Genomic DNA, 57,402 nt, shown 5'->3' on the forward strand with positions numbered 1-57,402 from the left:
CTATTGCGCTGGTCGACAAAGTGACGCCGACCGTCGTTATGGCCCCCCATGACGGGTTGTTCGACAAGACCGTTTCCAACATGCAGGAAGTCATGGCGCGCGGTGGGCGCGTTGTGCTTGTCTCGGACGCACGCGCCGCGAAAGAGGCTGGAGACGGCGTCTGGCAATCGCTCGCCCTGCCCGAAGCGCCCGAACTGTTGCAGCCGATCCTATATGCGATCCCGGCTCAGTTGTTGGCTTATCACACGGCGATCGCCAAGGGCACCGACGTGGACCAGCCCCGCAACCTTGCGAAATCGGTCACGGTCGAATGACGCTGGACGACGCGCTGACCGCCCTGCGTGCGCAAGTCGAAGAGGGCCGAGCCGAAGGCATGGCCAGCTATCACAAGCAAACGCGCGAGGTCATGGGCATTCCAAACCCAGCCCTGAACGATCTGACCAAATCTTGGCGGCAAAGCCTGTCGGTAGAAGACCGTGTCACATTGGCCGACCAGCTTTGGCAGACCGACATTTTCGAAGCCCGCATTGCGGCCGCCAAGCTGCTGACCCAAGCGCGATTGCGACCCGATGAAGCCGCCTGGACGCTGATCCAAAGCTGGGTGCCTGATTTCGACAGCTGGGCCATTGCCGATCATGCCTGTATGGCTGGGCAAAAACGACTGGTCGCCGAGCCTGCGCGCATCGACACGGTTGAGGGCTGGACAAAGTCCGACCACATGTGGACCCGGCGCGCGGCGCTGGTCATCACCTTGCCGTGGACCAAGCAGAACAACCCAAAGCCAGAAGAACTCGCGATCCGCGACCGGGTGCTGGGCTGGGCCGCTGGCTATGTCGAGGACCAGGATTGGTTCATCCAGAAAGCCGTGGCCTGGTGGCTGCGCGACCTATCAAAACACGACCCCGACCGCACCCGCAGCTTTCTTGAGGGGCATGGCGACAAGTTGAAAGCTTTTGCGCGTAAAGAAGCAGGTAAATATCTGGCCTAACGCTTTGATTTCACAACGAACGACAGCGCCAAACAGATCACCCCAAACACAAAAAGAAAAATTGAAAGCGGGACGTTAAAGCTTTCCTGCAACACACCGTTTTCATCCAAGCCGCCGTAGAAGATGCGCTCAGCCAGCCATGATGTGGCGGCGAAAACAAGCGAAACCGATCCAAGCGTGCGCAGTAGTTTTTTCATGTCAGGATCCTTTGGGTGGGGGGGCATGCCTGGGTCAACTCCCGCTGGGTTTTCGCAACTCTCTGCGCATGATCTTGCCCGTCGCAGTCATTGGCAGCTCATCGACGAATTCAACCAGTCGCGGGGCGACATGGGGGCTGATCCGGTCGCGGACAAGTTGGATCAGATGATCAGCCAAGCCCGCTGTCTTTGCCCCCGCCCGCAACACCACGACGGCCTTCACCGCCTCGGTCCGAAGGGGGTCTGGCACGCCGATGACGGCGGCCATCGCCACATCAGGATGAGTTTGTAGGCAGTTCTCAATCTCGGACGGACCAATGCGATAGCCCGCTGAGGTGATGACATCGTCATCCCGGCTGGCGAAGGTGAAATACCCGTCTTTATCCCGTACGGCCAGATCGCCGGTGCGCATCCAGTCGCCGTCAAACTTCGCCGCTGTCTTATCTTGCAGGTTCCAGTAGCGCAGGAACAGCACCGGATCGCCGGCGCGCACTGCGATCTCTCCCATTTCGCCGGGGGCACAAGGTTTCCCTTTCGGGTCAATCACTGCAACATCGTGGCCGGGGATGGGTTGCCCCATACTGCCGGGTTTGACCTGCATCGCACCGGCCACGGAAGACAGAACCAAATTGCATTCGGTCTGCCCGTAAAACTCGTTCACATTGACGCCCAGCACGTCGCGCGCCCAGTCCAGCAACCCGGCCCCAAGGCTTTCGCCGCCTGACCCAATGGAGCGGATATCGACATCCGCTTGGGGTGCACCGGACTGGCGTAGCAGCTTCAAGGCGGTGGGCGGCATGAAGAGATTGCGAATGTTCTGGTTTGCAATCAGGCGGTAAGCCGCGTCGGCCTGAAACTTTCGCATCCGGTGACTGACGATCGGTACGCCAAAGAAAAGAAAGGGAAGTGCCAGATCCATCAACCCGCCGATCCACGCCCAATCAGCTGGCGTCCAGCCCTTGTCACCAGCTTGCGGGAAATCCTCGTTGTAGGTTTCCACACAGGGCAGATGGCCCAAAAGAAATCGGTGCGCATGCAGCACCCCCTTGGGTGGGCCCGTGGTGCCCGAAGTATAGATCATCACCGCCGGGTCTTCGGCAAGTGTTGCCTCGGCAGTGGCCAAAGGTTGCGCCGCGTTTACTTCGGCCCAGAAATCTAAGCTGGTTGAGGTCGGATTGACCGAAAACACCTCGGTCAGTTCCGGAAGGTCCGTGCGGATTTCGTCAAGTTTTGGTAGGCTTTGCGCGTCAGTGACCACGATCCGCGCCCCGCTGTCAGACAGGCGATAGGCAAGCGCATCGGCACCAAACAAGGTGAACAAGGGCAGGACAACGGCCCCTAGTTTATAGGCCGCAAAATGGGTGATCAGCACCTCTGGCCCCTGCCCCAGCAAAATCGCGATCCGGTCACCCTTACCCAATCCGCGGCTGCGCAAGACCGTTGCCAACCGGTCAGATGCAGCCTTTAACTCTTCAAAGGTCCAGTCTGTGGCCGCTCCATCCTGCGCAACATGGGTCAGCGCCACGCGACTGCCATCACGTGCCGCCCAACTGTCGCAGCACCGTTCGGCAATGTTGAATTGGGTCGGAATGTCCCACGCGAATTCATCGCGCATCACCTGCCACTGATCCCAACGCGCAATCAGCTTGCGCGCGCGGCCATGTGCCAGCCAGTCCGCGTCAGACAGACGTGAGATCACGACCCAAAGACGACCAGTTCATGCAAGCCCGAGATGTCGAGGTCCAACAGCTGGAGCGTCGACAATGACACCCGGCTTCCGCCACTTGAAATGGGGCGAAGAGTGACCTTGACCGTGCGGCCAGTTGACTTGGACTGAACACGCCCCTGTGTCTCGGACGAAACCAGTGGGGTTTCGAGCCAAAAACCCGGCGCGGTCGGATCGCCAAGGCTGGCCACCGTGACGCCAAGCGACCCAGCGGCGGCGACAGGCGGCGTGGTTGCGGCCGCCATGCGGTCTTCTTCCGTCGCTGTATCGAACTCGTCCACAGTGATCGCGTCACTGGGCGGCGCAGGCGGCAGATCACCGCCATAGGTGGGTTGGTTCTGCAAATGCGGGGGGCGCGGCATTATATTGTTCATATCCAGGCCGGAACACCCAGCCAGGGTCAGGACAAATGCGGGCATCAGAATTACATGTTTCATAACCGCAGCGTGGCGCAATTCGTCGGCTCTTTCAACGCCAGATTTTACCGCTCTGTGACTTGCGCGTTTGCCCGCCCGCACTTAGGTTCGATCCATGGAAAAACCTCAGCTTGTCGACCCGTTTATGCGCGCAGTCACCTATTTGCGCTTGTCCGTCACGGACCGCTGCGATTTTCGCTGCACCTACTGCATGTCGGAAAACATGACTTTCCTGCCAAAGAAAGACCTACTGACCCTTGAGGAACTGGACCGAATCTGCACCGCCTTTATCGGCCTTGGGGTGCGCAAACTGCGCATTACCGGCGGCGAACCGTTGGTGCGCAAGGGAATCATCGGCTTTTTTGAGGGTATGGGGCGTCATCTGGACAGCGGCGCGCTGGATGAGCTGACATTGACCACAAATGGATCGCAGCTGCATCGCTTTGCGAAGGATCTGTATGCGGCGGGCGTGCGGCGGGTGAATATCTCACTTGATACGCTGGACGAAGAGAAATTTGCCCACATCACCCGTTGGGGGCGGTTGCCGCAAGTCATGCGCGGCATCGATGCGGCCCTTGATGCGCGGTTGAAGGTGAAGATCAACGCCGTCGCGCTGAAGGGCTTCAACGATAGCGAGCTTTTCTCGCTGGTCGATTGGTGCGCACAAAAAGGGCTGGATCTGACATTTATCGAGGTTATGCCGATGGGCGATATGGGGGAAGAAAACCGGATCGACCAATACTGGCCGCTGTCAGACCTGCGCGCCCAGCTGGCCGAACGCCTGACGTTGACCGATCTGGACGAGAGCACGGGCGGCCCGGCCCGCTATATGCGGGTCGAAGAAACCGGCCAGAAAATCGGCCTGATCACGCCGCTGACTCACAATTTCTGCGAAAGCTGCAACCGCGTACGGATGAGCTGCACCGGCCAGTTCTACACCTGTTTGGGCCATGACGGCATGTCAGACCTGCGCGCGCCGCTGCGGGCATCGGAAAGTGATGCGGTGTTGATCGACGCCATACATGCCGCAATAGGGCGTAAACCCAAAGGGCACGATTTCGACTATTCCCGGCAGAGTGTGCAGGGTCAGACGATCCGCCACATGAACCACACCGGCGGCTGATCCCTTTTACGACGCGGGCATTCGCTTCTCGACGACCTCGACCCACCATGAACAGCCCTGCGGGATGATCTCGTCGTTGAAGTTGTATTCAGGGTGGTGAACCATCGCGGTGTCACCATTGCCGACCAGAATATAAGCGCCGGGACGCTCTTCCAGCATATAGGCGAAATCCTCACCGCCCATGATCAAAGGGGCCTCCCCGCAGGTACCCGACACGGTCTGCGCCGCGTGGGCCGCATGTTCGGTTTCCGCTGCATGGTTGACCATGACCGGATAGTTGCGTTCGTAGCGGACGGTGGCCGTCCCGCCAAAAGTATCTGCAATGCCATTGCAGATCGCGTGCACACGCGCCTCGGCCAGATCGCGCATCTCAGTCGACAGTGTACGGACCGTTCCGCCAAGTTGAACACTCTGCGGTATCACGTTGAAAGCATTGGAACTTGTCTTAAACGACGTGATCGAGACAACCACCTGCAATGTGGGGTCGACATTGCGCGAAACGATCGTTTGCAGGGCTTGCACGGCTTGCGACGCCATCACCACCGGGTCCACCGTGTCATGCGGTTTAGCTGCGTGCCCACCGCGGCCTTCAAACTGAATGTCCAGCAGATCGGTGGCCGCAAAAAACGGGCCCGGACGGATCGCAAACGTGCCCGCATCATGGCCCGGCCAATTGTGCATGCCGTAAACTTCCTGAATACCGAACCGCTCCATCAGACCGTCTTCGCACATCACGCGCGCCCCGCCGCCGCCCTCTTCGGCGGGTTGGAAGATCACAATGCAGGTGCCGTCGAAATTCCGGGTTTCCGCCAGATATTGTGCGGCGCCCAAAAGCATCGCCGTGTGCCCGTCATGCCCGCAAGCATGCATCTTGCCCGGTTGGGTCGAGGCATAATCCAGCCCCGTCGCCTCGTCGATTGGCAGCGCATCCATATCGGCACGCAACCCCACAACCTTGCCCGCGTTGTCGGACCGGCCTTTGATGACACCAACGACCCCGGTGCGGCCGATGCCTTCAACCACCTCATCACAGCCAAAACCGCGCAATTTCTCGGCCACGATACCGGCGGTGCGATGCGTGTCGAACATTAGTTCAGGGTGGGCGTGGAAATCACGTCGCCACGCTGTAATCTCGTCTTTCAACTCGTGAAATCGGTTCTTGATTGGCACGATTTACCCTTCCTGTTCGGTCTCGGCGGTCACTTCCAGACTGGTGTACACAGCAGCACCCACCATGCGCTTGTTTTCGGGCTGGTTCAACCGATCTGCTTGGCAACCGGGTGGAAAAGCTCATCCATCTGCGGTCCGCAAAAACATATACTAAAGCAGTATACGCCTTTCCCACATTGCCCCTCGCATCACAAAAACGCCGCGCTTCGTGCGCTAAGACCTTGCGTTGCAGCATTAATTTTTGTGTCATTCAACGGCAGGTGGTGGGCTACGATAATGACAAGAACGAACTTTTGGGGGGCGTAGACATGACACGCAAAAGGATTTCGACGTTGGGATGCGCTGCTGGCATGGCCATGTCTTTGTTGCCGGTTGGTGCGTTTGCAGATCGCGGAGACGCGGGTCACCTCAACATTCTATATTGGCAAGCCCCGACGATCCTGAACCCTTATCTGTCCAGCGGACCCAAGGACATTGAACCAGCGTCGCTGGCTCTGGAACCGCTTGCGCGATATGACGAAAATGGCAATTTGACCGCGTGGCTGGCCGCAGAGATCCCCACCCTTGCCAATGGTGGGGTATCGAACGACCTGACATCAATCACATGGGCGTTGCAGCCCGGACTGTTGTGGTCCGACGGGTCGGCAGTCACCGCACATGATGTTGTTTTTACGGCCGATTACTGCATGACGCCCGAGGGTGGATGTCAACAGGCGACAAAGTTCTCGGACGTGACAAGCGTCGAAGCGCTGGATGATCTGACCGTCCGCATCACCTTCGCAGCAGCCAAACCCTTCCCCTATGGCCCGTTGGTCGGGGTCGAAACACCGATCCTACAAAAAGCGCAGTTCAAGGAATGCATGGGGGCTAACGCCCCAACCTGCACCACGCAAAATTCCGCCCCCATCGGCACCGGTCCGTTTCAAGTGACCGAGTTTCGCGCGGGAGATGTGGTCACATTCGAGGCCAATCCCAACTATCGCGACCCAGATAAGCCGGGCTTTGCAACCGTGACTTTCAAAGGAGGCGGCGACGCCATCGGGGCCGCCCGCGCTGTACTGGAAACCGGCGAAATGGACTATGCGTGGAACCTTCAGGTTGACCCTGAAGTCCTGAGCCAGATGGCCAGCGGCGGCAAAGGCACCATCGTTCGATCCTTCGGGACGCCGGTGGAACGGTTGATGATCAACCGCACCAATCCATCGGCAAAGCTGGGCGACGCACGCTCCACCCGCGATGGAGGGGCGCATCCGTTCCTGACCGATCCATCTGTTTTAACCGCCATGTCAGCAGCCATCGACCGCGCTGTGGTCGCTGAACTTGGCTATGGCACGGCGGGCAAGCCGACCTGTGACATCCTTCCCGCCCCTGCGATTTATGCCTCAGACGCGAACGCTGCCTGTTTGACGCAAGACCTTGGCCGCGCAGATCAGCTTCTGACCGACGCTGGCTGGGTGGACAGCGACGGCGACGGGGTGCGCGAAAAAGACGGGGTGCGTTTGTCGGTGCTGTTCCAGACCTCGACCAACCCGGTACGTCAGGACACGCAGGCTTTGCTGAAATCGTGGTGGGCCGAGATCGGCATCGAAACCGAATTGCGCCACATCGACCCGTCGGTCTTTTTCGGCGGCGATCAGGCCAGCCCGGATACGTTCCAGAAATTCTATGCCGACATCCAGATGTTCACCAATTTCTTCCCCGGCACCGATCCCGAGGCCTATCTGAACAACTGGACCTGCAAAAGCATCCCCGAGCCCGCCAACAACTGGCTGGGCTTCAACATCCCGCGGTTTTGCGACCCGGCATATGACGCGCTGGCCGCCAAGCTGGCACAAACCGCGGTGCTGGAAGACCGCGCGGCGATTGCGCGCGACATGAATGACATGCTGATGCAGGCCGGGGCTCTGATCCCCTTGGTGCATCGCGGCGATGTCTCCGCGATCTCACATACGCTGGACGGGGTTCGCATGAATTCATGGGACAGCGAGCTTTGGAATATCGCGGACTGGACCCGCAGCGACTAAGCCCGTTAAACTGGGCCAACACCCGCCCCAACCGGTGGGCAGCCCCGAAGGACCGCAGGTCGTCACATGTTCACCTATACGCTGCGGCGGCTTGCCTTTTCTGTTCCGGTGTTGCTGGCCATCAGCCTGGCGATCTTCCTCTTGATCGACCTCGCCCCGAATGATCCAACTGCCAACCTGCCACTGACAATTCCGCCGGAAATGCGCGAGCAAATTCGCGTCGGTCTTGGTTTGGATGCGCCAACCCATCTGCGCTATCTTCTTTGGTGCAAACAGTTTTTCATCCATGAGCCCCTGAACCTGATCGAGGCGCTGACGGGTTGGGCCGGCCCCAGCGATGATCGGTTCAGGGTGCAAAGCTGGTCCGCGCGCGCGCCCGTTGTTGATCTGATCATCGAGCGGATGCCCCAGACCCTGTGGGTGGTCGGGCTGTCCATGCTGATCGGGATCATGATCGCCCTGCCGCTTGGCATCCTGTCCGCCTATCGCCAATACGGGTGGGTCGATCAACTGGGCACGTTCGTGGCCATGGTCGGCTTCTCGGTCCCCAGCTTTTTTCTGGGCGTTTTGATGATTATCGCCTTTTCGGTGAACCTTGGCTGGTTTCCGTCGATCTATGACACCACGCACGAGGTGACGGACTGGCAAAGTCTGGGCGTCCAGATCCGGCAGATGATCATGCCGGTCATGGTGCTGGCACTTTATAACACCGCTCAATTCAGCCGTTATATGCGGGCCGCCGTTCTGGACAACCTGCATCAGGACTATGTGCGCACCGCCCGTGCCAAAGGGATGTCCGAGACCCGTTTGGTTCTGGGCCATGTGCTGCGCAACGCGATGATCCCGGTCGTGACCGTCATCTCCCTGACCATTCCGCAGATTTTTGCCGGCGCGATCATCACCGAGCAGGTGTTCAAGGTGAACGGTTTGGGGCAGCTGTTGATCAGCGGCATCCAGAACGGCGACGTGCCGCTGGTGCAGACGCTGACGTTTCTGTTCGCGGTTCTGATTGTCCTGTTCAACCTTCTGGCCGACATCCTGTATGGCATTCTCGATCCGAGAATTCGCTATGACTGAACCGGTAACAGTCTTTGCAACGTCGCGCCCCCGCCGCGCCACGTTATGGCGTCGCTTCGGCGCGCATCCCGGCGCTGTGGCAGGCAGCATGGTCTTTGCTCTGATCTGCATTGCGGTGCTGATAGGCCCGATGATCTGGGGGATCGACCCTGCACAGATTGATATCGGCGCAAAAAATCAAGGGGCAAGTCTGACCCACCCGCTTGGCACTGACCAACTGGGGCGGGACTTGCTGGCGGCCCTTTTGGCGGGCGGACGGGTTTCCCTTTTGGTTGGGGTGGTGGCGATGGCGCTTGCTCTGTGCCTTGGGGCGCTGATTGGTGTCATCGCAGGCATGTCTCGCAGATGGGACGCGCCTCTGATGCGCCTGACCGACCTTTGCCTGTCTCTGCCGCTTTTGCCGCTGCTGCTGGTCGCCATCATGCTTTGGCGCGACAGTTTACGAGCCCAGTTTGGCGCGGAGCTGGGCATCTTCCTGTTGATTGTCGGCGTCATCGGCCTGACCAGTTGGATGCAAACTGCTCGGATCGTTCGGGGCAGCGTGCTGGCACTGCGCGAACACCAATTCGTCATGGCAGCAACCGCTCTGGGCACGCAACCCTTCGCGATGATCCGACGTCACATTCTGCCCAATGTCCTGAGCCCGGTTCTGGTCTCGGCCACCCTTGGGATCGGCCATGCGATCCTCACCGAAAGCGCGCTTAGCTTTCTGGGGTTAGGCTTTCCGTCCGATGTGCCAACCTGGGGCCGGTTGCTGTTTGATGGCACAAATTACATGACGCTGACCCCATCACGCGTGATCTGGCCGGGGCTGGCAATCTCGCTGACCGTGCTCAGCGTGAACTATATCGGCGACGGGCTGCGGGACGCTCTTGATCCGCGTTGGCAACGGCGCTGGTAAATCGTCAAAAAAGAACGCGACAGGCGGGTAGTTAACCCGTGCAAGATCGCTCGCCCAACGAGACCAGCGACGGGGCGTAAGACGTTCGCCCTCAATGCTAGGTTTCGGGAAATAATTCTGCATGATCCGGCACATCTCATCCCTCTTACCCTTGTCAGGCCCAGTTTCGCACGCCAGATGGAACACATTCCCAAATGCGGAGACGTGAAGATGTTTGAGACTTTTGGCTTTGAGACCCTGACCCCTCGCACAGCCTCCATCCTGTTCGGATTGGGCTTGGGCGCGGCATTTGGCTTTTTGGCAGAGATCACGCGCTTCTGTTTGCGGCGCGGGTTGATCGGCGGTGGCGACAACAATCGGTCCGCCTTGGCAATTTGGGTGACAGCTTTGGCCGTCGCCGTTTTGGGCACGCAGGGCTTGGTTCAGGCTGGCCTGATTGAGTTTTCTGAGCATCGCTTCCACGCCGCAGGCCTGCCCTATCTGTCGATCATCATCGGCGGGCTGATTTTCGGTGCTGGCATGGTCATGACCCGCGGATGTCTGTCACGGCTTGCCGTGCTTGGAGCATCTGGCAACCTGCGCGCATTGGTCGTGTTGGGTGTTGCCGCTCTGGCTGCACTCGCCACACTAAAAGGCCTGCTGGCGCCTGCGCGCGTTGCCATAGAAGCTGTCGTTACACCTGCCCCGGCACTGCCCCTTTGGACCGCCGCGGTGCCACTGGTGATTGCGGGCTATCTTGTAGTTCAATCGCGCCCACGCGCCGGTCTGCTGGTGCTGGCCGCCCTTCTGGGCGCACTCATCCCATTGGGTTGGCTGGGCACGGGCCTTGTCCTGCAAGACGAATTTGATCCGATCACGTTTGAAAGCCTTTCGTTCACGGCCCCCTTGGCTGACACACTGTTCTGGACAGCTGCGGCTTCGGCGGTTGGCGGCAATTTCGGTACCGGCCTGATCGGTGGCGTGGTGCTGGGCGCACTGGCGTCTGCCCTGTTCGCGGGACGTTTTCAATGGCAGGGCTTTGAAGGACCGGGTCAGATGGGGCGTTACCTGACCGGCGGCGCGCTTATGGGCGTTGGCGGCGTTTTGGCCGGTGGCTGCACCGTAGGCGCTGGTATCTCTGGCGTTGCCACTCTGTCGACAGCGGCCGTACTGGCGCTGCTGGCGATTTCGGCAGGGGCATGGATGGCGGGGCGCGTGGATGCGCGCCTCACTTCTCGATCGAATGACGGATCCGTCGCACGCCCAGCCACACAAGCCCAACCACAGGCAGCGTAAGCGCGGCGGTCAGCATGCCCTTCGATATGCCAAAGAACTCTGTCATCGGGTAAGCAAGGTAGCCCGCCAAAGACACCGCGTAATAGCTGATCGCAACGACAGACAGACCCTCAACAGTCTCTTGCAACCTGAGCTGCATGTCTGCGCGTCGGTCCATGCTCTCCAGCAAGGCTTGGTTCTGTTCGGAACGTTGCACATCCACACGCGTCCGCAGCAGGTCCCCGGCACGCACGGCCCGTCCGGCCATGTTTGACAGCAAACCTTCGGCGCTTTTGATCGTGCGCATTGCGGGATCATAACGGCGCATCATGAATTCGCTCAGCGTCTGGCGCCCTAAAAACCGTTCCTCGCGCAACACCTTGATCCGCTGCAATACAATCGCCTCATAGGCTTTGGTTGCGCTCAGACGAAACGACGCCGAGGCGGTCAGATCTTCAAGCTGCGACGAGACCCCAAGCAACTCGTCAAGCGTGGTTTCTGGTGCTTCGTCACCGCGCGACATCGCCCCAACCAAATGTGTAAGCTCGCCATCAATCTGGCTGAGATCGGCGAGCAAATCGCGCGCCAGCGGCAGGCCTAGCATCGACATGGACTTGTAGGTCTCAATCTCGCACAGGCGTTGGACGATCCGTCCAATCCGCCGTGCACCAGTGTCTTTCCGGGTGAACGCTGCAAAGCGCATATGGCCCGACGGATCAATTCGGAAGTCGCCGGCCACCATGGCCGCCCGATCCAAAACCCAGGTCGAGGCAACGCTTTCAGCAACAAACCAATTACGGATTGCCTGTTCCATCTCGGCCTCGCTGTCGGGCATGATGTCGATCCGAATATGGGCCGAGGTCAGGCGTTGGCCCGGCGCTGTTTGCAGCCAGTCATCCGGAAACACATCAAAGGCAGTGGGGTCAAAGGCCCGCGAACTGATCCCGTCAGCAAAGACCGTATATGTGACAAATTCGTTGTGCTGTTCCCATTTCAGATGGTGGCGCCCTATGGCTCCGAAATAGTGGTTCGCGCCCGGGCTTGGATGCGGCGCGCCAAAACGGTCCAGCAGGTCAATCAGGTGCGCGCGATCAGCGTCACGGTCCCGGCTGGACGCATCTTCGGGCCGTTTCACCGCCAGATAGACCGCCGTAGCAGGCGCTTTCAAAGCAGGCGATGGTCGCGCATGCAGTTCGTTTGCCAGCGCGTATCGCTGCGGGTGGTCATCCATTGAAAACATGTCGCGCCTTTCCTGTTGCGACAGAGGTAACAGAGACGTGACACATTGCAACCCCTTTAAAACAAGGGATTTTCGGGTTTTTTCGTATGCTGTGGAATACCGCTAGCGCTCACGCATCCCAAAGATACTTGGCGACCTGACGGGTGAAATCCTCGCCACGCATTTCGAAATCTTTGTACTGGTCGAAACTGGCCGCCGCCGGGGCCAGCAGGACGGTATCGCCCGATTGCGCGTCGCGCGCGGCCAGTGCCACAGCTTGCTCCATGGTCTCGCAAATTTCGTGCGGGACGTCGCCCAATTGCAGGGCAAATTCGCGCGCCGAATGGCCGATCAGATAGGCTTTCGTAACGCCGGACAAGTCATCGGCGGACAGGGCCTCAATCCCCCCGTCTTTGCCCAGACCACCAGCAATCCACCGAATGCTTTTGAAGGCCGCCAAAGCTGCCCGCGCACTGTCCACATTGGTCGCCTTGCTGTCATTGACGAAAGCCACGCCGTCTTTCTCACCAACAAGTTGCGAGCGGTGCGGCAAGCCCTTGAACGTGTGAAACGCGGCTTCGACCTGCTTGGGTGACAGTCCAAGGGTGCGACAGGCCGCATAAGCTGCGCAGGCGTTTTGGTGGTTATGGGTGCCGGGCAGCCCTTTGATAGGGCGCAAGTCAATCGAGCCGACCTGCCGCCCCTTGCGATATTCGGACAAAAACCCTTTGCGCGCAAAGACCTGCCATCCCGGCCCGGTCAGTTTGCGATCAACCGAGATGCGGATCACGCGATCATCCGCCGGGCCTTCGGACAATTGCCCGGCCAGATAGACGCCTTCCGCCTCGTCCACGCCGATCACGGCGCGGTCAGGCCCGCCTTCGGCAAACAGGCGTCGCTTGGCCGCGAAATACCCGCCCATACCGCCGTGGCGGTCCAGATGGTCGGGCGACAGGTTGGTAAACACGGCCACATCAGGCGTCAGGGCCCGCGCCAGATCGGTTTGATAGCTGGACAGTTCCAGCACCACGACCTCGCCGTCATGGGCCGGGTCGATGTCCAGCACGCCGCGCCCGATATTGCCGGCCAATTGCGCGGGTCGCCCGGCCTCTTGCAGGATATGGTGGATCAGCGCCGTAGTCGTGGACTTGCCATTCGACCCGGTGATCGCGACGACCTTGGGCATCACCTCGAAACTGTCCCAGTCCTGATCAGCAAAACTGCGAAAGAACAGGCCGATGTCATTGTCGACAGGCACGCCCGCCTCCATCGCGGCGGCGATGATCTTGTTGGGTTCGGGATACAGATGCGGAATGCCGGGACTGACGATCAACGTGGCCACATCCTGCCAGGCGTCGGCTTTCGTCAGGTCGTATAAGGTCAGGGCCTGACCTTCGGCGCGGTCGCGGGCTTCAGACCCATCGTCCCAGCACAAAGCTTCTGCGCCGCCAGCTTCCAAAGCGTGCGCCGTTGCAAGGCCCGAGCGGCCAAGCCCCAGAACCGCAACCTTCTGGCCTTCATAACCTTTGACCGGGATCATCCGTGCCTCCTCGTTCGTCTGATCCATCGCTACCGGACTTGTGCAAAAAAAAAAAGCCCCACCGAATGGCAGGGCTTTGGTCATCAGTATTGCGCCGTCTTACCGAACCTTCAGCGTCGCCAGTCCAATCAGCGCTAGGATCAAGGAAATGATCCAGAAGCGGATGACGATCTGCGGCTCTTTCCAGCCCAGATGCTCAAAGTGATGGTGAATGGGTGCCATCAAAAACACCCGGCGACCAGTCCGTTTGTAATACAGCACCTGAATGATGACCGACAGCGCTTCGACCACAAACAGGCCGCCGACGATTGCCAGCACGATCTCGTGCTTGGTGGCGACCGCAATGGCGCCCAGTGCGCCGCCAAGAGCCAGCGAACCGGTGTCGCCCATGAACACCGCCGCAGGGGGGGCATTATACCACAGAAACCCAAGCCCCCCGCCGATCAGGGCAGAAGTGAAAATAAACAGCTCACCGGTGCCAGGGACGTAGTGCACATCCAGATACTCGGTGAAGTCAACGCGGCCAACGGCATAGGCGATGACGCCCAATGTGCCCGCTGCAATCATCACCGGCATAATCGCCAATCCGTCCAGACCATCGGTCAGGTTGACCGCATTCGCAGCCCCCACAATCACGATCATCACAAAGGGCACGAAGAATATACCCATGTTCAAAAGTGTGTCCTTGAAGAAGGGCAGCGCCAGTTGAAACTGCAATCCCTCCGGGTGGCTGATCGAGGCGAGATAGCCCGCGATCGCTGCAATCGCCAGCCCGATGGCCATGCGGATTTTACCGGAAACGCCCGCTGTCGTGGCTTTTGAGACCTTGGCGTAATCGTCTGCAAATCCAATCAAACCAAAGCCATAGGTGACAAAAAGCGTGATCCAGATATAGGGGTTGTCCAGCCGCGCCCACAAGAGCGTGGACACCAGAAGCGCCGACAGGATCAACAGCCCGCCCATTGTCGGCGTCCCCTGTTTTTCCTTGTGGCTTTCAGGGCCATCCTCGCGGATCGGCTGGCCCTTGCCCTGCTTGCGGCGCAAGATGTTGATCAACGGTTTGCCAAAAATAAACCCGAAGATCAGCGCGGTGAAGAACGCCCCGCCCGAGCGAAACGTGATATAACGAAACAGGTTGAAAACATCGCCACCGTCCGAAAACTCGGTCAACCAATACAACATATTGTGGGTCCCTTTTTGGAGTTATCCGAGCGATTGGCCCATTTTGCGCAAGACGTCAACTGTTTGAGACACAAGCGACCCTTTAGAGCCCTTGATCAAGACAACATCACCCGCATCGACGATTTTGCGAAGATGGGGCGCCATGTCGGCGGCTGTTTCCACCCATACCCCCTGTTGATCGCCATCAAGGCGATCCCAAAGGCGTTTCATCAGGGGACCGACACAGTGGATTTGATCAAGGGGTTTGATGAATGGCAGGTCCGCGATGGCGGCGTGCAGTGCTTCTTCATCCGGGCCAAGTTCCAACATATCGCCAAGGATCGCGATCCGGCGGCCTTTCTGGATGCGCCCAACGCCGTTTTCGGGCGTCATGGCCCCAAGCACCTCAAGTGCGGCGGCCATTGAGGTCGGGTTGGCGTTGAACGCGTCGTCGATCAACGTCAGGGTCAGGTCCTCGCTGGCGTCCAGCAGGACCTCTTCGCGGGTGCCGCGTCCTGATGGCGGCGCCCACAACACCATATCACGTGCCGCTAGTGTCGTGTCAGCACCCAATGCTTGGGCCGCAACCAGACAGGCCAGTCCATTCATCGCAAAGTGCCGGCCCGGCGTTGCGATTTTGAACAACTGCGTGTCGCCGGCAACCTCGGCTTTGCAAATCGTTGCATCCGGGGTCAGTGACACATGGGTCAACCTGTGGTCGTTCGCCGCGCCTTCCCCAAAGCTTTGTTGATCAAAGCCTTCGGCCGCCAGCGCCAGCACCGGTGAGGTATCTAGATCGCCATTGAACACGGCAGTGCCGCCCGGCTCCAACCCTTTAAAGATCGCGCCTTTTTCGCGGGCGATGCCAGCAAGGTCGTCAAACGCCTCCAGATGGGCTGCCGCTACGGTCGTGACCATCGCGACATGGGGGCGGGTTAAACGCGCCAGCGGTCCGATCTCGCCGGGATGGTTCATGCCGATTTCGATCACAGCATATTCGGTGTCCACGGGCATTCGCGCCAGCGTCAGCGGCACGCCCCAATGATTGTTATAACTCGCTTCCGCCGCGTGGGTTGGACCCTGTGCCGACAGAACGGTGCGCAACATTTCTTTCGTCGAGGTTTTGCCGACCGATCCTGTCACCGCAACCACACGTGCCGCCGACCGTGCCCGCCCGGCGCGGCCAAGCGCTTCCAGCCCCTCCAGCACATCCTTCACGATCAACAACGGCGCGTCGGGGGCGACATTATCGGGAATGCGACTAACCATCGCGGCCCCGGCCCCTTTTTCGAGCGCCTGCGCCACGAATTCATGGCCGTCGCGAACATCTTTCAGAGCGATGAACAGATCGCCGGGCTGGATCGTCCGTGTGTCAATCGACACGCCGTCAACAGTCCAGTCACCCTGTGCTGTCCCGCCCGTTGCCGCTGCGGCGTCTTTTGCGCGCCACAGGCTCATGCCAAATGCCCGTCAAGTGCAGCCACAGCGACTGACGCCTGTTCCGCATCATCAAACGGCAGCACATCGTCGCCAACTGTCTGGCCGGTCTCATGCCCCTTGCCCGCGATCAACAGCGCATCGCCGGGGCCAAGCGCATCAACACCGCGCAGGATCGCTTCGGCCCTATCGCCGACATTCGCGGCCTCGGGACAGCCTGCCATGACCATCGCGCGGATCGCCGCCGGATCTTCGGTGCGTGGGTTGTCGTCGGTGACGAACACGACATCGGCGTTTTCTGCCGCCGCCAGTCCCATCAGTTTCCGTTTTGAGGTGTCGCGGTCTCCGCCCGCGCCGAACACCACGACCAGTCGACCCAGCACATGCGGGCGCATGGCGCGCAGCGCGGTTTTCAGGGCGTCGGGGGTGTGGGCATAATCCACAAACACCGCGGCCCCGTTGTCGCGGGTCGCGGCCAGTTGCATCCGGCCACGCACGGTCTCGAGATCCTTGAAGGTGTCAAACACATGCTGTGGCTCTGCCCCGCATCCGATCGCCAGCCCGGCCGCCGCAAGCACGTTATCTGCTTGAAATCCGCCGATCAGGTTCAACCGCGCGGTATGTGCAGTGCCGTTCCAAGTGAACATCAACTCTTGCCCTGTCGCATCAAACCGGCGGGCCTTCAGGCGCAATTCGCAATCGTCGTGCTGCCCCACCCGGATCAGCTGCTGGCCGCGCGCTTCGGCGATGGTCGCCATTTCGCGCCCTTTCGGGTCATCCATGTTGATCACAGCGGTGCCACCTTCGGGCAGCACGCGCGCGAACAGTCCCGCTTTGGCTGCGAAGTATTCCTCGAAGGTTTCGTGATAATCCAGATGATCTTGCGTGAAATTGGTAAAGGCAGCGGCCGTCAAGCGCACACCGTCCAGCCTGCGTTGCACAAGCCCGTGTGACGACGCTTCCATCGCCGCATGGGTCACGCCAGCCCCTGCCATATCCGCCAGCACTTTGTGCAGGGTGATCGGTTCGGGCGTTGTATGTTTCAGGGGGGCAGTGAACGCGCCCTCGACACCAGTCGTGCCGATATTCGCCGCTTCGATCCCCAACAGGGTCCAGATTTGGCGGGTAAATGACGCAACCGAGGTTTTGCCGTTCGTCCCGGTCGCCGCAACGATGTTTTCAGGTTGCGCGCCGAACCACAGAGCCGAGGCAAAGGCCAGTGCCATCCGTGGATCTTCGGTCACAACCAGCGCCACATCCGACGCGTCAATTTCGGCCTTGGCAATCTTTGCGCCTTCCGGGTCGGTCAAGATTGCAGCCGCCTTCATGCGCAGCGCATATTGGATAAACTCACCCCCATGCACCTTGGCCCCCGGAAGGGCTGCGAACAGATGACCGGGTTTCACCAACCGACTGTCGACCGATAGACCAGTGATTGGCACCTCTTTACCGCCCCGGGCGCTTAGCCCCAGTTCAGCCAGGGATTTTATAGTGGTCTCAGCGCCCATGATACTCGTGCCCATCCAGATCAGTTTGAGGTGAGTGTTACCCCAGTTGCGAGAAGGGATTCAACGACAGGTTCTGGTTCAGGCTTCAAGCCCAGAAGCGGCGCGACGCGGCGCACGATCTCAGCCGCAACAGGGACCGAGGTCCACCCTGCGGTGCGGCGCGGTTTGGGCCCAGACGTTTCAACCGGTTCGTCCAAGGTCACGATCAGCACATATTTCGGGTTGTCGGACGGAAACATGCTGGCAAAGGTATTGATGACCTTGTCGTCGTAATACCCGCCGCGCGGCTTGGGTTTATCGGCGGTGCCGGTTTTGCCGGCCACCTTGTAGCCCGCCACTTCACCAAAAGACGCCGTGCCTTCAGTCACAACTTTGCGCAGCATGTCGCGCGCCGCTGCGGCAGATTCTGTTGACATGACACGCGGACCGCGCGCCAGCCGGTCTTGCTTCAACACTGTAGGCTTAACGGCAAACCCGCCATTGGCAATCGCTGCATAGCCTGCCGCCAGATGCATCGGCGTGGACGATAGTCCGTGCCCATAGGAAATCGTGACCGAGCTGAGTATGCCCCATTTCTCTGGAAGCAAGGGTTGCGAGCCGCGTGCCTCTACAATTTCAAAAGGCGTCCGTTCGAACATCCCGATGGACCGCAGAAACTCCTGCTGTCGTTCCGGCCCAATTTCCAAAGCCATCCGCCCGGTGCCTCGGTTAGAGGATTTAACGATGATATCTGAGACGCTAAGCTTGCCGTAGTTTTTGTTCTTAAACTCTCCGATCCGGTAGCCCGCAATCTTCATCGGCACGTCGGTGTCGATCACCGTGTTCGGATTGACCAGCCCAAGATCCATTGCCTGAATTGCTGTGAATATCTTAAAAGTCGAGCCAAGCTCGTACACGCCCTGCACTGCGCGGTTGAACAAGGGGCTGTCCGATTGATCCCCCTTGGTCAGAACACGTGGGCGCTTGTTGGGATCAAAATCCGGCAGCGACACGACCGAGACAACTTCGCCGGTATGAACATCCATCAGCACCGACGCCGCGCCTTTGGCGTTCATCAGCTTCATACCGCCATACAACACGCGCTCGATTGCGGTCTGGATGGTCAGGTCGATCGACAGCTCAAGCGGCTTGTCGCCATTGGCGGGATCGCGCAGATAGTCGTCGAACTGTTTTTCGACCCCGGCCACGCCAATCACTTCGGCGGCGCTGACGCCTTCGCGACCAAAACTCGCCCCGCCCAGCACATGGGCTGCCAGTTTGCCATTGGGATATAGCCGCATTTCACGTGGCCCGAACAACAGGCCCGGCTCGCCAATATCAAACACGGCCTGCTTTTGCTCTGGGCTCAGTTTTTTCTTGATCCACAGGAACTTACGCGTGCCTGTGAAGTCTTTGATCAGACGCTCGCGCTTCAGGTCCGGGAAAATTTTGATCAGCTCATCCGCCGCGCGCTCTGGGTCCACCATCTGGGGCGGCTGGGCATAGAGCGCATGGGTCACGAGGTTGGTGGCCAGAATGCGGCCCTGACGGTCCACAATGTCAGCGCGCGCGGTTGCAATCGCTGAGCCTGGCGCATGCGCGCGCGGTTCCTGCGGCTCGGTCGCTGACAACATCGCCATACGTCCGCCGACCACCAAAAACGCACACAAGAACAGACCGGCCAGGACCAAAAGCCGCCCTTCTGAACGCAACCGCGACCGGTCGCGGATTTCGTCATGGCGATGGCGCAGATTCTCGCGCTCGATCACATCAGGGTTTTCACCTTTTGCGCGGGCCTGAAGAATGCGGGCCAGAGGGCGCAGGGGGACGCGGGTCATTGATCAATCTCCCCAATAACATCAAAGGCTTCGGTGATTTCGGGCAGTTCTTCGATTGGATAGGATACCTGATCGACCCGCCCGAACTGCTCGGGCGCCAAGGGCAAAAGCCCCAGCTTGTCATAGTTCAGCTCGGCCAGATCGCGCAGCCGATCAGGGCGATTTAGATACGCCCATTCAGCGCGCAACACGGTCAGTTGCTCCTGCATCTGCCCGATTTCAAGCTGCAAATCTTCGACGCGATCCAACGAAGCTTGTGTTTTGTAATTCTCGGAATAGGCCCAATAGGCCAATGCCATGACGACCAAAGCAGATGTGACGTAAAGCAAGCTACGCATTATGATTTATCCTTGAAGACAAGGGGTGGAAGGCCAAGTTTGCGCCGGTCCGACGGACCAGCCGGGGCATCTGTGCGGGTAGCAACCCGCAGGCGGGATGACCGCGCACGGGGGTTTTCGGCGAGCTCATCAGCATCCGGTGCGATGGCTTTTTTGGGGGTGAGCTTGAAGCGTGGCGTTTCCTGTGCCTGCTCGGGCGCATAGCGCGACCCGCCCCCGCCTTCGGAGGCGCGGGCCTGAAAAAACCGCTTCACGACACGATCTTCCATCGAATGGAAGGTGACGACTGCCAGTTTGCCGCCGGGCTTCAACGCGCGCTCGGCGGCTTCAAGCCCATCAATCAACTGTCCGAACTCATCATTCACCGCAATGCGGATCGCTTGAAACGACCGGGTTGCGGGATGGCTTTGGCCGGGCTTTGAGCGCGGCAGGCATTTCTCGACCACACTGGCCAGTTGCAGCGTGGTTTCGAACGGTGCGTCTGCACGCGCCTTCACAATTGCCCGCGCGATCCGACGCGATGCACGTTCTTCGCCATAGTGATACAGGATGTCGGCCAGCGCTTCTTCGTCTGCGTGGTTTACGATGTCGGCGGCAGTTGGTCCGGATTGGCTCATCCGCATATCTAACGGCCCGTCGCGCATGAAAGAAAAGCCCCGATCCGCCAGATCAAGCTGCATCGAGCTGACGCCAAGGTCCAGCACCACGCCATCCAGCGGGCGGCCGGCAAGCTCGTCCATGTCAGAGAATGTGCCTTCGCACAGGGAAAGGCGGTCGCCATATTCCGCGGCCCAATCGGCCGCCATGTCAAACACCATTGGGTCACGATCAATGCCGCACACCCAGTCAGCGCCCGCATCCAGCAATCCCCGCGTATATCCGCCCGCCCCAAACGTGCCATCCGCCCAATCACCAGAAACAGGCGCGACCGCTTCTAAAAGCGGCCGTAGCAAGACTGGGATATGAGGACGTTTTTCGGTGGCAGCCGGATCGGTCATGTCAGCCATCCCCACCGGAAACGGACCCGCCACTTAGAAGTGTCAGCGGGTCGAAATCTTCGGGCTGTTCATCCAGCCAGGCTTCGGCCTTGGCCATTTCAACGTCTTCGTATGTCTCGGGCTTCCAGATCTGGAACGTGTCACCGGTGGCGATGAAGAACGCCTCGTTCTCAAGACCGATTTTTGCGCGCAGCTTGGCGGGCAGCACAAGCCGACCGGTTTCGTCCACGGTTGTGGGCAGCGATTGACCGTTGAACATGCGTTCCAGCATCCGCCGCTCGATCGAGCCGCGCGGCAGGTTGGCGATCTTCAGATCAACCTCGTCGATGGCTTCGATTGTGTAGCATTCAAGGTAATTGCGGCGGTGATCGCCATAAACAATAACAATATTGGGGTTCAGACCGTCGGTCCAGTCGGGGTCGCCAGCTTCCAGAACACGGCGAAACAGGGCTGGGATCGACACCCTGCCCTTCGCATCCACCTTATGGTGGCTTTCGCCTCTGAATCTGCGTGCCACTTTCGCGGCTCCTTCACTGTCCCAATTTCACTGCGCCCCCATCTAAGTCGGGGGCTGAAATAGAAACGGCGGATTGAGCTGCTGCCACTGCCCAATCCGCCGCCTGTCCCGTTTCCGGGTGTCCAGCTGCGCGCGCCACCTGGGGGGATGTCTGCTCGCGTTCGCGCCGGATCTCTTTCTTAGGATGAAGCGGGTGCCTGTATGAAACCTGACTTGGGAGTGTCACGAGGTCTTGTTGCCTCTTATGTCCCGTCCTCATCTTGCATTTAGGGATAACTTGGGAAATCGTGGGACGCAACAAGTTTTTATGCATTAAGGTTGCCAGATGTTGTTTTGGAAGATGTGCAAAAACAACATATTGTGTGAAAATCGGAAAGTTAGACACGACACCTAGCTGAATATGGAAGTGATAAACACCATATATAGTGCTGCAAGCGCAGCATAAAAACTTCCCCTAATTTCCCAAAAAAATTCCCAACAGGCACCACCATACGGCGTCTGTCCGATATTCAGACGGCGACAGAATCTGCAGAAAAGCAATGAATTTGGATTGATTCGGCCGAAATCCGCCCGTTACCGATGATTTCTCATGCCACGCGCCCTAGCACGGCCCATGACTTCCCATGCCAAGGCCCATGGTTTCCCATGCAATGCCAAGTCGCCCTGCAAAATGCATGCAACTTGCGGATTCAAGGAGTTTAAGGCGTTTCGCCAAAAATCGGTGAGTCAGGTTTTTCTCGAAACGCTTTAGGTCAGGCGATACCGCGCGCGATCATGTCGCGGGCGAGTGTGGCATAGGCCTCGGCGAGAGGCCCGTCCCCCGCTGCCGCAGGTGTCCCGCTGTCCCCAGCCAGTCGCACGTCCAGCGACAATGGTATTTCACCAAGGAAGGGCGCGCCCAGTTCGGCGGCTTCATCTTTGACGCCACCATGGCCGAACAAATGCGCCTCGTGTCCGCAGTTGGGGCAGACATAGGTGGACATGTTCTCGATCAGTCCAAGGATTGGGACGTTCACCTTCTGGAACATGTCAATCGCCTTGCGCGCGTCCAGAAGTGCGACATCCTGCGGCGTCGAAACGATGATCGCCCCGGTCATCTGTGATTTCTGCGCCAAAGTCAGCTGAACGTCGCCCGTGCCGGGCGGCAGGTCGATGATCAACACATCCAAGGGCGCCCAATCGACCTGAAACAACATCTGCTGCAACGCACCCATCAACATGGGTCCACGCCAGACCACGGCCTCGCGGTCCGATTTCAGCATCAACCCGATGGACATCATCTTCACGCCATGGGCTTCAACCGGGACCAGTTGTTCGCCATCCGGTGAAGATGGCCGCTGTGTGGTCCCCATCATGCGCGGCTGCGAGGGCCCAAGAATATCGGCATCCAGCAGCCCGACCTTGCGCCCCTGTCGCGCCAACGCGACGGCTAGGTTCGAGCTGAGTGTCGATTTCCCGACCCCGCCCTTGCCCGACGCAATCGCAATGATGTTTGCCACCCCCGGCACCGGCAATGGACCACCTTGCGGTTTCGGGTGCCCCCCGATCTTCAGGTTGGGCGGCGGTGTTGCGGCTTTGGCAGGACCATGGGCGGTCAGAATGACTGAAACACGTTCGACCCCGTCCAAGGCCGCAATCGCCGTCTCGGCCGCGCGCCGTTGCGCCTCCATGCCTGCAGCTTGTTCGGGCGTCGGGGCCTCAATCACGAAACTGACCGATCCGCCATCAACCGTCAGCGCCCGCACCATGTCGCGCGACGCCAGATCCCCGCCATCTGGCAGAGCAATGGAGGACAACGTGCCCATTATCTTTTCGCGCATATCCGACATCTGTGTCTCCTTCAGCTTGGCCCATTACTTGGCAGCTTTGAGCGCAGGTGCAAGGGGCATTCATGCCGTGCTGTGCGTGATATTGATTCCTTCTACCAAGAAAAAGTGACCGCCCCACCCTTGGAACATCCCATTTGCATTTTGGTTTTCCGGCGCCCTTTTAAGCATCACTGATATTTTTTACGCAGGTAAAATAATTGACTTTAGGTAAGCTGATTTCACAAATGCGCTGCAATGCAGCAATTGCGCCTTGAAGGACGCGAATTGTGACACCAAGCGCTTATATTTATGGCATTTTCATGTATGCGCCCACCGCATACCAGCTTTGCGGTCGCAGGGTATTGTGCATCTGCAGCATAACCCCCATCTTCTGCTTCAAGGCGACAGTGTGAGCGCCAACAAGAACATCAGCGGCCCCGCCGCCCCGCCCCGCAGGGTTCTGCGGCAGAGACGAAAATGAGTGAGAAAATGACATACGCAAATGAAATTCTGCTGGCACCTGCCAGCATTGCCGACCGGATCGTTGCCCGTTTTTCCGAATGGAAAGAGAAGCTGGAGCAACGCGCCCAGTACCGCAAAACCGTTCGCGAACTGTGGAACCTGTCCGATCATGAACTGCAAGATCTGGGCATCAATCGCAGCTCGATCCGGCTTGTGGCGCGCATGGCCGTCTACGGCAACTAAGTTTCCGAGCCGCCTCCCACCTCCTCCCGGGTGGTGGCTTTGATTGGCGGCGGGACCGACCTCCTCCCCGGTTCCGCCGCACAAAAAATAAGTTTCGGGCCTTCTTCCTCCTCCCTTGAAGGTCCGCGGGTCGCGGCGGCATCTACCTCCTCCCAGGTGTCGCCGCACCCCCAAAGATCCGGGACGTTCCTACCTCCTCCCAGGAACCATCCCGATACGGTGACGGGTCTACCTCCTCCCAGACCCCAAACCACATGACGTCGGGTCTCTACCTCCTCCCAGAGCCCCGCCTCACAACAGAACGGCGGCGCCCACCTCCTCCCGGGCGTCGCCGTTTTTTCATGCAGAATAGATGGATGGGCGGCGGGCGACGCCCACGCTCATTCGATAACACTGGCTATCTTGCGAAACGACGTGCAAGCTGGGGTATGCTGAAAAAAGAAACTCTGCCCATCGCTGCAATCCGTGTCCCCGTCAAGCGCATGAAAACGCTGGACGCCGACAAGGCCCTTTCGCTGGCTGAGGACATTCTTGAGAACGGGCAACAAACACCGATCCGCGTGCGTGAGGACAGCAAGGGCTATGTCCTGATCGAGGGTTTGCACAGGTTGGAAGCCTTGAAGCAGCTGGGCGAGGAAACGATCGAAGGCTACAAAGTCCACGCAAGACTTCACTAATCGTGCCATCGCGCTTTTCGTCGGAAACAATGTTATGATCGCAAAAAGTAATTGGGTGGTCTTGTAGGCGGTCCAGGCGTTGATTGCGAAAAACGTAAACTAAATAGTTGCAATCAGCATGAGCCAAAGTCTTGACCACAAACGCGCAGGCGAGAGTGGAGGATTAAGATGTCCGCAGATTATTCGTCCGAACAAATATCGGCCTTGGCTGATTATGTAGACAAAAATTACAAAGACCCAGAACGCACCGAGTTATTGAAACAACTGCGTGATGCGTATGTCGAAGCTTGCACCAGAGAAGAAGCCATTAGACAAAAACACCAAGAAAACTCTCAGATAAAAAGAATAAGGGCACTGTATGACAGCCCATCTACGGCCAATGCAAACGCGGCGCGAACAAAGTGCCATGTATGCGATGGACAGGGTGATTACGCTGGGCGGACGGGTCGGCGAAGATGTAGTCATTGCTATGGAAAAGGTTACATTTAAGCTTTGCCTTTTGGCACATCAGCCCGCCTGTGCAGCGGGCACGATGAACTTCGACACGACCTTTTTGGCTCCCGCCTTGTCAAACTCGATATCCAGTTTGTCGCCTTCAATGCCCATCACGGTGCCATACCCGAATTTTGTGTGAAACACCCTGTCGCCTTGGGTAAAGGACGACACGGCAGTGGCGTCGATCACCAAGCCGCGCGCTTCGTTCGGGCTGGATTTGGCCCGCAGGTTCCCCTGTGACTGCATCCGCCTCCACCCCGGCGAGTTATAGGCATCCGCCCGGCTGGCTTTCTCCTCCAAAGGGGAATTGCCGCCGAAATCCCCGGCCATGCCCCCGTACCCGCCGCCGTAAAGGCCGGGCGCGGTCAGCACCTCGACATGATCAGCGGGCAGCTCGTCTACAAACCGCGAGGGCAGTTGTGACTGCCACTGGCCATAGACGCGCCGGTTCGCGGCAAAGGAAATCGTGCAAACCTCTTCGGCCCGCGTGATACCTACATAGGCCAGCCGCCGCTCTTCCTCGAGCCCCTTAAGACCGCTTTCATCCATCGAGCGTTGAGACGGAAACAGCCCGTCTTCCCAGCCCGGCAGGAACACAGCGGGGAACTCCAACCCCTTCGCGCCGTGCAAGGTCATAATGGTGACCTTTTCCTCGGCGTCGTCGGTGTCATTGTCCATGATCAGGCTGATATGTTCCAAGAAGCCTTGCAGGTTCTCAAAACTTTCCAAAGCTTTGACCAGCTCTTTGAGGTTCTCCAACCGCCCCGGTGCCTCGGGCGTTTTGTCATTGAGCCACATGTCGGTGTAGCCGGAGTCTTCCAGTATGGTTTCAGCGAGTAAAATATGATCACCTAGTAGGATCCGAATGTGCTTTTCGAGAAGTTCAATTCTTGATTCACATTGAGCAATTCGAGACTTTAGTCGCAAAGCCGCCTCGGCCTGCGCAGCAATCTCTTCTTCGCCGTCAGGTATCGCGATCTCAACACTCACAAGATGTTGAGAAAGCTTTCTAATTTCCCGCCTCTCACAGTAGATCTTTGCTCTATGAACACGCAATTCCCGTGCATCGCCAACGTGTGACACAAGGTAGCTCCAGAACTCCAAGTTGCCTACAAGTTCAGCAAGGGCCTTGCCGCCTTTACCCTTTACTGCAGACGTAGCCGCCGCTTTTTTCGCACCTTCAAATTGTGACTTTCCGCTGCGTGTTCCTAGATTTCTGATCGCCGTGGTAGCGACATCACCCAGACCACGCTTGGGTTTATTGACGATACGCTCAAAAGCCAAATCGTCGGCCAAGCTGACCGCCAGCCGGAAATAGGCCATCGCATCGCGAATTTCCAAACGTTCATAGAAGCGCGGGCCGCCGATCACGCGATACGGCAGACCGATGGTCAGGAAACGATCCTCGAACGCGCGCATTTGGTGAGAGGCGCGCACGAGGATGGCCATATCGTCCAGCGACATCGGCGCCCTGCCCCGTGTGCCCGATTGCATCGCCTCGATCTCTTCCCCGACCCAGCGGGCTTCTTCGTCGCCGTCCCAATGGCCGATCAGGCGGACCTTCTCGCCGCCCTCGGCGTCGGTCCAAAGCTCTTTGCCCAGTCGATCTTCATTGCCCGCAATCACGCCGGACGCGGCGGCCAGAATATGCGCAGTGGAACGGTAGTTTTGTTCCAACCGGACAACTTTCGCGCCGGGAAAATCCTTTTCAAACCGCAGGATGTTGCCGACCTCGGCCCCGCGCCAGCCATAGATCGACTGGTCGTCATCGCCCACGCAGCAGATGTTCTTGTGACCCGCCGCCAGCAGGCGCAGCCAGAGGTATTGGGCGACGTTGGTATCTTGATATTCGTCGACGAGGATGTAGCGAAACCAGCTTTGGTATTGCTTCAGGATATCGTCGTGTTTCTGGAAAATCGTGACCATGTGCAGCAGCAGGTCGCCGAAGTCGCAGGCGTTCAGCGTCTGCAATCGCGCCTGATATTGCGCATACAGTTCCGGTCCACGACCGTTGAAGGCGTTCGCCTCTGACGCAGGCAACACCTCGGGCGTCCACGCGCGGTTTTTCCAGTTGTCGATCACACCAGCGAGCAACCGCGCGGGCCAGCGCTTTTCGTCGATATTGTTGGCGGCAATCAGCTGTTTCATCAGCCTGATCTGGTCATCCGTGTCGAGAATGGTGAAGTTCGTTTTCAGCCCCACAAGCTCTGCATGACGGCGCAGAAGCTTCACGCAGATCGAATGGAACGTGCCCATCCAAGGCATCCCCTCAACCGTCTGGCCCAACAGGCTGGCAACACGTTCCTTCATCTCGCGCGCCGCTTTGTTGGTGAAGGTCACGGCAAGGATTTCGTTCGTCCGGGCCTGCCCGGTGTTCAGCAAATGCGCGATCCGTGTGGTCAGGGCTTTGGTCTTGCCCGTCCCGGCACCCGCCAACATCAATACCGGACCCTGCAACACCTCGACCGCTTCGCGCTGTGCCGGGTTCAGCCCATCCAGATACGGCATCGGGCGCGCGGCCATTGCCTGTTGCGACAGGCTTGGACGCGCGGCGGCCGCAGGAGCCTTGGGGGCATCGTCTTCGTTGAAATCGCTCATGCCTGCTCTTTATCAACGGGGGAACCGGGTGGAAAGAGTGTTCCACGAATGTTCTTTCCGTGCAAATCGAATATATTTGCGACGGCGAAATTTCCCGCCCCCTTAAGGGGGCGCGGCGACATGGCTGCCTATATATAAAGAGGGGCCATTGACAAACCTGCCTTTCACAACCCATCTAACGCCTCCAGAAAGACCGCCTTTTTTTCATGGCGCATCTGAGTCGGAAGGAAGTTCATGCCCGTTGTCGTCGTTGAAAGCCCGGCCAAAGCCAAGACCATCAACAAATATCTTGGCTCCGATTACACGGTGCTGGCGTCTTACGGGCACGTGCGTGATCTGCCGCCAAAGGATGGTTCGGTCGACACCGACGCCGATTTCGCCATGAAATGGGAGATCGGCCGCGACAGTGCAAAGCACGTGCGCGCGATTGCGGATGCGTTGAAAGGCGATAACAACCTGATCCTCGCCACTGACCCCGACCGTGAAGGCGAAGCAATTTCATGGCATCTTGAGGAAGCCCTGCGCAAGCGGCGTGCGATCAAAAAGGACACGCCGGTCAGCCGCGTTGTGTTCAACGCGATCACAAAATCCGCCGTGACCGAAGCGATGCAGCAGCCTCGCGACGTGGACACCGATCTGGTCGAGGCATACCTCGCCCGTCGCGCGTTGGATTATTTGGTGGGCTTCAACCTGTCGCCGGTTCTGTGGCGTAAACTGCCCGGTGCGCGGTCTGCAGGTCGTGTGCAATCGGTTTGCCTGCGTCTGATCGTCGAGCGTGAGGAAGAGATCGAGGCGTTTAAAGCGCGCGAGTACTGGTCGGTTAAGGCACTGCTGCAAACGCCGCGCGGACAGGAGTTCGAGGCACGCCTGACAGTCTTGGGTGGCCAGAAGCTCGACCGTTATGACCTTGAGAACGCAACCGCCGCCGAATTGGCCGTTCAGGCGATATCGTCGCGCGATCTGTCGGTTCAGTCGGTCGAGGCGAAACCCGCGACCCGCAACCCCTCGCCGCCCTTCATGACATCGACCCTGCAACAGGAAGCCAGCCGCAAGTTCGGTTTCGGCGCGCGCCAGACCATGTCGACCGCCCAGCGCCTCTATGAGGCCGGGTACATCACCTATATGCGGACCGACGGCATCGACATGGCGCCAGAAGCCGTGACCGCCGCCCGTGACGCAATCACCGATCGCTATGGCAAAGAGTTCATCCCCGCCAGCCCGCGCATCTACAAGAACAAAGCCAAGAACGCCCAAGAAGCGCACGAATGTATCCGCCCGACGGATATGACCGTGTCCGGCAGTGATTTGGCGAAATTGGAGCCCGATCAGCGCAAGCTATATGACCTGATCTGGAAGCGGACCCTCGCCAGCCAGATGGAAAGTGCGAAGTTTGAGCGGACATCTGTGGATGTGGGTTCAAGCGACGGCCAAGTTGTGCTGCGCGCCACTGGTCAGGTTGTGGTCTTCGAAGGCTTCTTGAAAGTGTATGAAGAAGGGCGCGATGATCAGGCCGGCGATGACGACGACGACAAGCGTTTGCCCCAGATCATGGAAGGCGAAGCCGCCGAGAAAAAAGGCGTCACGCCCGAACAGCACCACACCCAACCCCCGCCCCGCTATACCGAGGCGACGCTGGTCAAACGCATGGAAGAGCTGGGCATTGGTCGCCCGTCGACCTATGCGTCGGTGATCACCACGATCCAGGATCGCGAGTACGTTCGCAAGGACAAGAACCGCCTGTTCCCTGAGGATAAAGGGCGGATCGTGACGATCTTCCTGATGAACTTCTTCCGGCAATATGTGGGCTATGAGTTCACCGCAAATCTGGAAGAAGAACTCGACGAGATTTCGGCCGGCGACATGAATTACAAAGAAGTGCTTGCGCGCTTCTGGCGTGATTTCTCGGCCGCGATTGCCGAGACATCCGAGCTGCGGATTTCTGAAGTGCTCGACAAGCTGGACGCGGCGCTTGCGCCACAGCTGTATCCGCCCCGCGAAGACGGATCGGACCCGCGCATCTGCCCGAAATGCGGCCAAGGGTCTTTGCACCTGAAAACCTCGCGCACTGGTGGGTTTGTCGGTTGCGGCAACTACCCCGAATGCACTTATACCCGCCCCATCGCTGGTGAAGGCGCTGAAGGGGACGAGCGTGTTCTGGGCGAAGATGCAGGCGACGAGATCTGGCTGAAGTCTGGCCGTTTTGGCCCCTATGTTCAGCGCGGCGAACCGACGCCTGAGAACAAAAAGCCGCCACGCGCCAGCCTGCCCAAAGGGTGGGAAAAGGACGAGATGGATCTTGAAAAGGCGTTGGTGCTTCTGTCCCTGCCCCGCGAGATCGGCGAACACCCGGAAGGTGGTATGATCAGCTCAAACTTTGGGCGGTTCGGGCCATACGTCATGCACAAGCTGCCCGACGACGCGAAACCGACCTATGCCAATCTGAAAGACCCCAACGATGTCTTTGAGATCGGCATGAACCGCGCCGTCGAGATGCTGGCCGAGAAACGCGCCAACCCCGGCGGCCGCGGCCGTGCCGCCGCCAAGCCATTGAAAGAGTTGGGCGAGCACCCTGAAGATGGTGGCCCGGTGAATGTCATGGACGGGCGTTATGGGCCTTATGTGAAATGGGAAAAGGTCAACGCGACCATTCCCAAAGACGTCGAAGCCGCCGACGTAACGATGGACATGGCCGTGGCGTTGATTGCTGAAAAAGCCGCCAAGAAAAAGCCTGCGAAAAAGAAGGCTGCCCCGAAAAAGAAAGCCGCAGCCAAGAAAAAGACGGCCGCAGGCTAAGCCTATCAAGACTGCAGCATTGTAGCGCCACCCGGTATAGCTTGTGGGGAAGTGAACGCAGCGATGCGGACATCTGGTCTCAGGCTGCGTTCTCCCTCGCATGAGTCTCTTCTGGACGTTCCAACAATTCTTCCACCAAGGCGCCAACAAGTTGAGTACGGTTTCGCACCCCGGCCTTTTTGTAGATCGCATTATTTTGCGACTTCACTGTGCCTTGACTTGTTTGTCGCGCCTCTGCGATCTCGGCGACGGTCATCCCTTTGATGGTTAACAGCGCGATATCCTGCTCGGCCTCGGTCAGCGACCACTGCGCAAACAGGGCTTGTAGCATGGCGGTAAATTCGCCCTTGGCGGCGCGCAGCAGTTTTTCCACTTCGGCGTTGCGCGCGTGAATGGCACGGTGGCTGTGCCATAACAGCACGCCACCAATGATGAACCCGATAAGGGTCGCCAATTCGACCATCTCGTGAACGATCCAACCAAAGTTCAAAAGATAGAAGCCGGTAATCTCACCGATCAGTTCCTCGGTGAAAGCCATGGCCGACAGCACGTATATTGCGATGCCAATTTTGGTAATCGTTTTTGGTTTCATGTCGGCCTCTGGCGCTGTTTTAGCGATTTAAAACGGATCAGTCGTCATCGTCTTTGTCGTCGTCCTTGTCGTCGTCTTTGTCGTCGTCGCGATCGTCGTCCTTGTCATCGTCGCGTTCGTCATCACGATCATCATCGTGGTCATCATCACGATCATCATCGTAGTCATCGTCATCATCATCATCGCGATCATCGTCGCGATCATCATCGCGGTCGTCATCATAGCGATCATTTTCCGGTTCAAACTTATCGCGCAGGATTTCGCCATTCTTGCCAAGCACGATTTCGCGCTCGCCCTTCGGCCCCTCGCCTTCTATCCGCAGATTTCCAAACAGGCTGCGCTTGATCTTGATTTCAGTATAACCCTCAGCGGTCAGCATTTCGATTACCTCATCACGCGTCGTCTGGGCGCTGACGGGCGCGGCGAGCATCGCCAGCACGACGGCTGTGACGAATGCGTTCTTGGTTTTTTGAAAGGTCATGTTGTTCTCCAATGCAGGTATGTCTGCACCCAATCTTGGGCATTATCGGGTGGACTGATATTGGACTTTGGATCATCAGGGGCGCAATCAACCAAAGTTATAGACGCCCAGCCAGAACCAGGGGGCCATTTCGACAGGTAGAAATACGCAGTGGGCCTTTATAGGCACGGGTTTCGTTGACTTTGCAACGCCTGCGCGCCAGAACACATACGAAACTGACGAGAGGGAACTTTCATGAACAAGGTATATGGCAACGCCGCCGAAGCCCTCGATGGGCTTTTGAGCGACGGGATGCTGATTGCCGCCGGGGGCTTTGGCCTGTGCGGCATTCCGGAACTGCTGATCGACGCGCTGGTCGAAAGCGGTGTTAAGGACATCACCATCGCCTCAAACAACTGTGGCGTTGATGGCTTCGGTCTTGGCAAATTGCTGGACACGAAGCAGATCAAGAAAATGATGTCGTCTTATGTGGGAGAAAACGCCGAGTTCATGCGCCAGTACCTCTCGGGCGAGCTGGAGTTGGAGTTTAACCCGCAAGGCACTTTGGCCGAGCGCATGCGCGCCGCGGGTCACGGCATTCCGGGCTTCTACACCAAGACCGGCGTCGGCACCGTGATCGCGGAAGGTAAAGACGTGAAGATCTTCAACGGCGAGGAATATATCCTTGAAGAAGGTATCTTTGCGGATCTGTCCATCGTGAAAGCATGGAAAGCGGACGAGACCGGCAACCTGATCTTCCGCAAGACCGCTCGCAACTTCAACCCACCGGCTGCCATGTGCGGCAAGACCTGTGTGGTCGAGGTGGAAGAGATCGTGCCAACCGGATCGCTGGACCCTGACGCGATCCACCTGCCCGGCATCTATGTGCATCGCATCATTCAGGGCGAGCACGAAAAGCGTATCGAACAACGCACCATTCGGGAGGCTTAAGATATGGCTTGGAACCGCAATCAAATGGCCGCCCGCGCGGCGCAGGAACTGCAAGACGGCTGGTATGTAAACCTGGGCATCGGTATTCCGACACTGGTGTCGAACTATATCCCCGAAGGTGTTCACGTCACGCTGCAATCGGAAAACGGAATGCTGGGCATGGGCCCTTTCCCGACCGAAGATGAAATCGACGCCGATTTGATCAATGCGGGCAAGCAGACCATCACCGAATTGCCCCAGACCTCGTATTTCGACAGCTCGATGAGCTTTGGTATGATCCGTGGCGGCAAGATCGCCATGGCAATCCTTGGCGCGATGGAAGTCGCGGAAAACGGCGATCTGGCCAACTGGATGATCCCCGGCAAGCTGGTCAAAGGCATGGGCGGCGCGATGGACCTTGTGGCCGGTGTTGGCCGCGTGGTCGTCGTGATGGATCACACCAATAAGCATGGCGACTCGAAAGTCTTGAAGGACTGCACGTTGCCGCTGACCGGTAAGGCGGTCGTGGATCGGATCATCACCAATCTTGGTGTTCTGGACGTGGTTGATGGCGGCTTGAAAATCGTCGAATGCGCCGAAGGCGTGACCGAAGATGAACTGCGTGCCGCGACCGAGGCAAAGATCATTAACTGATCTGGGACGACAAATGATCGAAAAGGCTCCGTTCGCGGGGCCTTTTCTTTTTAGCGCCTCGCCATCCCGGAAATGCGCACCGCGGCGTCAGATATACAGTTTGGACGGCCGAAACATCGTGTTCAGATCATCGCTGTCGACGTCCAGAACGCGCGGCTTACGTATCGAGGGCAGGACACAAACATCATAGATTTCAGACGCGGCCCCGCCCAAAACGATCTGGTGTTCCACTTCATTGGTGTCCAGATTGACGACAGATATCGAGCATTCCGGCGCGATCCCCGCATCACTTAGCCGCTGATTCAGCGGGGTTTCGTCATTGCCTTCGAAAACACCATTCTGCCGGGGCCGGGATGCACCGACCAGCGCATAGTTCTTCCAAAATGCGATGCCGCGGGTGAAACCCGGAATGAAACAAATTTTGCGATACGTGCCGGTTGATCTGTCGACTTCTCCAAATTCGCCCAAACCGCTGTTGGCCACATAAAGCCGTCCTTTATGCAGTTGAGGCGAGTGAGGCATGTGCAGATTGTCACACAGGATATCGTTGGTCTGGACGTCGATCAGCAATCCATTGCTGTCGCTCTTTGGAAAAGCCCGCCAGCCCGCGACTGTATCCGTTTTCGCAAAGCAAGTGACGTATTTCGGCGCGCCGTCTTCCAGTGCCAGACAGTTCAAATGGCAACGGTCACCGTAAGCGAAATCACTGATAAAAGGTGGTTTCCAGATCGGCTCGAAGCTCCACTTTTCGTGAAGCCTTCCGATGCAGTTAAACTGGCAGGCTATGAAGTAAACACCGCTGTCACTGACCCGCAGGTCATGCAAGTTGACATACCCCGTGGTGGTCGCACCAATTGGCGCAAAAACTGCGTCATTGCCTTGAGACATCTGGCCCTTGTCCAGAAAGTTCTCAAATCGCCAGATCTGCTTATGGCTTGCCATCCACAGCGTGCCTTTGTGCAGGCTCAACCCCATAGAGCGTGGGAAATTGGCGTCCGACAGCATGAACTGGCCAGCCTCGTCTACGCCGATCATGAACAGTTTTCCGATGTGGTATGTATTGAACGCCAGAGAGATACGGTGCTGTGTCAGCCAGCCGCGAAAGCCTTCACTGGGTCGAAGTTGAACCCGGCCCTTCGCCATCTCGTTCTGTTTCGGAAACTCTAAGTCAATTTTCGTGTTGTCATCTTCTTCGGCGTCGGTCACTTTCTGCTCCACTTCTAATCGGCGCATTGATCTTCTTATTCATTGCGCGCGGCGTCGAGGGGAAAACCCTAACTAGGTTTTGAAGTCTGAGGTTGAACGATGACAAAGAATGAAGACACAGGCGGTTTGATCGAGGTTTCGCCTCTTTACCCGAATGAGGATGTGTTGCGTGTCTTCGGTGAGCTCGCGTTTTTGACCTTCTATTCCGACCTATACGGAAACTGGTCGGCGCGCGCTATTGCAAAGGCGTTCGAGCCACCAATCTATTTGAAACAATTCAATATATATCGCGCGGGCAACGTCCCCCGCGGCCTCGTTACATGGGCCAAACTGGATACGGCAGCCGAGAAAAAACATCTTTCCGGCAACGGGCTTGATGATTTTGACGAGTGGCGGTCAGGGTCGCAGCTGTGGATTATGGACATCATGGCGCCGTGGGGGCATGGCGCTGAAATCATTGAAAACATCAAAGCAACCATTCAGGAAGACAGCGTAAAAACGCTGCGCATCCACAAAGGTCAGAAAAAGATACTGGAGTGGCATCGCAAGCCGGGCAGTAATAAATGGAAAATGCGATCAACAGTGCTATCGCAAAGTTGATGTTCTTATTGCCTTTTTCCCCTTGCCCGTTAACCGGCATTCCTAAAAAATTACATTTGCAGTATTGAATGGGTTAATGTTGCACGAAGTGTTGCGCGCTTTCTTTCGGCAGGCCAGTCGATAGAAGGTGTGTTTTAGGTAAGTCAAAGGAACTGTCATGGTCAGTCTGTCAGGACCAACAACAGCCTCGATGACTGAAGGTTTCCGCGGGACAGGTAATTTTAGTACCAGCGGCAGTGTGACCAACACCGAGCCCGGAATTTATAGTTGGTTGGCGGGTGGCTATTCGATCCTTTCCGCGCCCTCCTTTGGCACCTTAACAATCACCCAAAATACAGCCAACGGTGAAGGCGGGTATACGTGGAGCTTCGTTGTCGACAGCGACGACCCGGCTTTGGATAGTCTCGATGCCGGCCAAAGCCTTGACGTCACTTTCAACATCCGTGTCTTTGACACATCCTTCGACGGCACCAACTCGACAGTTAATGGCACGGCGGTCGTCGACACCCATCAGGTGACGATCACGATCTTTGGCGAAACCGAGGTGTGCTTTGCCCGCGGCACCGATATCCTGACCGAACACGGCCCGCGCCGGATCGAGACATTGCGCGTTGGTGATCTTGTCATGACGCGCGACAATGGTCTGCAACCCCTGCGCTGGATATCCGCCTCCAAAGTGTCGATTGACCGGCGGCGCGGCAATTCGCAAATCGAACCTATCGCGATCGCCCCGGACACATTTGCACCCGGTGTGCCTAGCAAAACACTGCGCGTTTCACCCCAGCACCGGATACTTCTGGAAGGTCCTTTCATTGATCTTCTTCTGGCTCAGGAAAAAGCCCTTGCCAGCGCAAAAAGCCTTGTGAATGGGCGCAATATCTATGAGTGCCGCGACGAGGTTGACGAGTTGGAGTACTGGCATCTGGTGCTGGATCAACACGAGATTATCTTCGCCAACAGCTGCCCCACTGAGACGCTTCACCTTGGTGATGTGGCGTTGTCCACGTTGACCGACCCGCAGATTGCTGAGCTTGATGCCATCTTCCCCGGGCTGCTCACCAGACAGGGTGATCTGGCCTATGTCGAACTGCGCGGACATGAAGGTCAAGTTGTGTCGCAAAGCTTGGCGCGGGACGCTGCCCGCACGACAGATCGCGCGCTCAGATAGCACCGTCCGACCTGCGACTGGTCCGTGTTATGCGGGCGTCCGATCAAACTGCGCCCTGACAGACCTGTTGCTGACCCGACCGTAGCCGACTTGTCGGCATCTAAAGCGTCTCGCCGTTTACCTGAGGTAGGGGAAAGGCGAGGCGCCGCGCAACATATGAACATTGTGGGCGTTTCCCGAATATCCTGTGAGTTTGGTTTTACGCGAAACGCTTTATTCCCCTCGCTTTTGCAACGAAGCTTTCATATTCTCGCCGCAATCCGCCGCCATAAGCCGGGCAATGACAATGAGCAGCGTAAGCCCCATATCATCCACCGCAGGGAAACAATCTGCGCGTAACGCAAGCCCGAACCGGCGTTTGCGCGACACGCTGGTGTTGCTTGGATTGTTCGGTCTGGTACTGGTCGGCCTGATCGGGTTGGCCGCAGCAACTGGCTGGGACGAAACACGGGCACAGCTCTCAAAACTGACTGGGATCCAGTTCATGGCACTGCTCGGGCTGAGCCTTGTGAATTACCTGTTTCGTGGTCTGAGATGGCATATCTTTGCCCGTAAACTTGGCCTCCCAACGGGACTTGTTCAGGACTTGCGCCACTTCCTTGGCGGTTTTGCCATGTCGGTGACACCGGGCCGGGTCGGCGAGCTTGTGCGGATGCGCTGGTTGAAACGCGAGACCGGTTGGGCGTTTGAGCGCACCGCGCCCTTGGTGCTGGTGGACCGGGCGTCTGATCTGTCGGCCATGGCTCTGATCCTTGGGTTGGCGTTGGCGTTTTCCGCCACCGGCATCGCGGGCGGACTGCCGGTTACCATCCTTGCGCTGATCGCCGCCTTTGCCGCCACACGGCCGCGCCTGTTGGGGTGGCTTGCCACGATGGGTCACCGCGTCACGGGGCGGTTTGCGCGCCTCTGGGCCAAAATCCGCCGCGCATCACTGTCGCTGTCTGCTTTTACATCGCCTACCCTGATGGCACTGGCCGCCCTGATCGGGGTCATCGGCTGGATCGCCGAAGGCTATGCCTTTCATCTTCTTCTGATGTGGATGGGGGCAGATATCGGCTTTGCCAAAGCCGTTGCTATTTTCGTTTTTTCAACACTCGCAGGTGGATTGACTGGCGCCCCCGGCGGCGTCGGCGGTGCCGAAGCTGCCATGATCGCCTTGTTGGCAATGGAGGGCGTGCCGTTGGAGGTCAGCCTGCCTGCCACCGCCATTATCCGCATAACAACCCTTTGGTTCGCTATCGGGCTGGGTCTTTTGATCTTCCCCGTTGCCGAACGCACATCTTTGAGAAGTACACATGGTTTGGAAAACTGACACTTACTCTGGCTGGGGCCGCGTCCTGACCGCCACTGCCGAACTGGCACGACCAGAGCGCGCGCGCAGCCTTATGGCTCTAGCGGCTGACAGCCCTGCGCCCGCAATTGGCAATTGCCGGTCCTATGGCGATGCGTCGCTGAATGACGGCGGGCGTGCCATCGACATGACGCGGATGAACCGCATCATCGACTTTGACGCAGAAACAGGCATCGTTACGGTCGAACCCGGCATCACAATCGGCGAGTTGGCGAAGGTCTTTGCCCCGCGCGGCTGGTTGCCTGCTGTCCTGCCCGGCACCGGGTTTGCCACCGTGGGCGGTTGCATTGCACAGGACGTTCACGGCAAAAATCACCACAATGAAGGCAGCTTTGGCCAGCATGTCTTGTCTGTCACGCTGTTGAATGGCGACAAGCGCACCGTCGCCACGCCTGACCGCAACGCAGGTCTGTTCCGTGCCACGATGGGCGGCATCGGCCAGACCGGCATCATTGCCGAGGCGAAGTTGCAGCTAAAGCCCTGCCCCGGCGACGTGATGATGGTCACAGAACGCCGCGCGGAAGACTGGGACGAACACCTTGCCTTGCTGGATGGCAGCCAAGCCACCTATTGCGTGGGCTGGATCGATACGACCGCCAAGGGTGCCGCTCTTGGCCGCGGCGTCATTGAAGAGGCCGAGCTGGCCGCCGGGCTGTTGCCCAAAGCCAAGCCGTCCAAAAAAATCCCGATCGATGCGCCCGGCTTCGCCCTGTCCAACCCTGTCGTGCGGATGTTCAACAACGCCTATTATCGGCGGGTGCCAACCTCTGGCCGCTCGACCGTCAAACGGATTGATGACTTCTTCTTCCCCTTGGACAAAATCCACGACTGGAACCGGCTGTATGGCAAGCGTGGGTTCTACCAGTTTCAGAACGTCGTGCCGCTGGATCAGGCGGATGCCTTGAAAGCGATGCTGGAGCTGATCGCAGGCGCGGGCCTGTCCTCGCCTCTGGCTGTTTTGAAACGTATGGGACCGGGGCGCGCAGGGTATATGAGCTTCCCGATGGAGGGTTATACCCTTGCCGTCGACTTCCCGGCGCGCGACGCGGCTGTGGACCTGATCGCGATGCTTGAAGATATGACTGTGGACGCAGGCGGTCGACTGTATCTGGCCAAAGATGCGCTAGCGACCGGGCCCGCGATCAAGGCGATGTATCCCGAACATGTCGACTGGGTGAAACAGGTCAACAAGACCGACCCGGACGGCCTGCTGCAAACCGATATGGTGCGCCGCCTGAACCTTCGCGAGGCTGGGTAAGAGATATGACAAAGACCAAACAAAACCAGTGCTGGATCATTCTGGGCGCTACGTCCTCCATGGCGCGTGCGTTTGCGCAGGCTGTGGCTGACCAAGGGGCCAGCGTTATTCTGGCGGGTCGCGATATGGAGGATCTGAAACGATCTGCCACCGATCTGTCAGCGCGTGGGGTCAATGCCGTTGCGGTAAAGTTCGACGCGCGCGACATTTCCACGTTCCGCCCCATCATTGACCGCGCAACGCGCGAAGAGGGTGTGATCAACGCTGCGGTCTTCGTGGGCTCAATGCCCTCGCAAGAGGGCATCGACGCAGACCCGTCGCTGATCGAAGGCGTCATAAAGGACAGCCACACTGGTCCGGCCACCTTCCTGACAATGCTCGCACCTGTGATCGAAGCCCGAGGCGCTGGCACGGTGATCGGCGTGGGGTCTGTCGCTGGCGACCGTGGGCGGATTGGCAATTATGTCTATGGCTCGGCCAAAGCAGGGTTTGCCACCTATCTGTCTGGGCTTCGCAATCGCCTGACCAGGGCGGGCGGCCATGTGGTCACGGTGAAGCCTGGGTTCGTCGATACGGCAATGACTTGGGGGATCGAGGGGATGTTCCTTGTCGCTTCTCCGCAGAAGGTCGCTGCTGACCTCCTGAAGGCTGTCGAAAAGCAGCGCAATGTGATCTACACGCCATTCTTCTGGCGCTATATCATGCTGATCATCCGACACATCCCCGAGTTTATCTTCAAGAAGATGTCAATCTGATCGAGAGGGTCCCCCGCCCGCGCAGGGGACCCTCTGTTCTGTCGTTTCAGCCTATTTGCCTGAAACCGACTGGCCCGGGGTTCCAGTCAGGGTCGAGCCGACATTTCCCCATCCGCCAGAACCGCCACCCGAGACGAAGCTGGCCACGCCGCCCTTGCCTTCAAGGCCAAGTGCAGCCTTCAGGGGCGAGTTATTACCACCGCCGCCTTTTTTGAGCGCGGCCGCCATGGCTTTTGCTTCTGTAGGATTGTTTTTGCCGGCCAGTGCAGGCGACGCCATAAGGGCAAGGCCAGTTACGGCGCAAATGCAAATATGTTTCATAGGTTCACTCCATTTTCTGTTGGTGGAGCGTTTACGTTTGGCCAGTGAGGCTGGATCAATCTTCGCTTAACTCACCCGATCTCTCAGCCTGACTGCATCGCCAATGGGATGCATCAGATCGGGTGGCTGTTGGCCGCTCGTCGATTCAATTTTGTATTGGCAGACCGACCCCAAACCATTCCTGCCACAGACCAGCCGCATAGAACATGATCGAGATGGTCATTAGCATCAAGCCAATGCCCCGCTTGTCCTTCATCGCAAAGACAATCGGGTCATAGTCCTGCTTGCCATGCCATCCAAGACGCACCATGCGGATCATCCACCATGCCAAAGGCAGACCTGCGACCCACATCAACCATTGGGTTTTGTAAAGCGACAGGGCTTGTTCGGTGAAGGAATACAGGAAGAAGGCAACCAGCGCCGCCGCGACGCCCAATGATGCCACGTTCAGCAGATCGGGGCGGTCCGGGCGTCCATAGCCTCGGCCCGGCAACCGCTCGTCCGAAGTGGCAAGGGTGAGCTCGGTCAGGCGCTTCACGCATCCGAGCGCAAGGAATACCGGGAAAATGAACACCAGCAAGTACCCAGAGACGTGAATGTCTGTTGCAGCAGCGCCCGCGACGACGCGTAAGGTATAAAGCGACGCCAGCACCGCGATATCCACCCAGCGCATGCGTTTCAGCTTGAGCGAATAGGCCAGCGACAGCGCCATATAAAGACTGACCACGCCAAAGAAGGCCCAGCCAAGGTAAGCCGCCACCCCCAGCGCAATCGTCGCCAAGACGAAGAACGACACCATCCCGACATGTATCGGCACCGCGCCTGACGCAAAGGGACGTTTGCATTTTTTCACATGCAGACGATCTGCTTCGAGGTCCAGAAGGTCATTGACCAGATAGATGGACGACGCCGCGGCCGAGAAGCTGATCACCCCGAGGATCGCCAGCAAAAGCGTGTTCAGATCGAATGCGTGACCTGCAATCATCGGCACGAACAACAGCACGTTCTTGACCCATTGGTGGGGCCGGAAGCTTTTCAGCACGTCTTTCATGCGCCAGCCGCCTTCGATCAAGGTGACAGGCTTGCCTTGCGCCTCCAATGCCTTAGCAGACCGTGAATCGCCCACAACCAAGGCAGCATCGGCATGGTCCCAGACAGCGCGGTCCACAGTCGCGTTGCCCGCATAGTGAAAACCGCCCTCGCCAAACGCAGCCACCAAGGCGTCGGCTTTGGCGTCGCCTTTCAAATTGGTGTGCCCGTCCGAGGCAAAAATGCGGTCGGACAGGTCGTAGTCCGATGCCAGTTGCGCCACGACACTCTGGTCCGAGGCGGAGGCCAGTATGACTTCGCGCCCCTCTGCTTGCGCCGCGCGGGCGACCTCCAAAACCTCTGGCGCGACGGGAAGCAAGTCAGTCCGCAGTGCCGCGATCTTGGCCAGTTCAGCTTTAAGCCGGGCGCGGTCGCGAAAATGCGCAAGGCTCGTTCTTATCGTTTGGATCGGATCTTTACCCAACCCGCCCCAAAAACTTTCAAACAGCATATCCGTGCGTAAAAAAGTTCCGTCGACGTCTAAAACGAACGGTTTCTTGGTAAGATTGTCGGCCATCAAATCACGATCCATTCACTGCAAATACACATCCGTCAGACAATAACTCTGGCGGGGTCAGACAAAGTCCGCGCGCAACGCGCCACGCCGCCAACACCTTCGGCACATACGCGCGTGTTTCGGCATATGGCGGCACGCCGCCATTGTCTTTGACCGCATTCTCGCCCGCATTATAGCCCGCAAGCGCAAGGATAGGGTCACCTTGGAAAAAGGTCATGAGCCAGTTCAGATAGGCCACACCGCCCTTGATATTCTGCGAGGGGTCGTTGCTGTCTTCCACACCGAAACGGGCGGCGGTATCGGGTATTAACTGCATAAGCCCCTGCGCACCCGCGTGGCTTTCCACATCTACACGCCCGCCGCTTTCCACCGATATCAAGGCCAGCACCAGCGCAGGTGACACCGGAGTGCCAATCGTCGCCTTCAGAATATCAGTGCCGTGAACCTGCGCTATGGACTGCAAATGTTGCAGTCGGGGTTGCGACATCCCCTCCTGTGTTTCCAGCAGATCGAGCGCTACACGCACATTGGCCGGGCCGGCCTTATCCAGACGCGGCGATACAGCAGCCCAGAACCAATCCCATTCTGATGGCGCAAGTGCGGGCGCAGCGGCCGCAGCGCCGACATCCTCGACCGCCGCTGGCGCTGGTACTTTTGGCGCAAGCGCTGCCGCCTGAGCCGCGGGGTCAATCTGAATGGTGATCCGCTTGGCGCCTGCTTTCGGAACGGTCATACGCTTGAAGGTAAAGTCTGGAAAGGGCGCTGGCGTGGTGTCCGCCTGCGCCTGCCCCCCCATAACAAGGGTCAGAAATACGCTTATGATCACGAAGCGCCGCATTTGCGGTTCACTGCCCTGCCTCGAATTGTTTTCCTGTTTGTCGCAGATTTGGTCAACAAGGGCCAGTTTTACCTTGTATTGTTCGCAAAATTTGCAGACACACGCGCAGTGAAGTCACGGCGTAGAAAAAATTTCATACTTTTTAATCCTTTAATTTCTGATGCTTGGCATCAAAAAGAATTAAAAAATCGTTAAGCCAGAAAAGGTACGAAACCTGCCCAACTCTCGCCCCAATCAAAGGGCTTATTAGCTCTCATGCCAAGCAGCGCTGCGGACGGCAAGAGTTCAGGCGCCAAGGTGAAAGAAACGAAACAACACCTTTCGGAGTGACACAAAATGAAACTGTATAACCTGATCAAGACTTTCCAAGCTGACGAAGACGGCGCTGTAACTGTGGACTGGGTCGTTCTGACCGCAGCCATCGTGGGCCTCGGCATCGCAGTACTAACCTCGGTCTCAGGCGGCACCACGTCGCTGGCCGGTAAGATTTCGTCATCGCTGTCGGCGATGTCGATCATGAGCCACTAACTTAACTATTATTTGGAGTAACGAAAATGAAACTGTATAACCTGATCAAGACTTTCCAAGCTGACGAAGACGGCGCTGTAACTGTAGACTGGGTCGTCCTTACCGCAGCTATCGTGGGCCTCGGCATCGCGGTTCTGACTTCGGTCTCGGGCGGCACAACGTCGCTGGCTGGCAAAATCTCGTCCTCGCTGTCGGCGATGTCGATCATGAGCCACTAAGCAATCGCTTGATTGTTTGAAATTCGGGGAAACCGCGCCATTATGGCGCGGTTTTTTCTTGCCGCTTATATGTGCTTTCAATTAACTTTTTGAATGCCACTGGAAATTGTTGCCGTTTCCTGTGAAATTCACCCTAAATTCACGCTTTATGCTTCAAATTGCCTCAATTCGCATTGACATATAAGTGAGGTAGGTGGTGTGTGATGCCTTTGGCGTCCCGTTGTGGGAAAGGAACTTAAATGCGTTTGCTCTTCGGACTGGTTCTGATCATAGGCGTTGGCCTGGCTGGCTTTGCGGTCTATTTGGCCAAAGACTATATCGGTGCGTTTCAAACACAACTTGATGCGGAACGCGCGGCTCGTGCCAGCATTGTTCCGACCGTCGACGTTTTTGTTGTGAATAGCGAAATGCGATATGGCCAGCAGCTGACAGCAGACGATATTCGTGCAGTCAAATGGCCAGAGAACGCAATTCCAGCGGGCACCTTCTCTACAATCGAAGACATTTTCCCAGATGGCGAAAAGAAATTCCGCACTGTCCTGCGCGCGATGGAGAAGGATGAAGCCCTGCTAGAGATCAAGGTGACCAAACCTGGCGCAGACGCCGGCGTGTCTTCACGCCTTGCGGATGGCATGCGCGCATTTGCCATCAGTGTTGATGTCAGCTCGGGCGTGTCAGGCTTCCTGCGACCCGAAGACCGTATCGATATTTATTGGACCGGACGTGGTGTCGATGAACTGGGAGCGGGACAAGCGGTCACCAAACTGATCCTTGCCAACGTGCATATTATCGCGATTGACCAGATTGCAGATACAGATCGCACAGGACCAACAATCGCCCGAACAGTTACGGTTGAAGTGACACCCCGGCAGGTTGCTGCCTTGGCCCAAGCGCAGTCAAGCGGCCGGTTATCCTTGGCTTTGGTCGGCTCTCAGGATCAGTCAGTTACGTCGGCTGTAGAAGTTGACCAGGGCGAGATCATGGGCGAAGTCGTCGGGCCGCGCGAAGAGATCTGCACCGTGCGAACACGACGCGGCGGAGAGATCATCGAGACCCAAATCGCCTGCCCCGAGTGACGCCAACCGCCAACGGGGTAGGCCTTTGACCTTGGACTGTTGCGACTTATCCACATGAAGCCGGCCGACCAAGGTATTGATTCTTGCATTTTTTCGATTTCTGACGCAGGCTGCGACACAATTGGGCGTTAATGACCCAAAGCTGGGCGAAAGACCCGGAGCAGTCAGGTGGGCTTAGCCCATATTATCGAGACGTGGTCAGAGAGGCAGGATCACATGAAAGTTGATCGTTTTATTAAGGCGGCCCTTTTGGGTCTAACGCTGGGGATCGGCGTACCGGCGGCATCATCCGCTGAAACGTTGCGCGTGATGAGCGGGTCGCCGTCAGGCGCTCTGAAGGTCCCCATGAACCGGGCAGTGGTCGTCGAAAGCGACGTCCCCTTCGCCGAGCTCTCCATTGCCAACCCCGGCATTGCAGACATTTCGACATTGTCGGATCGCACCATTTATGTGCTGGGCAAGACACCGGGGCGCACAACGCTGACCCTTCTAGGGGCAGACGGCAAGCTGATAACCAATGTCGAGGTGCATGTCGCACCCGACATCGCAGAGTTTAAAGAGCGCCTGCGCCAGATTCTTCCCGGAGAACAGATCGAAGTGCGCACCGCCAATGACGGGATCGTGCTCTCTGGCATGGTCAGCTCGATCCAACGCCTTGATCGGGCACTTGATCTGGCGCAACGTTACGCACCGGAGCGGGTGTCGAACCTGATGACGGTCGGTGGCACACAGCAAGTGATGCTGAAAGTGCGGTTTGCCGAGATGGGACGGTCAGTCCGGAAATCGCTATCAAGCTCTCTGCAGCTTGGCGGCAATATCGGAAATCTTGATGCCAATGCCGCAACTGGGACGATGCTAAGCCCAGCAAATGCTGGGCGCGTCACCGGGGACCCCATCAACGTGGCCGCGGGGACACAGGGTGGCGTGGTGCTTGGTTTCAACGCCGGTGGTCTGAGAATGAATATTCTGCTTGAAGCCCTTGAAAGCAAGGGTGTCGTGCGGACTTTGGCCGAGCCGAACCTAACCGCCTTGTCAGGTCAAGAGGCGTCGTTCCTTGCAGGTGGCGAATACCCCCTGCCCGTGTCCAACGGCGACAACGAGATTGCCGTGACCTATAAGCCTTTCGGCGTCGAATTGACCTTCACACCAACGGTGCTTGCAGATGATGTGATCAACCTGCAACTCAAGGCTGCCGTGTCTGGGTTGGACGAATCCGTCAGCTATAATAACGGCGGTTTCTCCATCAACGCATTCCGCCGCCGCGAAACCTCGACCACGGTCGAGATGCGCGATGGTGAAAGCTTTGCGATTGCGGGCCTGATCGAGGATGATTTCCAAGACAATATCGCGTCTGTCCCCTGGCTGGGTGATATTCCGGTTCTTGGAGCCCTGTTCCGTTCTACCGAATACCAACGGTCGCAATCTGAGCTGGTGATTATCGTTACAGCGCACCTTGTTACCCCGACACGGGGCGAGGCTTTGGCTGTGCCAACCGACAGAATCCGGCCACCCTCTGAGCAGGAACTGTTCCTGTTCGGCAATACTACCGCCAAGAACCGACCCAAATCTGGCGCCGCGGGCGAAGTGGCCCAGCAGGACTTTTCCGGGTCCTATGGCTATGTGATGGAGGACTGAGATGCCCATTAAACGTATCAAACCATTGCTCGCAGCCACCTCGGCGATTGCCATTTTGACGGCATGTTCCGGCGCCGACGTTGCATCGAAATCCTGGTTCATCGAAGCCGGTGCGCAGCTGGACGAAGGCGACTTCGCTCAGCCGACGGCCTATAACCTCGGCGTTCAGACCGGAAAGATCAATCCAGCAGTCGCGATGGCCAACCGTTTCAACCAGGAATCGCAAGACACGGTCAATTTTGCGTTTAACAGCGCCGCCTTGGATGACAACGCACGCAGAATTCTGAGCCAGCAAGCCCATTGGATTGCCCAGTTCCCAGAATTACGCTTCCGTGTCTATGGTCACACCGATCTTGTTGGCTCCAATTCATATAACCAACGTCTCGGAATGCGCCGCGCAAATGTGGTGGTGAATTATCTGGTCGCCAGCGGCATCAGTCGGTCGCGCCTGGAAGCGGTCGTCAGCTATGGGGAAACCCGCCCGTTGGTCGTGACGCGCGCGCCTGAAATGCGCAACCGTCGTACGGTGACAGAAGTCACCGGCTTTGTGGGTGGCCGCAAGCCGACGGTGCTGGACGGCAAATACGCCGAGGTCATTTATCGTGAGTATGTTGGCAGCGCTGTACCAATACCGATCATCTCGGCAGGCACTGCCGGTTCTGTCGGCGAGGGCCCCTGATCGACCCAAAACACAAAAAGGCGCGGCAAGATCGCGCCTTTTTGCTGAAGCTTTGCACGGCGCGCCACAATTTCGCCGCAATCTGGGCAGAGAACCAAGAACGCTGCTGGCAAGCTCTCCTTACGAAGACCTTACTTTATAAGCGTTTCTTTGCGGGACTCGGATGCGATATCTCGCTAAAGGTGAATACATTCGCCGTTCCTCTCTGGGAAACAGACGCGCTGTTTCACCCGGGATCGTCCCAAATGAACGAATAATTTGGCCGTTTCAGCCGCAATGTTGCCCAGATTCGCTGTCACTTCTTTGAACTATTGGGAGCAGTCCGCGTGCGATGTTCGATTTGAGCACACCTTTGTGGGCAAAGGACCGATGGCAGAACGCCTGGGAGCGGGCTCTAACTGGAGGGAATTTACGATGAGTAGCAGTGTTGCGCTACACGCCGACCCCGAACCGATCGTAGCTTGCACGATCGCACGGGATGTTCAGAACTTCGATCTTCTGATCGAGGATATGGAAGCCGAACTTGGTGAAGCTTGGGGCGACTTGTCGCTGGACGACGCTCTAGCGTTCTTCGCCCAGCCGGACGCCGACGCGCTTGAGTTTGTCGCGATTGCAATGGACGATCAGGATGAAACCGATCTTTCAAAGGTGGCCGGAGTCATCCGTGCAGCCGTCGAGAAGGGTATCAAGGTCATCGTGATCGCGGAAGAAGTTAGCCCGATTGCGCTGCACCAACTTCTGAAAATGGGCGCCGAAGAATTCGTCCCCTACCCCCTTCCCGAAGGCGCCTTGCGCGACGCGATCGATCGCATGCGCGCGCCTGAGCCGGAAGCGCCTGTTCAACCCGCAGCGAATGCGCAGCCAACCCCGGTAAAAGCCGACGGCGACCGCGAAGCGGTCATCCTTGCCATCCACCCTATGGCCGGCGGCACTGGTGCCACCACATTTGCGGTGAACTTGGCTTGGGAGCTTAGCCAGATGGACCGGGCCAAGAAGAAAAAAGAGACCAAGACCCCACCACGCGTGTGTCTGCTGGATTTTGGCCTTCAGTTTGGCTCTGTCGCCACCTATTTGGATCTGCCGCGCCGCGACGTCGTTTATGAACTTCTGTCCGACACCGAAGTCATGGATCACGAGATTTTCGCACAAGCCTTGGTGACATACGAGGACGACCTGCATGTCTTGACAGCTCCGCCCGACATGTTGCCGTTGGACATGCTGAATTCGGAAGATATTAGTCGCATTGTCGAAATGGCACGCCGTAACTTTGACTATGTGGTCATCGACATGCCGAATACAGTTGTGCAGTGGACGGAAACCGTTCTTCACGCTGCGCATGTGTACTTTGCCACGCTCGAACTTGACCTGCGTTCAGCCCAAAATGCGCTGCGGATGATTAAAGCGCTGAAATCAGAAGAGCTGCCAGTCGAAAAACTGCGCTATGTGCTGAACCGCGCCCCAAAATTCACCGATATGTCGGGGAAATCTCGGGCAAAACGTCTTGCCGAAAGCCTTGATATTTCGATTGAACTGCACCTGCCAGATGGCGGCAAACCGGTCACTCAAGCTTGTGATCACGGCATGCCCCTATTCAGCGCAGCCGCAAAGAACCCGTTGCGTAAAGAAATCCACAAACTGGCGAAATCTGTTCATGACCTGAATCAGGCCGAAGCCACAGCTAATTGACCCCGGAGGCGCCATGTTTTCCCGCTATAGTAAGACAGCAAAAACTGCGAAAGCAGCGCCTGAGCTGAAAACCGTTGAGGGTGGCAAGGGCGCTGCCCCTGCCCCCAAGGCCGCGCAGCCTGCTGCACCCGCACCTTCGTCCCTTAGACAGTCCAACGTGCAAGAAGCCCGCGCGCCGCAGTCCGATAAAGATCGCAAGCGCAAGGAACGTCTGGCTGAAATCAAGACCGAGCTGCACAAAGAGCTTCTGGACAACCTTAATCTTGGCGCGTTGGAAAGCGCGGCAGAGAAAGATCTTCGCGCGGAAATAACTGATATTACATCAGAATTTCTAAGCACACGCGATGTTGTCCTGACCCGGGATGAACGCCTTCTGCTCAACCAGGAACTCTATGACGAAGTGAAGGGGCTTGGCCCGCTTGAGCCGCTTTTGAAAGATGAAACGGTCAACGATATTCTCGTCAACGGTCCGCAGCAGGTATTCGTTGAACGCGCAGGAAAGCTTCAACTGACCGATGTGACCTTCAAAGACGAACGTCACCTTCTGCGGATTATTGACAAGATCGTGTCGGCTGTTGGTCGTCGAGTCGACGAGTCCAACCCGCATGTTGACGCCCGTTTGGCCGATGGCTCGCGTTTCAACGCGATGGTTCCACCAATTGCGGTCGATGGCTCGTTGGTATCAATTCGTAAATTCAAAAAAGACAAGCTCGGCATTGACGAACTAGTCAGCTTTGGCGCTTTCTCGGAAGAGATGGCCGCCTTTTTGCAAGCCGCTGTGGCGACACGATTAAACGTGATCGTTTCGGGCGGGACCGGTTCTGGTAAAACCACCTCGCTGAATGCTTTGTCATCTTTCATCGACAACTCTGAACGCATCCTGACGATCGAGGATACGGCGGAACTTCAACTCCAACAGACCCATGTAGGCCGGATGGAAAGCCGCCCGGCCAACGTCGAAGGCAAGGGTGCTGTGTCCCAACGGGACTGTCTGAAGAACGCCCTTCGGATGCGTCCTGATCGCATCATCGTTGGTGAGACGCGCGGTGAAGAAGTTATCGACATGCTACAGGCCATGAACACCGGCCATGATGGATCGATGACGACAATCCACGCCAACTCGGCCCGTGATGCCGTATCGCGTCTGGAAAACATGATCGCTATGGCCGGGATCGAAATGCCGATCAAAGCCGTACGCAGTCAGATCGCATCAGCTGTGAACCTGATCGTGCAGGCCAGCCGCCTTCAGGATGGCTCGCGCCGCATGGTGTCGATCACCGAAATCACCGGTATGGAAGGCGATGTCATTTCGATGCAGGAAGTGTTCCGCTACGAGCGACTGGGTCTGGCGCCTGATGGCAAGATCATCGGACGTTTCAATGCCACAGGCGTGCGGTCGCACTATTCCGACCGATTCCGCCAGTGGGGCTATGACCTGCCCGCATCCATCTATGAGCCCTGGAGCGACTGACCATGACCATTTCTATCGAGCCCATTCTGTATGGTCTGATCTTTTTGGCCGTGTTGCTGTTGGTTGAAGGCATTTATCTGACCGTCTTTGGTAAATCCATCAGCCTGAACAACCGTATCAATCGCCGCCTTGATATGCTGGAAAAAGGTGCCGCGCGCGAAGAGGTTCTTGAAAAACTTCGCAAGGAGATGGGCCAACACGTCAGGGCGCAGGGTATTCCTTTCTATTCCCTGCTGGCCACCAAGGCCCAAAAGGCGGCTATCGCCTTCACGCCTGCTCAGCTCGTAATGATCATGGTGTTCTTGTCGATTTTTGCGTTCGTCGGGCTGGGCGTGGCTACCGCCGCATCGCTGCCTGTACGCGCTGGCCTTGCCATCGTGATGGGCGTTGGTGGGGTCTATATCTGGGTCAACAACAAAGCCAAAAAACGCACCTCTATGATCGAAGAGCAATTGCCCGATGCTGTCGAACTGATGGTTCGCAGCTTGCGGGTGGGGCACCCTTTTTCGTCTGCCGTGCAAATTGTTGCGAAAGAGGTGCCCGATCCACTTGGCACCGAAATGGGCTTGATTGCTGACGAAAGCGCTTATGGTCGCGACGTCGGTGAAGCATTGGCGACAATGGCCGAGCGTCTGGACAATCAAGATATGCGGTTTCTGGCTGTTGCAGTTATCATCCAACAAACGTCAGGCGGCAATCTGGCCGAAATCCTTGATGGCCTTGCCAAGGTGATCCGGTCACGTTTCAAACTGTTCCGCCGCGTCCGTGCGATCACCGCCGAGGCTAAATGGTCCGGTAACTTCCTGTCTGGCTTCCCGCTTCTGGCGCTTGTGATGATCAACTTGATCCAGCCAAACTATTATGACGAGGTGCGTGACACGCCCTACTTCATCCCAGCATGCCTGATTGTTGCTGGCTTCCTTGTGGCGAACGTTGTCGTCATGCGGATGCTGGTCAATATCAAGGTCTGACAGAGGTATTCTCGATGGAACAGATCAACGCAATTCTGACTGACCTTCTTGGCCCCGCTGGCCCGCTGCTGGCAGTGGGCGCGCTTGGCATCGTGCTGATCGTTGTGACTGTGCCGTTCCTGTTGCGCCGCAATGTCGATCCGCTTGAAAAGCTGCGGAAATCCCGTGAAAGCGGAAATGTCGCCGGGAAGAAAGTTGACCTGCGTGTCGCATCTGGGTCGAACAAGCTTGAGAAATATTCGGCCTTTCTGGAACCACAAGACGCAGAGGAATACTCTGCCATTCAGCTTAAACTGTTGCAGGCCGGGTATCCGGGCAAGAATGCTGTGCGCACATTCCACTTTGCCCAGTTCGCGCTTGGCATCGGCCTGCTGATTTTCGGTGTGTTCCTGACCATCCTCAAGACGGCCAACGGACAGGAAATGTCGACCCAAGCCCGCATGTTGTGGATTCTCGTGCCGGGCGTTTGCGGTTACATGCTGCCGAAATACTGGGTCACCCGCCGGGTCGAAACCCGCAAGGAAGAAATTACCAACGGATTTCCAGACGCGCTTGACATGATGTTGACCTGTGTTGAGGCTGGCCAGTCGCTGGACCAGTCCATCCTGCGCGTATCCAAGGAAATCCGCGCCTCCTACCCCGCGCTGGCCGACGAGTTTTCGATCGTGTCCAACGAAATGAAAGCAGGCAAAGACCGCGTCCAAGTTCTGCGCGATCTGTCGGAGCGTTCCGGCGTACCAGATGTCGCAAGTTTTGTGACCGTGATGATCCAGTCGGCCACGTTCGGCACCTCGATTGCGGACGCTTTGCGCGTATATGCTGGCGAGATGCGAGATAAACGCGTCATGCGCGCCGAAGAGAAGGCAAACACCTTGCCGACCAAGATGACACTTGCCACTATGATGCTGACCGTGCCGCCGCTTTTGATTATTCTGATTGGTCCGTCGGTTTACGGCATCTATTTGACCCTAAAGAACGTTCGCTTCTGAGCTGGCTCAGGGTCGCGCGTAGGAGGCCCATTTGACGAAGTGTCGCCCGAACTGCACGACCAACATCCGTCCCATCACCAACAGAGGTCCCGCTTCTCGCCGCGCGCTTGTCATCATCATGGGCGCCTTGGCGCTTGGTGCATTGCCTGCCTGCACGCCAGGAGCAGGGCCATTTTCCAAAACCGACAGTCCCTATGCGCCCACTGATGTCAAACGCGGCGAAGAGGCGGTGGATGGTCTGACTGTTGGGCACAGGTTGACCGCCGCTGGCGAACATGAACTTGCGCTGAAAGCCTATCTTCGTGCCGCAAGCGAACAGGGCATTACAGTCGACGTTTTATCAGCCATCGGCTCAGCCAATCTGCAGTTGGGCCGGTTGGGGCAAGCCGAACGGATCTTGCGCCAAGCCACAGAAAAAGACGGTACATTTGTTCCAGCATGGAACAATTTGGGTGTCGTATTGATGGAAACCGGCCAAACAGGCGAAGCAGCCCGTGTCTTCCAGATCGCATTTGGCCTGGATCGTGGCCAATCTGCCCAAATCCGTGACAATTTGCGCTTGGCGCTCGCAAAAATGGAAAACCCGGATTATGATCAAGACCATAATGATACATTCGCGCTGGTTCGGCGGGGGACAGGGGACTACCTACTTCTGTCGCAAATCTAAGCGAAGACACGAGCAGTAAAAGGACGCAAAAATGCGCCATACCATCTTTCTGACGCTCTGCCTTGGCAGCGCGGTTGCCCTTTCCGCTTGCAACAAGCCGAAATCGGGTGGCGAAGAGGTCGAACGTGCCATCGCAGATGTGAACGTCATCGACGAAAGCAATCTGAACGACATCATGCTGACTGTGGGGGATCCGAATGAAGCGGTCGCCTATTTCAAGCGCTCAGCGGAATCTCAACCGGGTCGCATCGATCTGAAACGAGGGCTGGCACAATCTCTGATTCGCGCCAAACGCCCGGTGGAAGCTGTGCCGGTGTGGAAAGAGATTGTCGCAAGCTCGCAAGGCACGTCGGATGATCGTGTCAGCTTGGCGGATGCGTTGATCCGGGCCGGTGACTGGGCGCAGGCCGAAACCGTACTGGACAAGGTGCCACCCACCCACGAGACCTATCGCCGTTACCGGCTTGAAGCGATGATCGCGGACAGCAACAAGGAATGGAAAAAGGCGGACAGCTTTTATGAAACCGCTGTTGGGCTGACCACCAACCCGGGTTCTGTCATGAACAACTGGGGGTATTCCAAACTGACCCGCGCCGATTACAAGGGCGCTGAGCAGCTGTTCTCGCAGGCTTTAAGCTATGATGACAAACTGTTCACAGCAAAGAATAATCTTGTCTTGGCACGTGGTGCACAACGCAAATACGACCTGCCGGTCATTCCGATGACCCAAGTCGAACGCGCGCAGCTTTTGCACACGCTGGCCTTGTCCGCGATCAAGCAAGGTGATGTGACAACTGGCAAAGGCCTGTTGCAGGAAGCCATAGACACGCACCCCCAGCATTTCGAAGCCGCAACCCGCGCGCTGGAAGCGCTGGAAAGCAACGTCTCGAACGGATGAATCGGGCATGAACACGGCCATGACAAGTTGGGCAGCGATGCTGTTTCTGCCCTTTGCAGTTCCGATTGCCTTGTGGGCCGTGTGGTCCGATTTGTCGCGTATGAAGATCCCCAACAAAGCGGTCATGGCGTTGACCATTGTTTTCGCCGTGATCGGACTTTTTGCCTTCGAGCTTGATGAATACCTGTGGCGCTGGGTTCATCTGGTGGTCATTTTGGTGATCGGCTTTGTGATGAATATCGGCCGGATGCTGGGCGCTGGTGATGCCAAATTCGCCGCAGCAATGGCGCCGCTTATTGCCCTGCCCGACGCATTTCTTGTCATGATGATCCTTGCGGTGATGATCATCGCTGGTTTCATCCTGCACCGGATCGCGCGGACCATGGACTGGGTGCGCGCGGCCACACCGGATTGGGAAAGCTGGAAACGGCGCGACTATCCAATGGGACTTAGCCTCGGGGCGACGTTGATCACCTATCTTGTTCTGGCCGCACTCACCGGCGCTTAAATACGGACAAAGTCGGCGACCTCACCCGACAACAGCTTGTTTTACTGGAATAATTCTTTCCGATTAATCGACTGCTGATAAGTCGCTTTCATTCTCATCAACCGGTGGGTCGACCGGTTTCGGCTTCTCACCCGGCAGACTGTAGAGCGTGTAATAGGGCGTCTTTCGCACCTCTGTCACTTGATCAATCCAGTCCTGACCTGACACCTCGTCCAGTATCTTTTTGCGGGTGTCGGCGGAGAGTGGGCAAGTTGGCACTAGCAAATAGTCGGCATTTTCGATCCCGCTGAGTTCGCCGTAATACCACGGTGCGCCACCTTGCAGCGGGGCCAGATCGGCATAGAGCCAATAGCTGGACAGCAAATCAGCAGAGAACAGCGCCTTTCCCGGACCAGCCCAATCTACGATGTCTTCCGAAACCGCCCGGAACCAGACCACCATTCCAAGTTCAAGCGTGCAATAGTCCAACGCCCGACCCTGAAAAATTACATCGGTGTCTTCACGCGCCTCATCGTCAGACAGCGCGGCGAACAGCGATCCTGGGCCATCCAATGCCCGGCGCACATCGACCCGTGCCGCGCGCGGGGCGAAGGTCTGCAAGTCCTCATGCACGCCACTGCCGGGCATAAGAGGGACGTATTTTTCTACATCTGTCGCAAGGTGGCGAAACGGGCTGGCGGCAAGGTTCAGAAAACTGGGGGTCGCAAAGGCGAAAGCCGCAACCGCCGAAAAGGTGATCGCTTTTTGTAGATCCCAACCAAATCCATTGAAGACAGGGCCCGTCGGACGCGTCGCGATCAACAAAAGCCCCAGCAGCCACAACCATTGCGGATCATTTCCGAAATTCTGAAAAGTCACATAGAAGAAACCGGGCAATAGCAACAGCAGGACCATACCTTCGGTCATCCGTCCGGTCTGCCGCAGAAAAATCACCGATAGAATCGCAATCAGCGACCCGCCCAGATACGCGGGCGCGCTGACGACGTAGCCGAAATCGCGGCCCGGTTGCGGCCGCACATCGGAAGCTGCGACATTCAGCAGATCACGCAAATAAGCCAGCCAGATCAACGGCGTCCCGATCCAAAGCGTCACAAGTGCCGCGATTATGATGCCGGTCAGCAACGCCCAGACGACCGTGCGCCCTGCCCCGCGGGCGAAAAGGGCGACAAGAACCGGAATGAAGAACGCAGCGAAATAGGTCACTTTGATCATCGCCATCACGGCCATGGCCACACCGATCACAATTCCATCCATCCGCAACGAGGTCTGATCACGACCCGGCAGGATCGCTGGCGTGATGGCAAGGAAGGCCGCAGCCCAAGCCCAGCGGTTGTAATGCATCGAGATCGAGACGCTGTCATCGACCTCGCCATACACCAGCGCCACCGAGAAGATAAGGATTGTCGCGGCGAAGAGCGCGGCCCAAAACCCGTCGAAACGCGTGTTGGCCACCCACCAAGCGAGCGGAAAAAATACAATCGCAACAAGAAGTTGACCCGCATGAATGGCATGGCCTATGCCAAAGCCTGCCTCTAGGAAAACTGTGATGGGGGCAAAAGCCAGAACCCCAATGGGGGTGACAAAATCCAAATGTGGCCAGTCCCCCTGGCCCATTCGCAACAGCATCTGAAGCAGGTGCAGCGTGTCGCCTTCATGTTTGCTGATGAATAGGCCGCCCTTGGCAAGAAGCACAAAAGCATACAATCCCAACAGGCTTGCCATGAAGGCTGCCAAAAACTTGCCTTTATTTCCGCTCATACCTGCCCTCATTCTTTTGTAGCTAAATTAGCGTCAATACTGCGCTTGGCAAAGCTTTGTAATTGTTTGGTCAATTTATTGACTTGGCAGTCTTAAACCGCAACATAAGATCGAGCATGACAATGAATGTACATAGCACGGACATGATAGCCCCCCCACCGGCGATGAGCCTGTCCGAAACCGGCCTGTCGCTGGTGATGATGCGGGACATCCTGCTGAAAACGATGTTCCGTACCAATCTGGAACAGGTCACAGACCTAGAGCGGGTTTTGTGCCTGCCTGCCCGAGTTGTGCAGGAGCTGATCGACATGAGCCGCGACGGCGGGCTGGTCGAGGCAATGGGCACGCTGCACGCGGGTTCGAAATCATCGGAAATGGGCTATAGGCTGTCAGACAGCGGCAAAGCGCGCGCTTTGGATGCGCTGTCGCAATCCGAGTATTTCGGCGCGATGCCTGTTCCGATGGAAGTCTATGCCAAGCAGGTGAAGCGTCAGTCGATCCGCAACATTCACATGTCCCGCGAACAATTGACGGGCGCGATGGGTCACTTGATCTTGCCGCCTGATCTGCTGGACCAGCTTGGACCCGCGGTTGGCTCTGGTCGATCCATCCTGATGTATGGCCCGCCGGGCAACGGTAAATCCTCGATCTCGAACGGGATTCGGGATGCGTTGGGCGACAAAATCTACGTCCCCCGCGCCATCGAATATTCCGGTCAGGTGATTACCGTCTATGATCCGATCGTCCACACCTTGGCCGAAGAGGCCGAGGGCGACCCCAACGCGCTGCGCCGTGTCACGAAAAAACACGACCGCCGCTATGTGTTGTGTGAACGCCCGACCGTGATCACCGGCGGTGAATTGACGCTCGACATGCTCGATCTGGTGTATAACCCGACCGCGCGGACGTATACGGCTTCGCTGCAGCTCAAATCCTCAGGCGGCGTGTTTATCGTCGACGACCTTGGCCGCCAAGCCGATCCGCCCCAGGCGCTGATCAACCGCTGGATTGTTCCACTGGAAGAAAACAAAGATATTCTGGCCCTGCAATCGGGCGAGAAATTCGAGGTGCCATTTGACACGCTGGTGATCTTCTCAACCAACTTCCACCCAAACAAGATCTTCGATAAGGCGGCGCTGCGCCGGATTTTCTATAAGATCAAGATCGACGGGCCGGATCAGGAAGGTTTCCTGAAAATCTTTGCCATGGTCGCAAAGAAAAAAGGGATACCGCTTTCGCAAGATGCCTTGGTGCATCTGCTGAAGACCAAATATCCGACAATCGACAACATCTATGCCAACTATCAGCCGGTGTTCCTGATCGACCAGATGCTGTCGATCTGTGATTTTGAGGGGATCCCCCCCCAAATGACCCCGGACCTGATCGACCGCGCATGGGAAAACATGTTCGTGAAAGAAGAGGAAATCGTGCACTAGAACTCCATTCCAACGGACCACCAAGGGCGACCTGCGGCTAACCGCATGTCGCCCTTTTTTTAGCCGCGTGCATTTCGGGCATGTTCACGCCGCGCGCCATTTCCTATCCTGCCCGCATGACCACCCTGCCCCCAACCTTTGACCGCTGGTTCGCTCAGCGCGGCTGGACCCCGCATCCGCACCAACAGGCGATGCTGGCGCGCGCGCATGAACCTGCCGTGATATTGATAGCACCCACCGGGGGCGGCAAGACGCTGGCCGGGTTTTTGCCAAGCCTGGTCGAACTGGGTGACGCGCCAGAGCCGGGATTGCACACGCTTTATATCTCGCCGCTCAAGGCGCTTGCGGCGGATATGCGGCGCAACCTGATGACCCCGATCGAGGAAATGGGCATAGCTGTCCGGGTCGAAGATCGGTCTGGCGACACCACCCAGACCCGCAAGAAAGCGCAACGCGCCGACCCGCCGCATATCCTGCTGACCACGCCCGAAAGCCTCGCACTTCTGTTGAGTTATGAAGATGCACCGCGCATGTTCGCGGGTCTGAAACGTGTGGTGGTGGACGAGTTGCACGCACTGGCGGAAAGCAAACGCGGCGATCAGCTGATGCTGTGCCTGTCGCGTCTGTCGGCGCTCTGCCCCGGCTTGCAACGTGTC

The 57,402-nt window shown here is 57.6% G+C and carries 53 protein-coding genes (2 of these 53 cut by a window edge); 31 read left to right on the plus strand and 22 right to left on the minus strand.

Going from position 1 to position 57,402, the window contains the following annotated elements; translation table 11 throughout:
* Nucleotides 1-314, plus strand: partial view of a glutamine--fructose-6-phosphate transaminase (isomerizing) gene (gene glmS / locus K3556_RS10295; protein ID WP_260516705.1) — the end only. Its footprint begins 1,507 nt before the window's first position; 314 of the gene's 1,821 nt are visible here — the last part of the coding sequence; the start codon falls outside the window, past its left edge; it ends in the stop codon at nt 312-314.
* On the plus strand, nt 311-988 hold the full coding sequence (locus tag K3556_RS10300; RefSeq protein ID WP_260516706.1) for a DNA alkylation repair protein: 678 nt from the start codon (nt 311-313) through the stop codon (nt 986-988). Before glmS ends, K3556_RS10300 begins: the two co-directional genes overlap by 4 nt.
* On the opposite strand, the gene K3556_RS10305 is transcribed toward K3556_RS10300, so the two are convergent.
* From K3556_RS10305 to K3556_RS10315, 3 genes are read right to left on the minus strand one after another with little or no spacing between them, the layout of a single operon-like run.
* A complete protein-coding gene (locus tag K3556_RS10305) occupies nt 985-1,185 on the minus strand; it encodes a DUF3955 domain-containing protein (RefSeq protein ID WP_260516707.1) in 201 nt (66 codons plus the stop codon). The genes K3556_RS10300 and K3556_RS10305 overlap by 4 nt on opposite strands.
* Nucleotides 1,186-1,219: 34 nt before the next feature.
* The gene (locus tag K3556_RS10310) at nt 1,220-2,884 is read right to left on the minus strand and encodes an AMP-binding protein (protein WP_312847256.1); all 1,665 of its coding nucleotides are present in this window, start codon (nt 2,882-2,884) and stop codon (nt 1,220-1,222) included.
* Nucleotides 2,881-3,348 carry a D-galactarate dehydratase gene (locus K3556_RS10315; protein WP_260516708.1) on the minus strand — a complete coding sequence of 156 codons (468 nt, stop codon included), beginning with the start codon at nt 3,346-3,348 and terminating at the stop codon, nt 2,881-2,883. Before K3556_RS10315 ends, K3556_RS10310 begins: the two co-directional genes overlap by 4 nt.
* 94 nt (nt 3,349-3,442) lie before the next feature.
* On the opposite strand from K3556_RS10315, the gene moaA reads away from it, so the two are divergent.
* A complete protein-coding gene (gene moaA / locus K3556_RS10320; protein ID WP_260516709.1) occupies nt 3,443-4,450 on the plus strand; it encodes a GTP 3',8-cyclase MoaA in 1,008 nt (335 codons plus the stop codon).
* Nucleotides 4,451-4,456: 6 nt separating this feature from the next.
* Here the strand turns inward: moaA and K3556_RS10325 are convergent, their stop codons facing one another.
* Complete coding sequence (locus K3556_RS10325; RefSeq protein WP_260516710.1) at nt 4,457-5,620, minus strand: M20 aminoacylase family protein; 1,164 nt, start codon at nt 5,618-5,620, stop codon at nt 4,457-4,459.
* Nucleotides 5,621-5,928: 308 nt separating this feature from the next.
* Between K3556_RS10325 and K3556_RS10330 the strand changes: the two genes are divergently transcribed.
* The 4 genes from K3556_RS10330 (at nt 5,929) to K3556_RS10345 (ending at nt 10,897) form a co-directional block, all read left to right on the plus strand.
* Nucleotides 5,929-7,644, plus strand: a complete 1,716-nt coding sequence (locus tag K3556_RS10330; RefSeq protein WP_260516711.1) for a peptide ABC transporter substrate-binding protein — start codon at nt 5,929-5,931, stop codon at nt 7,642-7,644.
* A 66-nt stretch (nt 7,645-7,710) separates the two neighbouring features.
* On the plus strand, nt 7,711-8,721 hold the full coding sequence (locus tag K3556_RS10335; RefSeq protein WP_260516712.1) for an ABC transporter permease: 1,011 nt from the start codon (nt 7,711-7,713) through the stop codon (nt 8,719-8,721).
* A complete protein-coding gene (locus K3556_RS10340; RefSeq protein ID WP_260516713.1) occupies nt 8,714-9,622 on the plus strand; it encodes an ABC transporter permease in 909 nt (302 codons plus the stop codon). Before K3556_RS10335 ends, K3556_RS10340 begins: the two co-directional genes overlap by 8 nt.
* A 210-nt stretch (nt 9,623-9,832) precedes the next feature.
* On the plus strand, nt 9,833-10,897 hold the full coding sequence (locus tag K3556_RS10345) for a YeeE/YedE family protein (protein WP_260519224.1): 1,065 nt from the start codon (nt 9,833-9,835) through the stop codon (nt 10,895-10,897).
* Here the strand turns inward: K3556_RS10345 and K3556_RS10350 are convergent.
* The 10 genes from K3556_RS10350 to K3556_RS10395 all read right to left on the minus strand — a co-directional run bounded on the left by K3556_RS10350 (nt 10,830) and on the right by K3556_RS10395 (nt 23,240).
* A complete protein-coding gene (locus K3556_RS10350) occupies nt 10,830-12,116 on the minus strand; it encodes a DUF3422 family protein (RefSeq protein WP_260516714.1) in 1,287 nt (428 codons plus the stop codon). The genes K3556_RS10345 and K3556_RS10350 overlap by 68 nt on opposite strands.
* Nucleotides 12,117-12,225: 109 nt before the next feature.
* A complete protein-coding gene (gene murD, locus K3556_RS10355; protein WP_260519225.1) occupies nt 12,226-13,635 on the minus strand; it encodes a UDP-N-acetylmuramoyl-L-alanine--D-glutamate ligase in 1,410 nt (469 codons plus the stop codon).
* A 99-nt stretch (nt 13,636-13,734) separates the two neighbouring features.
* Nucleotides 13,735-14,817, minus strand: coding sequence for a phospho-N-acetylmuramoyl-pentapeptide-transferase (mraY, locus tag K3556_RS10360; RefSeq protein WP_260516715.1), 1,083 nt, complete (start codon nt 14,815-14,817; stop codon nt 13,735-13,737).
* Between the two features lie 21 nt (nt 14,818-14,838).
* Entirely contained in the window at nt 14,839-16,254 is a 1,416-nt protein-coding gene (gene murF / locus K3556_RS10365) for a UDP-N-acetylmuramoyl-tripeptide--D-alanyl-D-alanine ligase (RefSeq protein WP_260516716.1), read from the minus strand.
* The gene (locus K3556_RS10370) at nt 16,251-17,756 is read right to left on the minus strand and encodes a UDP-N-acetylmuramoyl-L-alanyl-D-glutamate--2,6-diaminopimelate ligase (RefSeq protein ID WP_409557745.1); all 1,506 of its coding nucleotides are present in this window, start codon (nt 17,754-17,756) and stop codon (nt 16,251-16,253) included. The genes murF and K3556_RS10370 overlap by 4 nt, the downstream gene beginning before the upstream one ends.
* Before the next feature lie 5 nt (nt 17,757-17,761).
* Nucleotides 17,762-19,558, minus strand: a complete 1,797-nt coding sequence (locus tag K3556_RS10375) for a penicillin-binding protein 2 (RefSeq protein WP_260516717.1) — start codon at nt 19,556-19,558, stop codon at nt 17,762-17,764.
* Entirely contained in the window at nt 19,555-19,896 is a 342-nt protein-coding gene (locus tag K3556_RS10380) for a cell division protein FtsL (protein WP_260516718.1), read from the minus strand. Before K3556_RS10380 ends, K3556_RS10375 begins: the two co-directional genes overlap by 4 nt.
* On the minus strand, nt 19,896-20,894 hold the full coding sequence (gene rsmH, locus K3556_RS10385) for a 16S rRNA (cytosine(1402)-N(4))-methyltransferase RsmH (protein WP_409557746.1): 999 nt from the start codon (nt 20,892-20,894) through the stop codon (nt 19,896-19,898). Before rsmH ends, K3556_RS10380 begins: the two co-directional genes overlap by 1 nt.
* A 1-nt stretch (nt 20,895) precedes the next feature.
* Entirely contained in the window at nt 20,896-21,411 is a 516-nt protein-coding gene (gene mraZ, locus K3556_RS10390; protein WP_260516720.1) for a division/cell wall cluster transcriptional repressor MraZ, read from the minus strand.
* Between the two features lie 752 nt (nt 21,412-22,163).
* A complete protein-coding gene (locus tag K3556_RS10395; protein ID WP_260516721.1) occupies nt 22,164-23,240 on the minus strand; it encodes an Mrp/NBP35 family ATP-binding protein in 1,077 nt (358 codons plus the stop codon).
* A gap of 456 nt (nt 23,241-23,696) precedes the next feature.
* On the opposite strand from K3556_RS10395, the gene K3556_RS10400 reads away from it, so the two are divergent.
* On the plus strand, nt 23,697-23,924 hold the full coding sequence (locus K3556_RS10400) for a DUF1127 domain-containing protein (protein ID WP_260516722.1): 228 nt from the start codon (nt 23,697-23,699) through the stop codon (nt 23,922-23,924).
* 428 nt (nt 23,925-24,352) lie between these two features.
* Nucleotides 24,353-24,601, plus strand: a complete 249-nt coding sequence (locus K3556_RS10405) for a ParB N-terminal domain-containing protein (RefSeq protein ID WP_260516723.1) — start codon at nt 24,353-24,355, stop codon at nt 24,599-24,601.
* A 507-nt stretch (nt 24,602-25,108) separates the two neighbouring features.
* Here the strand turns inward: K3556_RS10405 and K3556_RS10410 are convergent.
* Nucleotides 25,109-27,694, minus strand: coding sequence for an ATP-dependent helicase (locus tag K3556_RS10410; protein ID WP_260516724.1), 2,586 nt, complete (start codon nt 27,692-27,694; stop codon nt 25,109-25,111).
* Between the two features lie 234 nt (nt 27,695-27,928).
* Here K3556_RS10410 and topA point away from each other — a divergent pair, with 234 nt between their 5' ends.
* Nucleotides 27,929-30,487 carry a type I DNA topoisomerase gene (gene topA, locus K3556_RS10415; RefSeq protein ID WP_260516725.1) on the plus strand — a complete coding sequence of 853 codons (2,559 nt, stop codon included), beginning with the start codon at nt 27,929-27,931 and terminating at the stop codon, nt 30,485-30,487.
* A 79-nt stretch (nt 30,488-30,566) separates the two neighbouring features.
* On the opposite strand, the gene K3556_RS10420 is transcribed toward topA, so the two are convergent.
* Nucleotides 30,567-31,079 carry a helix-turn-helix transcriptional regulator gene (locus K3556_RS10420; RefSeq protein ID WP_260516726.1) on the minus strand — a complete coding sequence of 171 codons (513 nt, stop codon included), beginning with the start codon at nt 31,077-31,079 and terminating at the stop codon, nt 30,567-30,569.
* A gap of 37 nt (nt 31,080-31,116) precedes the next feature.
* Complete coding sequence (locus tag K3556_RS10425) at nt 31,117-31,560, minus strand: PepSY domain-containing protein (RefSeq protein ID WP_260516727.1); 444 nt, start codon at nt 31,558-31,560, stop codon at nt 31,117-31,119.
* A gap of 234 nt (nt 31,561-31,794) precedes the next feature.
* Between K3556_RS10425 and K3556_RS10430 the strand changes: the two genes are divergently transcribed.
* Nucleotides 31,795-32,490 carry a CoA transferase subunit A gene (locus tag K3556_RS10430; protein ID WP_260516728.1) on the plus strand — a complete coding sequence of 232 codons (696 nt, stop codon included), beginning with the start codon at nt 31,795-31,797 and terminating at the stop codon, nt 32,488-32,490.
* Between the two features lie 3 nt (nt 32,491-32,493).
* Complete coding sequence (locus tag K3556_RS10435; RefSeq protein ID WP_260516729.1) at nt 32,494-33,123, plus strand: 3-oxoacid CoA-transferase subunit B; 630 nt, start codon at nt 32,494-32,496, stop codon at nt 33,121-33,123.
* Between the two features lie 87 nt (nt 33,124-33,210).
* Here the strand turns inward: K3556_RS10435 and K3556_RS10440 are convergent, their stop codons facing one another.
* The gene (locus K3556_RS10440) at nt 33,211-34,329 is read right to left on the minus strand and encodes a TIGR03032 family protein (protein WP_260516730.1); all 1,119 of its coding nucleotides are present in this window, start codon (nt 34,327-34,329) and stop codon (nt 33,211-33,213) included.
* 99 nt (nt 34,330-34,428) lie between these two features.
* Between K3556_RS10440 and K3556_RS10445 the strand changes: the two genes are divergently transcribed.
* The 5 genes from K3556_RS10445 (at nt 34,429) to K3556_RS10465 (ending at nt 39,461) form a co-directional block, all read left to right on the plus strand.
* Nucleotides 34,429-34,929 (plus strand): toxin-activating lysine-acyltransferase, encoded by a 501-nt coding sequence (locus K3556_RS10445; protein ID WP_260516731.1) that lies wholly within the window; start codon nt 34,429-34,431, stop codon nt 34,927-34,929.
* Between the two features lie 157 nt (nt 34,930-35,086).
* The gene (locus K3556_RS10450) at nt 35,087-36,097 is read left to right on the plus strand and encodes a Hint domain-containing protein (protein WP_260516732.1); all 1,011 of its coding nucleotides are present in this window, start codon (nt 35,087-35,089) and stop codon (nt 36,095-36,097) included.
* Between the two features lie 286 nt (nt 36,098-36,383).
* A complete protein-coding gene (locus K3556_RS10455; protein WP_260516733.1) occupies nt 36,384-37,409 on the plus strand; it encodes a YbhN family protein in 1,026 nt (341 codons plus the stop codon).
* A complete protein-coding gene (locus K3556_RS10460) occupies nt 37,393-38,706 on the plus strand; it encodes an FAD-dependent oxidoreductase (protein ID WP_260516734.1) in 1,314 nt (437 codons plus the stop codon). The genes K3556_RS10455 and K3556_RS10460 overlap by 17 nt, the downstream gene beginning before the upstream one ends.
* Nucleotides 38,707-38,711: 5 nt before the next feature.
* Nucleotides 38,712-39,461: an SDR family oxidoreductase gene (locus K3556_RS10465; protein ID WP_260516735.1), complete on the plus strand. Its 750-nt coding sequence runs from the start codon at nt 38,712-38,714 to the stop codon at nt 39,459-39,461.
* A gap of 51 nt (nt 39,462-39,512) precedes the next feature.
* Here the strand turns inward: K3556_RS10465 and K3556_RS10470 are convergent, their stop codons facing one another.
* The 3 genes from K3556_RS10470 to K3556_RS10480 all read right to left on the minus strand — a co-directional run bounded on the left by K3556_RS10470 (nt 39,513) and on the right by K3556_RS10480 (nt 42,226).
* A complete protein-coding gene (locus tag K3556_RS10470; protein ID WP_260516736.1) occupies nt 39,513-39,782 on the minus strand; it encodes a hypothetical protein in 270 nt (89 codons plus the stop codon).
* 145 nt (nt 39,783-39,927) lie between these two features.
* Nucleotides 39,928-41,403, minus strand: a complete 1,476-nt coding sequence (locus K3556_RS10475) for a UbiA family prenyltransferase (protein WP_260516737.1) — start codon at nt 41,401-41,403, stop codon at nt 39,928-39,930.
* Nucleotides 41,393-42,226 carry a lytic transglycosylase domain-containing protein gene (locus K3556_RS10480; RefSeq protein WP_409557747.1) on the minus strand — a complete coding sequence of 278 codons (834 nt, stop codon included), beginning with the start codon at nt 42,224-42,226 and terminating at the stop codon, nt 41,393-41,395. The genes K3556_RS10475 and K3556_RS10480 overlap by 11 nt, the downstream gene beginning before the upstream one ends.
* Nucleotides 42,227-42,562: 336 nt before the next feature.
* Between K3556_RS10480 and K3556_RS10485 the strand changes: the two genes are divergently transcribed.
* The 12 genes from K3556_RS10485 to K3556_RS10540 all read left to right on the plus strand — a co-directional run bounded on the left by K3556_RS10485 (nt 42,563) and on the right by K3556_RS10540 (nt 53,552).
* A complete protein-coding gene (locus K3556_RS10485) occupies nt 42,563-42,754 on the plus strand; it encodes a Flp family type IVb pilin (protein WP_260516738.1) in 192 nt (63 codons plus the stop codon).
* 26 nt (nt 42,755-42,780) lie between these two features.
* Nucleotides 42,781-42,972: a Flp family type IVb pilin gene (locus K3556_RS10490; RefSeq protein WP_260516738.1), complete on the plus strand. Its 192-nt coding sequence runs from the start codon at nt 42,781-42,783 to the stop codon at nt 42,970-42,972.
* Nucleotides 42,973-43,211: 239 nt separating this feature from the next.
* Entirely contained in the window at nt 43,212-44,048 is an 837-nt protein-coding gene (gene cpaB, locus K3556_RS10495; RefSeq protein ID WP_260516739.1) for a Flp pilus assembly protein CpaB, read from the plus strand.
* Nucleotides 44,049-44,264: 216 nt separating this feature from the next.
* On the plus strand, nt 44,265-45,683 hold the full coding sequence (locus K3556_RS10500; protein WP_260516740.1) for a type II and III secretion system protein family protein: 1,419 nt from the start codon (nt 44,265-44,267) through the stop codon (nt 45,681-45,683).
* A gap of 1 nt (nt 45,684) precedes the next feature.
* The gene (locus K3556_RS10505) at nt 45,685-46,362 is read left to right on the plus strand and encodes an OmpA family protein (RefSeq protein WP_260516741.1); all 678 of its coding nucleotides are present in this window, start codon (nt 45,685-45,687) and stop codon (nt 46,360-46,362) included.
* 414 nt (nt 46,363-46,776) lie between these two features.
* The gene (locus K3556_RS10510) at nt 46,777-48,048 is read left to right on the plus strand and encodes a CpaE family protein (protein ID WP_260516742.1); all 1,272 of its coding nucleotides are present in this window, start codon (nt 46,777-46,779) and stop codon (nt 48,046-48,048) included.
* 13 nt (nt 48,049-48,061) lie between these two features.
* Nucleotides 48,062-49,519 carry a CpaF family protein gene (locus K3556_RS10515; RefSeq protein WP_260516743.1) on the plus strand — a complete coding sequence of 486 codons (1,458 nt, stop codon included), beginning with the start codon at nt 48,062-48,064 and terminating at the stop codon, nt 49,517-49,519.
* Nucleotides 49,520-49,521: 2 nt separating this feature from the next.
* On the plus strand, nt 49,522-50,490 hold the full coding sequence (locus K3556_RS10520; protein WP_260516744.1) for a type II secretion system F family protein: 969 nt from the start codon (nt 49,522-49,524) through the stop codon (nt 50,488-50,490).
* A gap of 14 nt (nt 50,491-50,504) precedes the next feature.
* On the plus strand, nt 50,505-51,479 hold the full coding sequence (locus tag K3556_RS10525; RefSeq protein WP_260516745.1) for a type II secretion system F family protein: 975 nt from the start codon (nt 50,505-50,507) through the stop codon (nt 51,477-51,479).
* 118 nt (nt 51,480-51,597) lie between these two features.
* The gene (locus tag K3556_RS10530) at nt 51,598-52,146 is read left to right on the plus strand and encodes a tetratricopeptide repeat protein (protein WP_409557777.1); all 549 of its coding nucleotides are present in this window, start codon (nt 51,598-51,600) and stop codon (nt 52,144-52,146) included.
* A gap of 31 nt (nt 52,147-52,177) precedes the next feature.
* Complete coding sequence (locus tag K3556_RS10535; RefSeq protein WP_260516747.1) at nt 52,178-53,044, plus strand: lipopolysaccharide assembly protein LapB; 867 nt, start codon at nt 52,178-52,180, stop codon at nt 53,042-53,044.
* 7 nt (nt 53,045-53,051) lie between these two features.
* Nucleotides 53,052-53,552 (plus strand): prepilin peptidase, encoded by a 501-nt coding sequence (locus tag K3556_RS10540; RefSeq protein ID WP_260516748.1) that lies wholly within the window; start codon nt 53,052-53,054, stop codon nt 53,550-53,552.
* A 63-nt stretch (nt 53,553-53,615) separates the two neighbouring features.
* Here K3556_RS10540 and K3556_RS10545 read toward each other — a convergent pair whose 3' ends face one another.
* Nucleotides 53,616-55,310: a hypothetical protein gene (locus K3556_RS10545; RefSeq protein ID WP_260516749.1), complete on the minus strand. Its 1,695-nt coding sequence runs from the start codon at nt 55,308-55,310 to the stop codon at nt 53,616-53,618.
* A 122-nt stretch (nt 55,311-55,432) separates the two neighbouring features.
* On the opposite strand from K3556_RS10545, the gene K3556_RS10550 reads away from it, so the two are divergent.
* Both K3556_RS10550 and K3556_RS10555 read left to right on the plus strand, forming a co-directional pair.
* Entirely contained in the window at nt 55,433-56,746 is a 1,314-nt protein-coding gene (locus K3556_RS10550) for an ATPase (RefSeq protein WP_260519228.1), read from the plus strand.
* A gap of 116 nt (nt 56,747-56,862) precedes the next feature.
* Nucleotides 56,863-57,402, plus strand: the 5' portion of a protein-coding gene (locus K3556_RS10555) for a ligase-associated DNA damage response DEXH box helicase (RefSeq protein WP_260519229.1). It continues 1,875 nt past the right edge of the window; the window shows 540 of its 2,415 coding nt (coding positions 1-540); the start codon lies at nt 56,863-56,865; its stop codon lies beyond the right edge, outside the window.

It is taken from the genome of Aliiroseovarius sp. M344, assembly GCF_025140835.1.
In the GTDB taxonomy this organism is placed as follows: Bacteria; Pseudomonadota; Alphaproteobacteria; order Rhodobacterales; family Rhodobacteraceae; genus Aliiroseovarius.

What these genes read in the sequence shown, in the direction of transcription:
- K3556_RS10490 (WP_260516738.1), top strand. Translation starts at nt 42,781, where the DNA reads ATGAAACTGTATAACCTGATCAAGACTTTCCAAGCTGACGAAGACGGC.
- K3556_RS10500 (WP_260516740.1), top strand. Translation starts at nt 44,265, where the DNA reads ATGAAAGTTGATCGTTTTATTAAGGCGGCCCTTTTGGGTCTAACGCTG.
- murF (WP_260516716.1), bottom strand. Translation starts at nt 16,254, where the DNA reads ATGAGCCTGTGGCGCGCAAAAGACGCCGCAGCGGCAACGGGCGGGACA.
- K3556_RS10520 (WP_260516744.1), top strand. Translation starts at nt 49,522, where the DNA reads ATGACCATTTCTATCGAGCCCATTCTGTATGGTCTGATCTTTTTGGCC.
- K3556_RS10450 (WP_260516732.1), top strand. Translation starts at nt 35,087, where the DNA reads ATGGTCAGTCTGTCAGGACCAACAACAGCCTCGATGACTGAAGGTTTC.
- K3556_RS10400 (WP_260516722.1), top strand. Translation starts at nt 23,697, where the DNA reads ATGAGTGAGAAAATGACATACGCAAATGAAATTCTGCTGGCACCTGCC.
- K3556_RS10375 (WP_260516717.1), bottom strand. Translation starts at nt 19,558, where the DNA reads ATGACCCGCGTCCCCCTGCGCCCTCTGGCCCGCATTCTTCAGGCCCGC.
- K3556_RS10550 (WP_260519228.1), top strand. Translation starts at nt 55,433, where the DNA reads ATGAATGTACATAGCACGGACATGATAGCCCCCCCACCGGCGATGAGC.
- K3556_RS10430 (WP_260516728.1), top strand. Translation starts at nt 31,795, where the DNA reads ATGAACAAGGTATATGGCAACGCCGCCGAAGCCCTCGATGGGCTTTTG.
- K3556_RS10410 (WP_260516724.1), bottom strand. Translation starts at nt 27,694, where the DNA reads ATGAGCGATTTCAACGAAGACGATGCCCCCAAGGCTCCTGCGGCCGCC.
- K3556_RS10335 (WP_260516712.1), top strand. Translation starts at nt 7,711, where the DNA reads ATGTTCACCTATACGCTGCGGCGGCTTGCCTTTTCTGTTCCGGTGTTG.
- K3556_RS10540 (WP_260516748.1), top strand. Translation starts at nt 53,052, where the DNA reads ATGAACACGGCCATGACAAGTTGGGCAGCGATGCTGTTTCTGCCCTTT.
- K3556_RS10305 (WP_260516707.1), bottom strand. Translation starts at nt 1,185, where the DNA reads ATGAAAAAACTACTGCGCACGCTTGGATCGGTTTCGCTTGTTTTCGCC.
- K3556_RS10420 (WP_260516726.1), bottom strand. Translation starts at nt 31,079, where the DNA reads ATGAAACCAAAAACGATTACCAAAATTGGCATCGCAATATACGTGCTG.
- K3556_RS10345 (WP_260519224.1), top strand. Translation starts at nt 9,833, where the DNA reads ATGTTTGAGACTTTTGGCTTTGAGACCCTGACCCCTCGCACAGCCTCC.
- moaA (WP_260516709.1), top strand. Translation starts at nt 3,443, where the DNA reads ATGGAAAAACCTCAGCTTGTCGACCCGTTTATGCGCGCAGTCACCTAT.
- K3556_RS10510 (WP_260516742.1), top strand. Translation starts at nt 46,777, where the DNA reads ATGAGTAGCAGTGTTGCGCTACACGCCGACCCCGAACCGATCGTAGCT.
- K3556_RS10525 (WP_260516745.1), top strand. Translation starts at nt 50,505, where the DNA reads ATGGAACAGATCAACGCAATTCTGACTGACCTTCTTGGCCCCGCTGGC.
- K3556_RS10470 (WP_260516736.1), bottom strand. Translation starts at nt 39,782, where the DNA reads ATGAAACATATTTGCATTTGCGCCGTAACTGGCCTTGCCCTTATGGCG.
- K3556_RS10380 (WP_260516718.1), bottom strand. Translation starts at nt 19,896, where the DNA reads ATGCGTAGCTTGCTTTACGTCACATCTGCTTTGGTCGTCATGGCATTG.
- mraY (WP_260516715.1), bottom strand. Translation starts at nt 14,817, where the DNA reads ATGTTGTATTGGTTGACCGAGTTTTCGGACGGTGGCGATGTTTTCAAC.
- K3556_RS10425 (WP_260516727.1), bottom strand. Translation starts at nt 31,560, where the DNA reads ATGACCTTTCAAAAAACCAAGAACGCATTCGTCACAGCCGTCGTGCTG.
- K3556_RS10545 (WP_260516749.1), bottom strand. Translation starts at nt 55,310, where the DNA reads ATGAGCGGAAATAAAGGCAAGTTTTTGGCAGCCTTCATGGCAAGCCTG.
- topA (WP_260516725.1), top strand. Translation starts at nt 27,929, where the DNA reads ATGCCCGTTGTCGTCGTTGAAAGCCCGGCCAAAGCCAAGACCATCAAC.
- cpaB (WP_260516739.1), top strand. Translation starts at nt 43,212, where the DNA reads ATGCGTTTGCTCTTCGGACTGGTTCTGATCATAGGCGTTGGCCTGGCT.
- rsmH (WP_409557746.1), bottom strand. Translation starts at nt 20,894, where the DNA reads ATGACCGATCCGGCTGCCACCGAAAAACGTCCTCATATCCCAGTCTTG.
- K3556_RS10350 (WP_260516714.1), bottom strand. Translation starts at nt 12,116, where the DNA reads ATGTTTTCAATGGATGACCACCCGCAGCGATACGCGCTGGCAAACGAA.
- K3556_RS10445 (WP_260516731.1), top strand. Translation starts at nt 34,429, where the DNA reads ATGACAAAGAATGAAGACACAGGCGGTTTGATCGAGGTTTCGCCTCTT.
- K3556_RS10300 (WP_260516706.1), top strand. Translation starts at nt 311, where the DNA reads ATGACGCTGGACGACGCGCTGACCGCCCTGCGTGCGCAAGTCGAAGAG.
- K3556_RS10455 (WP_260516733.1), top strand. Translation starts at nt 36,384, where the DNA reads ATGAGCAGCGTAAGCCCCATATCATCCACCGCAGGGAAACAATCTGCG.
- K3556_RS10505 (WP_260516741.1), top strand. Translation starts at nt 45,685, where the DNA reads ATGCCCATTAAACGTATCAAACCATTGCTCGCAGCCACCTCGGCGATT.
- K3556_RS10370 (WP_409557745.1), bottom strand. Translation starts at nt 17,756, where the DNA reads ATGGGCACGAGTATCATGGGCGCTGAGACCACTATAAAATCCCTGGCT.
- K3556_RS10395 (WP_260516721.1), bottom strand. Translation starts at nt 23,240, where the DNA reads ATGTCGGATATGCGCGAAAAGATAATGGGCACGTTGTCCTCCATTGCT.
- K3556_RS10515 (WP_260516743.1), top strand. Translation starts at nt 48,062, where the DNA reads ATGTTTTCCCGCTATAGTAAGACAGCAAAAACTGCGAAAGCAGCGCCT.
- K3556_RS10435 (WP_260516729.1), top strand. Translation starts at nt 32,494, where the DNA reads ATGGCTTGGAACCGCAATCAAATGGCCGCCCGCGCGGCGCAGGAACTG.
- K3556_RS10480 (WP_409557747.1), bottom strand. Translation starts at nt 42,226, where the DNA reads ATGCGGCGCTTCGTGATCATAAGCGTATTTCTGACCCTTGTTATGGGG.
- K3556_RS10460 (WP_260516734.1), top strand. Translation starts at nt 37,393, where the DNA reads ATGGTTTGGAAAACTGACACTTACTCTGGCTGGGGCCGCGTCCTGACC.
- K3556_RS10485 (WP_260516738.1), top strand. Translation starts at nt 42,563, where the DNA reads ATGAAACTGTATAACCTGATCAAGACTTTCCAAGCTGACGAAGACGGC.
- K3556_RS10465 (WP_260516735.1), top strand. Translation starts at nt 38,712, where the DNA reads ATGACAAAGACCAAACAAAACCAGTGCTGGATCATTCTGGGCGCTACG.
- K3556_RS10340 (WP_260516713.1), top strand. Translation starts at nt 8,714, where the DNA reads ATGACTGAACCGGTAACAGTCTTTGCAACGTCGCGCCCCCGCCGCGCC.
- K3556_RS10330 (WP_260516711.1), top strand. Translation starts at nt 5,929, where the DNA reads ATGACACGCAAAAGGATTTCGACGTTGGGATGCGCTGCTGGCATGGCC.
- K3556_RS10405 (WP_260516723.1), top strand. Translation starts at nt 24,353, where the DNA reads ATGCTGAAAAAAGAAACTCTGCCCATCGCTGCAATCCGTGTCCCCGTC.
- K3556_RS10475 (WP_260516737.1), bottom strand. Translation starts at nt 41,403, where the DNA reads ATGGATCGTGATTTGATGGCCGACAATCTTACCAAGAAACCGTTCGTT.
- K3556_RS10535 (WP_260516747.1), top strand. Translation starts at nt 52,178, where the DNA reads ATGCGCCATACCATCTTTCTGACGCTCTGCCTTGGCAGCGCGGTTGCC.
- murD (WP_260519225.1), bottom strand. Translation starts at nt 13,635, where the DNA reads ATGATCCCGGTCAAAGGTTATGAAGGCCAGAAGGTTGCGGTTCTGGGG.
- K3556_RS10315 (WP_260516708.1), bottom strand. Translation starts at nt 3,348, where the DNA reads ATGAAACATGTAATTCTGATGCCCGCATTTGTCCTGACCCTGGCTGGG.
- K3556_RS10530 (WP_409557777.1), top strand. Translation starts at nt 51,598, where the DNA reads ATGGGCGCCTTGGCGCTTGGTGCATTGCCTGCCTGCACGCCAGGAGCA.